Annotated in this window: 49 protein-coding genes, 2 tRNA genes, 1 rRNA gene and 2 other annotated features (1 of these 54 running past the window's edge); of the genes, 15 read left to right on the top strand and 37 right to left on the bottom strand. The window is 50.2% G+C overall.

The genetic code is table 11. The features are described 5' to 3' along the window. The 3 genes from DXD92_RS06120 to DXD92_RS06110 all read right to left on the bottom strand — a co-directional run. Positions 1-440: the 5' portion of a dihydroorotate dehydrogenase electron transfer subunit gene (locus DXD92_RS06120; RefSeq protein ID WP_022461999.1), read on the bottom strand. It extends 331 nt beyond the left edge of the window; only the first 440 of its 771 coding nucleotides appear in the window; its start codon is at positions 438-440; its stop codon lies beyond the left edge, outside the window. Positions 441-547: 107 nt separating this feature from the next. Then, positions 548-1,477, bottom strand: coding sequence for an orotidine-5'-phosphate decarboxylase (gene pyrF / locus DXD92_RS06115; protein WP_022461998.1), 930 nt, complete (start codon positions 1,475-1,477; stop codon positions 548-550). Between the two features lie 37 nt (positions 1,478-1,514). Continuing rightward, positions 1,515-2,795, bottom strand: a complete 1,281-nt coding sequence (locus tag DXD92_RS06110; RefSeq protein WP_022461997.1) for a dihydroorotase — start codon at positions 2,793-2,795, stop codon at positions 1,515-1,517. A 314-nt stretch (positions 2,796-3,109) separates the two neighbouring features. On the opposite strand from DXD92_RS06110, the gene DXD92_RS06105 reads away from it, so the two are divergent. Further along, a complete protein-coding gene (locus DXD92_RS06105; RefSeq protein ID WP_022461996.1) occupies positions 3,110-3,310 on the top strand; it encodes a cold-shock protein in 201 nt (66 codons plus the stop codon). A gap of 388 nt (positions 3,311-3,698) precedes the next feature. Here the strand turns inward: DXD92_RS06105 and DXD92_RS06100 are convergent, their stop codons facing one another. Together DXD92_RS06100 and DXD92_RS06095 are read right to left on the bottom strand one after the other, a co-directional pair. Further along, positions 3,699-4,070, bottom strand: coding sequence for a hypothetical protein (locus DXD92_RS06100; protein WP_117509733.1), 372 nt, complete (start codon positions 4,068-4,070; stop codon positions 3,699-3,701). A 97-nt stretch (positions 4,071-4,167) separates the two neighbouring features. Next, on the bottom strand, positions 4,168-5,007 hold the full coding sequence (locus DXD92_RS06095; protein WP_117804339.1) for a DegV family protein: 840 nt from the start codon (positions 5,005-5,007) through the stop codon (positions 4,168-4,170). Positions 5,008-5,333: 326 nt separating this feature from the next. Here DXD92_RS06095 and DXD92_RS06090 point away from each other — a divergent pair, with 326 nt between their 5' ends. From DXD92_RS06090 to DXD92_RS06080, 3 genes are read left to right on the top strand one after another with little or no spacing between them, the layout of a single operon-like run. Beyond that, positions 5,334-6,215 (top strand): magnesium transporter CorA family protein, encoded by an 882-nt coding sequence (locus tag DXD92_RS06090; protein ID WP_022461993.1) that lies wholly within the window; start codon positions 5,334-5,336, stop codon positions 6,213-6,215. Positions 6,216-6,221: 6 nt separating this feature from the next. Then, the gene (locus DXD92_RS06085; RefSeq protein WP_055221274.1) at positions 6,222-6,728 is read left to right on the top strand and encodes a DUF5721 family protein; all 507 of its coding nucleotides are present in this window, start codon (positions 6,222-6,224) and stop codon (positions 6,726-6,728) included. Positions 6,729-6,762: 34 nt separating this feature from the next. Beyond that, entirely contained in the window at positions 6,763-7,830 is a 1,068-nt protein-coding gene (locus tag DXD92_RS06080) for an ethanolamine utilization protein EutH (RefSeq protein ID WP_118640278.1), read from the top strand. Between the two features lie 88 nt (positions 7,831-7,918). On the opposite strand, the gene DXD92_RS06075 is transcribed toward DXD92_RS06080, so the two are convergent. Then, a complete protein-coding gene (locus DXD92_RS06075; protein ID WP_022461990.1) occupies positions 7,919-9,898 on the bottom strand; it encodes an oleate hydratase in 1,980 nt (659 codons plus the stop codon). Positions 9,899-10,117: 219 nt separating this feature from the next. After that, on the bottom strand, positions 10,118-10,684 hold the full coding sequence (locus DXD92_RS06070) for a TetR-like C-terminal domain-containing protein (RefSeq protein ID WP_022461989.1): 567 nt from the start codon (positions 10,682-10,684) through the stop codon (positions 10,118-10,120). 343 nt (positions 10,685-11,027) lie between these two features. On the opposite strand from DXD92_RS06070, the gene htpG reads away from it, so the two are divergent. The 4 genes from htpG (at position 11,028) to DXD92_RS06050 (ending at position 15,897) form a co-directional block, all read left to right on the top strand. Beyond that, positions 11,028-13,103, top strand: a complete 2,076-nt coding sequence (htpG, locus tag DXD92_RS06065) for a molecular chaperone HtpG (protein WP_118640277.1) — start codon at positions 11,028-11,030, stop codon at positions 13,101-13,103. Between the two features lie 31 nt (positions 13,104-13,134). Beyond that, a complete protein-coding gene (locus tag DXD92_RS06060; protein WP_330427576.1) occupies positions 13,135-14,613 on the top strand; it encodes a Na+/H+ antiporter NhaC family protein in 1,479 nt (492 codons plus the stop codon). Positions 14,614-14,836: 223 nt separating this feature from the next. After that, entirely contained in the window at positions 14,837-15,208 is a 372-nt protein-coding gene (locus DXD92_RS06055) for a CidA/LrgA family protein (protein WP_117509759.1), read from the top strand. Then, positions 15,205-15,897, top strand: coding sequence for an LrgB family protein (locus DXD92_RS06050; protein ID WP_055267500.1), 693 nt, complete (start codon positions 15,205-15,207; stop codon positions 15,895-15,897). Before DXD92_RS06055 ends, DXD92_RS06050 begins: the two co-directional genes overlap by 4 nt. Before the next feature lie 125 nt (positions 15,898-16,022). Here the strand turns inward: DXD92_RS06050 and DXD92_RS18695 are convergent, their stop codons facing one another. From DXD92_RS18695 to ilvB, 3 genes are read right to left on the bottom strand one after another with little or no spacing between them, the layout of a single operon-like run. Beyond that, positions 16,023-16,226: a hypothetical protein gene (locus tag DXD92_RS18695; protein WP_055227113.1), complete on the bottom strand. Its 204-nt coding sequence runs from the start codon at positions 16,224-16,226 to the stop codon at positions 16,023-16,025. An 18-nt stretch (positions 16,227-16,244) separates the two neighbouring features. Beyond that, positions 16,245-16,754, bottom strand: coding sequence for an acetolactate synthase small subunit (gene ilvN / locus DXD92_RS06040; protein ID WP_022463092.1), 510 nt, complete (start codon positions 16,752-16,754; stop codon positions 16,245-16,247). 12 nt (positions 16,755-16,766) lie between these two features. Next, the gene (gene ilvB, locus DXD92_RS06035) at positions 16,767-18,485 is read right to left on the bottom strand and encodes a biosynthetic-type acetolactate synthase large subunit (protein ID WP_117509739.1); all 1,719 of its coding nucleotides are present in this window, start codon (positions 18,483-18,485) and stop codon (positions 16,767-16,769) included. Positions 18,486-18,556: 71 nt separating this feature from the next. Then, positions 18,557-18,832, bottom strand: a binding site (T-box leader). Positions 18,833-18,976: 144 nt separating this feature from the next. Here ilvB and DXD92_RS06030 point away from each other — a divergent pair. Continuing rightward, positions 18,977-20,098, top strand: coding sequence for a phosphotransferase enzyme family protein (locus DXD92_RS06030; RefSeq protein ID WP_118640276.1), 1,122 nt, complete (start codon positions 18,977-18,979; stop codon positions 20,096-20,098). Positions 20,099-20,202: 104 nt separating this feature from the next. Here DXD92_RS06030 and DXD92_RS06025 read toward each other — a convergent pair whose 3' ends face one another. Further along, positions 20,203-22,218, bottom strand: coding sequence for a beta-galactosidase (locus DXD92_RS06025; RefSeq protein ID WP_118640275.1), 2,016 nt, complete (start codon positions 22,216-22,218; stop codon positions 20,203-20,205). Positions 22,219-22,379: 161 nt separating this feature from the next. On the opposite strand from DXD92_RS06025, the gene DXD92_RS06020 reads away from it, so the two are divergent. After that, entirely contained in the window at positions 22,380-23,201 is an 822-nt protein-coding gene (locus DXD92_RS06020) for a helix-turn-helix transcriptional regulator (protein WP_118640274.1), read from the top strand. Positions 23,202-23,280: 79 nt separating this feature from the next. On the opposite strand, the gene DXD92_RS06015 is transcribed toward DXD92_RS06020, so the two are convergent. Genes DXD92_RS06015 through DXD92_RS06005 form a run of 3 tightly spaced genes read right to left on the bottom strand, consistent with a single transcriptional unit; the run spans position 23,281 to position 25,655 of the window. After that, positions 23,281-24,675: an NAD(P)/FAD-dependent oxidoreductase gene (locus tag DXD92_RS06015; RefSeq protein WP_118640273.1), complete on the bottom strand. Its 1,395-nt coding sequence runs from the start codon at positions 24,673-24,675 to the stop codon at positions 23,281-23,283. Positions 24,676-24,699: 24 nt separating this feature from the next. Then, positions 24,700-24,963 (bottom strand): hypothetical protein, encoded by a 264-nt coding sequence (locus DXD92_RS06010; RefSeq protein ID WP_055221292.1) that lies wholly within the window; start codon positions 24,961-24,963, stop codon positions 24,700-24,702. Between the two features lie 23 nt (positions 24,964-24,986). Next, entirely contained in the window at positions 24,987-25,655 is a 669-nt protein-coding gene (locus tag DXD92_RS06005) for an HAD family hydrolase (protein WP_055221324.1), read from the bottom strand. 174 nt (positions 25,656-25,829) lie between these two features. Between DXD92_RS06005 and DXD92_RS06000 the strand changes: the two genes are divergently transcribed. From DXD92_RS06000 to pepF, 3 genes are all read left to right on the top strand, one after another. Next, on the top strand, positions 25,830-26,651 hold the full coding sequence (locus DXD92_RS06000) for a Cof-type HAD-IIB family hydrolase (RefSeq protein WP_118640272.1): 822 nt from the start codon (positions 25,830-25,832) through the stop codon (positions 26,649-26,651). A 143-nt stretch (positions 26,652-26,794) separates the two neighbouring features. Next, on the top strand, positions 26,795-27,166 hold the full coding sequence (locus DXD92_RS05995; RefSeq protein WP_117509744.1) for a hypothetical protein: 372 nt from the start codon (positions 26,795-26,797) through the stop codon (positions 27,164-27,166). A gap of 82 nt (positions 27,167-27,248) precedes the next feature. Continuing rightward, positions 27,249-29,051, top strand: a complete 1,803-nt coding sequence (pepF, locus tag DXD92_RS05990; protein WP_199696570.1) for an oligoendopeptidase F — start codon at positions 27,249-27,251, stop codon at positions 29,049-29,051. Between the two features lie 97 nt (positions 29,052-29,148). Here pepF and pdxR read toward each other — a convergent pair whose 3' ends face one another. From pdxR to DXD92_RS05975, 3 genes are all read right to left on the bottom strand, one after another. Further along, entirely contained in the window at positions 29,149-30,555 is a 1,407-nt protein-coding gene (gene pdxR / locus DXD92_RS05985; RefSeq protein WP_118640270.1) for a MocR-like pyridoxine biosynthesis transcription factor PdxR, read from the bottom strand. A gap of 87 nt (positions 30,556-30,642) precedes the next feature. Then, entirely contained in the window at positions 30,643-32,316 is a 1,674-nt protein-coding gene (locus DXD92_RS05980; RefSeq protein ID WP_022463080.1) for a glutamine--tRNA ligase/YqeY domain fusion protein, read from the bottom strand. A 151-nt stretch (positions 32,317-32,467) separates the two neighbouring features. Next, the gene (locus DXD92_RS05975; RefSeq protein WP_022463079.1) at positions 32,468-32,956 is read right to left on the bottom strand and encodes an Lrp/AsnC family transcriptional regulator; all 489 of its coding nucleotides are present in this window, start codon (positions 32,954-32,956) and stop codon (positions 32,468-32,470) included. A gap of 289 nt (positions 32,957-33,245) precedes the next feature. Between DXD92_RS05975 and DXD92_RS05970 the strand changes: the two genes are divergently transcribed. Further along, the gene (locus tag DXD92_RS05970; protein WP_022463078.1) at positions 33,246-34,658 is read left to right on the top strand and encodes an aspartate ammonia-lyase; all 1,413 of its coding nucleotides are present in this window, start codon (positions 33,246-33,248) and stop codon (positions 34,656-34,658) included. A 113-nt stretch (positions 34,659-34,771) separates the two neighbouring features. On the opposite strand, the gene DXD92_RS05965 is transcribed toward DXD92_RS05970, so the two are convergent. From DXD92_RS05965 to mutY, 14 genes are all read right to left on the bottom strand, one after another. After that, positions 34,772-35,944 carry an NAD(P)-dependent malic enzyme gene (locus DXD92_RS05965; RefSeq protein WP_022463077.1) on the bottom strand — a complete coding sequence of 391 codons (1,173 nt, stop codon included), beginning with the start codon at positions 35,942-35,944 and terminating at the stop codon, positions 34,772-34,774. A 347-nt stretch (positions 35,945-36,291) separates the two neighbouring features. Next, complete coding sequence (locus DXD92_RS05960; RefSeq protein ID WP_022463076.1) at positions 36,292-37,680, bottom strand: MATE family efflux transporter; 1,389 nt, start codon at positions 37,678-37,680, stop codon at positions 36,292-36,294. Positions 37,681-38,027: 347 nt separating this feature from the next. Beyond that, positions 38,028-38,321, bottom strand: coding sequence for an AAA family ATPase (locus DXD92_RS05950; RefSeq protein ID WP_022463075.1), 294 nt, complete (start codon positions 38,319-38,321; stop codon positions 38,028-38,030). Beyond that, on the bottom strand, positions 38,300-38,896 hold the full coding sequence (locus DXD92_RS05945) for a chromate transporter (protein WP_022463074.1): 597 nt from the start codon (positions 38,894-38,896) through the stop codon (positions 38,300-38,302). Before DXD92_RS05945 ends, DXD92_RS05950 begins: the two co-directional genes overlap by 22 nt. Then, positions 38,893-39,459 (bottom strand): chromate transporter, encoded by a 567-nt coding sequence (locus tag DXD92_RS05940; RefSeq protein ID WP_117804329.1) that lies wholly within the window; start codon positions 39,457-39,459, stop codon positions 38,893-38,895. The genes DXD92_RS05945 and DXD92_RS05940 overlap by 4 nt, the downstream gene beginning before the upstream one ends. An 84-nt stretch (positions 39,460-39,543) precedes the next feature. Further along, a tRNA-Thr gene (locus DXD92_RS05935) sits at positions 39,544-39,616 on the bottom strand. Between the two features lie 171 nt (positions 39,617-39,787). Then, complete coding sequence (gene sigH, locus DXD92_RS05930) at positions 39,788-40,393, bottom strand: RNA polymerase sporulation sigma factor SigH (RefSeq protein WP_226906387.1); 606 nt, start codon at positions 40,391-40,393, stop codon at positions 39,788-39,790. Between the two features lie 39 nt (positions 40,394-40,432). Next, positions 40,433-41,155, bottom strand: a complete 723-nt coding sequence (gene rlmB, locus DXD92_RS05925; protein WP_055221331.1) for a 23S rRNA (guanosine(2251)-2'-O)-methyltransferase RlmB — start codon at positions 41,153-41,155, stop codon at positions 40,433-40,435. A 243-nt stretch (positions 41,156-41,398) separates the two neighbouring features. Beyond that, complete coding sequence (locus tag DXD92_RS05920) at positions 41,399-41,758, bottom strand: Mini-ribonuclease 3 (RefSeq protein WP_055221333.1); 360 nt, start codon at positions 41,756-41,758, stop codon at positions 41,399-41,401. A gap of 107 nt (positions 41,759-41,865) precedes the next feature. After that, on the bottom strand, positions 41,866-42,549 hold the full coding sequence (epsC, locus tag DXD92_RS05915) for a serine O-acetyltransferase EpsC (protein WP_055227154.1): 684 nt from the start codon (positions 42,547-42,549) through the stop codon (positions 41,866-41,868). A 102-nt stretch (positions 42,550-42,651) separates the two neighbouring features. Then, positions 42,652-42,886, bottom strand: a binding site (T-box leader). 42 nt (positions 42,887-42,928) lie between these two features. Then, positions 42,929-45,556 carry a cation-translocating P-type ATPase gene (locus tag DXD92_RS05905; protein WP_118640320.1) on the bottom strand — a complete coding sequence of 876 codons (2,628 nt, stop codon included), beginning with the start codon at positions 45,554-45,556 and terminating at the stop codon, positions 42,929-42,931. Positions 45,557-45,818: 262 nt separating this feature from the next. Beyond that, positions 45,819-46,367, bottom strand: coding sequence for a 2-C-methyl-D-erythritol 2,4-cyclodiphosphate synthase (gene ispF, locus DXD92_RS05900; RefSeq protein WP_022463066.1), 549 nt, complete (start codon positions 46,365-46,367; stop codon positions 45,819-45,821). Between the two features lie 26 nt (positions 46,368-46,393). Next, entirely contained in the window at positions 46,394-47,410 is a 1,017-nt protein-coding gene (locus tag DXD92_RS05895) for a glycosyltransferase family 2 protein (RefSeq protein ID WP_055267469.1), read from the bottom strand. A 37-nt stretch (positions 47,411-47,447) separates the two neighbouring features. Beyond that, the gene (gene mutY, locus DXD92_RS05890) at positions 47,448-48,515 is read right to left on the bottom strand and encodes an A/G-specific adenine glycosylase (RefSeq protein WP_055267466.1); all 1,068 of its coding nucleotides are present in this window, start codon (positions 48,513-48,515) and stop codon (positions 47,448-47,450) included. 148 nt (positions 48,516-48,663) lie between these two features. Between mutY and DXD92_RS05885 the strand changes: the two genes are divergently transcribed. Next, positions 48,664-49,296 carry an HAD family hydrolase gene (locus tag DXD92_RS05885; RefSeq protein WP_226906388.1) on the top strand — a complete coding sequence of 211 codons (633 nt, stop codon included), beginning with the start codon at positions 48,664-48,666 and terminating at the stop codon, positions 49,294-49,296. Between the two features lie 86 nt (positions 49,297-49,382). On the opposite strand, the gene DXD92_RS05880 is transcribed toward DXD92_RS05885, so the two are convergent. The 6 genes from DXD92_RS05880 to DXD92_RS05855 form a co-directional block, all read right to left on the bottom strand. Then, positions 49,383-51,806 carry a L,D-transpeptidase family protein gene (locus DXD92_RS05880; RefSeq protein WP_118640269.1) on the bottom strand — a complete coding sequence of 808 codons (2,424 nt, stop codon included), beginning with the start codon at positions 51,804-51,806 and terminating at the stop codon, positions 49,383-49,385. A 358-nt stretch (positions 51,807-52,164) separates the two neighbouring features. Further along, complete coding sequence (locus tag DXD92_RS05875; protein ID WP_022463061.1) at positions 52,165-52,611, bottom strand: threonine/serine exporter family protein; 447 nt, start codon at positions 52,609-52,611, stop codon at positions 52,165-52,167. A 41-nt stretch (positions 52,612-52,652) separates the two neighbouring features. After that, the gene (locus DXD92_RS05870) at positions 52,653-53,414 is read right to left on the bottom strand and encodes a threonine/serine exporter family protein (protein WP_055221312.1); all 762 of its coding nucleotides are present in this window, start codon (positions 53,412-53,414) and stop codon (positions 52,653-52,655) included. A gap of 390 nt (positions 53,415-53,804) precedes the next feature. Next, positions 53,805-54,404: a DUF4230 domain-containing protein gene (locus tag DXD92_RS05865; protein ID WP_055221314.1), complete on the bottom strand. Its 600-nt coding sequence runs from the start codon at positions 54,402-54,404 to the stop codon at positions 53,805-53,807. A 203-nt stretch (positions 54,405-54,607) separates the two neighbouring features. Continuing rightward, positions 54,608-54,678, bottom strand: a tRNA-Trp gene (locus tag DXD92_RS05860). A 103-nt stretch (positions 54,679-54,781) separates the two neighbouring features. After that, positions 54,782-57,668: ribosomal RNA gene (locus DXD92_RS05855) — 23S ribosomal RNA — on the bottom strand. Between the last annotated feature and the right edge of the window lie 3 nt (positions 57,669-57,671).

The following is a 57,671-nucleotide window of genomic DNA, read 5'->3' as shown; positions in this document are numbered from 1 at the left end:
TCCTCATTTAAGAACAACTCATCGCGGTAACCACAGCAGATGATCGTGTCCGTTCCAAGATCCTTCGCCGTCTGCAGCATCGGCGGAACACCGATACCGCCGCCCATCAGCATCACACGTTTTCCCTTACCTTCCTCGATCGGGAATCCATTTCCAAGCGGCCCTAAAATATCAACCTCATCCCCCGCTTTCAGATGCGAAAACTCCTCCGTTCCTGCACCTGCCACACGGTAGACAATCCGAAGTCTTCCTCCCTCTCGGTCGATCTCACAAAGAGAAATCGGACGCGGCAGAAGACGGCTGCCGTCCTTCGAAAACAGAGAAATAAACTGGCCGGCCTTCGCCTCTTTCGCAATCACTTTCGTGGAAATCCACATGCTGTAAATTCCTTTTGCAATGCACTCCTGACTTTCCACAGTACAGCATTCCTTGATTTTCATAAGCTGAACACTCCTTTTATTTTCTTGAATCGGCGAAAAGCCCAAAATATCCTCCGGCGGACATAACATCTACCCGGCAGACCTTCTGAGCTTTTCACCCTGTATTCTTATTTTGCAGCAGCAAGCGCCCCGCTGATATCCTCAACCATATCCTTTACAGCTGCTCTCGAAGCATCCGCAAAGTTCTCAGTGCCAAACTCGGCATATTTTTCCTGTTTGTAAGCAGCGATAATACCTCTCGAAGAGTTTACGATTGCACCCAGTCCGTCCTCATTGAAGAAGTGAACGAGGTCTTTTCCTTTTCCGCCCTGTGCACCGTAGCCCGGTACCAGGATGTAGGATTTCGGCATTACCTTACGCAGCACCTTGCCCATCTCCGGGTACGTAGCGCCGACAACAGCTCCCACATAGCTGTAATCATCGCCCATGTGCTCCTCGCCCCACGCGGCAACCTGCTCGCCGACCCACTCATACAGCGGACGTCCGTCGATGATGCGGTCCTGGAACTCGCCGCTGGACGGGTTCGAGGTTTTTACCAGAACAAAGATACCTTTTTTCTCCTCTTTGCAGACCTTGATGAACGGTTTTACGCCGTCAGATCCAAGATACGGATTGACAGTTGCAAAATCCTCATGGAATCCGGCATAGGATTTGCTTCCCACCTGCACGTGGCCGAGGTGGCCGACTGCATACGCCTCAGAAGTAGAACCGATATCGCCTCGTTTGATATCGCCGATGACAACGAGACCCTTTTCCTGGCAGTAGGAAACGGTCTTCTCATACGCTGCCATTCCCGGAACGCCGAACTGCTCATACATGGCAACCTGCGGTTTTACAGCCGGAATCAAATCGTATGTTGCGTCGACAATCGCTTTATTGAACTGCCAAACGGCCTCTGCAGCTCCTTCGAGTGTCTCTCCGTACTCGGCAAATGCCTTTTTCTGTACGTGCTCCGGCACATAGTTCAGCATCGGGTCCAGACCTACGACGATCGGTGCATTTGTTTTTTTAATGTTTGCAATCAGTTTGTTAATCATCTGCTTACTCTCCCTCTTCTGTCTTTTCTTATAGAAATTACTCAGCTTCGTATACAATCTTGCCGCCGCATACGGTAGCCATAACTTTTCCTTTGACTTTCTTACCGCCGAACGGAGTGTTTTTGCCCTTGGAAACAAACTCCTTCGGATCGATCACATACTCTGCTTCCGGATCGATGACAACCACATCGGCGTCCATGCCAGGTGCAAGAGAACCTTTCTTGTCCAGGTGCAGGATTTTTGCCGGATTGTAGCTCATCTTCTCCGCCATCTGCATCGGGGTGATGATCTCGGTATCCACAAGTTCGGTGATGGTAAGAGCCACGCTCGTCTCCAGTCCGACGATGCCGAACGGAGCTTTCTTGAAGGACTCCTGTTTCTCGGTCAGCGCATGCGGTGCATGATCGGTGCTGATGACATCGAAGACATCGTCTTTCAGACCCTGGCGCAGTGCCTCGAGATCCTCTTTCGTACGGAGCGGCGGATTCATCTTGTAGTTGGTGTCGCCCTTTACGATGTCGTCGCTGCAGAGGGTAAAGTGATGCGGGCAGACCTCGGCGGAAATCGAAACGCCGGCCTTTCTCGCCTCACGCACCATATCCACGCTCTCTTTGGTCGAGCAGTGACACAGATGCAGGTGTGCACCTGTCTCTGCGGCAAGTACGATATCTCTTGCAACAATCGTGTTCTCTACGGAGTTTGTGATGCCCGGCAGATGCCACTCTCTCGAGTTTGCATCCTCATTCATGCAGCCGCCGTTTACGAGGTTCTTGTCCTCGCAGTGAGCCAGCACCGGAATGTTTTTCTCTGCGGCAATCTCCATTGCCTCTTTGTAGAGCAGCGCGTTCATAACGGATTTTCCGTCCTCGCTGATCGCCGGGATGCCGGCTTTTACCATGCCCTCGATATCGGCGAGCTCTTCACCCTTCTGTCCTACTGTGATGGCGCCTGCCTGCAGTACATTAATCGGAGAAAAACGGTCTGCTTTGATCGTTACATAGTTGACGCGGTCCGGGCTGTCGATGACCGGTTTTGTATTCGGCATCGCTACCAGCGTTGTCACGCCTCCTTTTGCTGCTGCTTTCGAACCGCTTTCAATATCTTCTTTATATGTCTGCCCCGGGTCGCGGAGATGTACATGCATATCGATGATGCCAGGCATTACATAGCAGCCTTTTGCATCTATTACCTGCGCATCTTTTACGCGGATTCCTTTTTCAACCCGTGTAATAACGCCGTTTTCGATCAGAACATCACTGATTTCGTCTTTTTGGGTGGCCGGGTCGATGACCTGTCCATTTTTGATTAAGATACTCATCTTACGTTCTCTGATCCTTTCTTTTCTTCTGGCCGTCGTCCGACCATTTATTCCTTTTTATAATACACGAAATCTTTCCTGAAATAAAGAGTTTTTTCTTGACTTTTTTGATTTGCAAGATTATAATGGTCTCAATCGAGAAGATGTTGAGATGTAATACGTGGTCACTAGCTATTAGAGATTATATTAGCATTCACCTTCAATATAATCTGTAATAGCTAGTGAATTTTTTTATCAAAAGTTCACTCGCTTATGGGGGAACATATGCATTCCCACATCATGCTTATTTTTTAATTTTATGGAGGTAACTCACAATGAACAAGGGAACAGTGAAATGGTTTAACGCAGAGAAGGGCTATGGCTTCATCACAGGCGAAGACGGAAACGATGTATTCGTACATTTCTCCGCTATCCAGGGTGAAGGATTCAAAACTCTTGACGAAGGTCAGGCGGTTACTTACGATCTTACCGAGGGTGCTCGCGGAATGCAGGCTTCCAACGTTGTTAAATGCTAATTAACCATAAGCGAAAGGCCGGGGGATGTATGTCCTCCGGTTTTTTAATTTACGCGGGCAACGAGCCAAAGTCCATGCCTGCACGAGACCTTGGCGACTGCCGCGATAACTTGAGAAACTCGCGGAGCGTGTTTCTCATAGTTTTTTCTATAGCAAGACCCGAAAATAATGCAAAAAAGGCAGTGCTGCAGAGCGCGAATTGCAAGGAACAGATTTGAAGGCGTACTGGGGTACGACGAAAATCTGTGACGCAGTAATTCACGCTCTGCGGTGCTGAATTTTTTGCATTATTTTCGGGGATTGCTATAAATCTCTATAACAAAAGCGCTTATCACTCCGGGATTTTCCCGTCTGTGGTAAGCGCTTTTACTTTCTTTAACAATTCTGCTTATTCCGCTGTACTTTCGCTGATGGAATCTGCTGTGCTGTCACTTGCCGTATCTGCTGTGCTGTCCGAAGATGTATCGGAAGCATCAGAGCTGTCGCTGGTGTCATCTGCACTGCTGTCGCTGGATGTGTTGGTCTCGCTCAGATAATTCTGAATATCCGTCACGTTCATCGTTGTGGTTTCTGTCGTGCGGTTCGCCTTTTTCTCTGCTACCGAGTTCTGGTAAACAGCAACGGAGAACCAGCCGATCAGGGTAGCCAGCACAACGACGAAAGCGGTAACTTCCAGTCTCGTGATCCATCTTTCACGTCTCATGATTTTCTCACGGTTCGCTTTTTCCTTTTTATAGCGGTCAACTTTTTCCTGACTCATGGTTCTACTTCTCCTTTGATTTCTAAAAAGTGCTCGGCGGCACTTTCAAACATGTTGAAAATTATACTACATTTTCAACAAAAAGGGAAGAGAAAAGTTATAATGCAATGATAATTCCGCCGTCATTTGCATACATACTGCTGACGCCCTGGGTATCGAGTACGAAGACATCCTGTACCGCAAGGCGCTCCAGAAGGGCTTCTTTTACCATCTCGGCGCGCTCCGGGCAGTTGCAATGAGAGATGGCAAGCGTTTTGTTTTCTACATGCTGTGCGTCATTTACAATGGCATCGACCATTTTCATCAGTGCTTTGTTGATGCCGCGCGCCTGATCGAGCTGAACGATATCGCCCTCCGGTGTGGCGCCCATGACCGGTTTGATTTTAAGGGCGGATGCAACGAGTGCTTTCGCCTTGGAAAGACGGCCGTTTTTCCGCAGAGTTTCGAGATTTTCCAGCACGAAATAGGTGTTCTGTGTGCTGATATAGAGTTCTACTGTCTCTACGACGCGCTCAAAGCTCATGCCGGCTTCCTCGCACTCCACGATTTTTTTCACGATCAGGGTCTCTCCTATCGATGCGCTTCTGGAATTGAATACGTGAATCTTCAGATCCTCGTTCTCCTCCTGCGCCAGGTTTGCACCGAGCACTGCGCTGTTATAGGAACCGCTGAGCTGTGCGGAAAGTGTGACCGCGTAGCACCGTTCTGCTCCGTTCAGAAAAGATTTCCGGAAATAATCCGGCGACGGGCAGGCGGATTTCGGGCACTCCGGACATTCCGCTACTCTCTTTAAAAAATATTTCTGGTCGAATGTCTCGTCATCCAGAATGGATTCTCCGCCGACTTCCAGGGTCAGCGGTGCAATTTCAATATTTCCTCTTTTTTTCATATCTGCTGTCAGTTCACAGCAGCTGTCTGCAACAATGTGAAAACTCATATATTTTGTCCCTCCAAACTTGATTCCGCTTTTTCTCACTGCGGATGTTTCGTATTTCCAATCACCGCTCTTTTTCAAACCTTCCTGAACTAGGGACGAATTCGACACAGTGAATTTTTTGATATTTTGTCATGTAGTTTTGATAACTACATTTTATCATAACACACTTAGTGCTCCATTGCAAAAAGTTTTTTCCCAATAAAAGTTTTTCCGTTAAAAGTTTTTTCCTTTTCTTGTCGCACTCCCCTTTTTGCGGTATACTACGGTCATACGGCTTTTTTGTTTATGGATATTTTTCCATTGCTTATTTTCAGGAGGTGGTACGTATGGAATGGACTTTTTCGGATTCGGTCCGGCTTTCCCTGCTTTCGTTTTCGGAAGCTTCCAAAGCCTGCGCGGCGCTGCCCGGATTTTCTCTTTTCCGGCGCAGTCTGCAGCCGGAGCGCATCGAATACTGCCGCGCAGAGCTGCTGCCTGACTGCCTGGTCGGATCGCTTGCCGTCCCGGACAAGACGCATCCGCTTCACCTTGCATTCTCGCTTGCGTTTTATCTCGACCGGGGGCAGCTTATTCTGGCAGCCGACGAACAGACACTTCCGGCTTTGCAGAGCCTCCTCTTCCCGGAAGAACCGCTCGATACTTCCGATGTCTTCCACCTGTTTTTCTCGTTTCTGGAATCGCTGATCCAGGAGGATATGCTCTATCTGCAGAATTTTGAGAAGCGCCTCGCGACAATCGAGGAGTCTCTTCTCGACACTCTGCCAAAAGAGCTGCAGCGGACCCTGATCACGATTCGTCGGGAGCTGCTCGTGTTCCATGCCTATTACCAGCAGCTTCTCGACATGTGCGAAATACTCTCCGAGGACGAAAATCACTTTCTTCCCCCGGAATGCGCCCGTCAGTTTTCGCGCCTTGGAAACCGCGTGGACCGTTTGTACGACCACACCCAGATGCTGCGGGAGTACGCCCTGCAGATCCGCGAGATGCAGCAGGCGCAGATCGACCTGCGTCAGAACGATACGATGCGGATTCTGACGGTCGTCTCGACGATCTTTTTCCCGCTTTCCCTGATCGCCGGCTGGTACGGCATGAATTTTACGCATATGCCTGAGCTTTCTGCCCCGTATGCGTACTTCATCCTGATCGGCGTCTGTATTCTCATTGTTGCTGTTGAAATTTGGTATTTTAAAAAGAAAGGCTGGTTTTAACTACGGATGATTATCCTGCAGATTACACAGTTAAAGAATTTTATGAACACTCTGCTCCGTCTCGAGACATTTGACCGCTTTCCCGTCTCCGAGGCGTCGATCACAACGTTTACGACGTTCTCCATCGACGGCAGTCTTCACACGGACTTTTTCGATCCCGATGACGCGCAGCTCTTAAAAGAAAAAGGGCGGACGCGGCTTCTCTGGAAAGATGTGAAATCGTTCTGCTATTCCGTCATCAAAGGAAAACGGACACCCCTGCAGTTCAAATTTGTGTTTCAGCTTCCGCAGGCGGCGTGCGAAAAAATGATCGCGGACCATGCGCTGCCGCTGGAAATAGAGAACGTGTTTGGATGCTTTCTGAATTTTCAGTATAAGGACGGAAAACTCTTACTTACCACCGGAACTTCCCTCAAAATCTTTACGATGGACAAGTCGCTCGACCGCGTCTTCGATGAGGAAGTCCGCCAGTTTCTGCTGAAAAATGAAATTGCATTTGAAGAACAGATATAAAGACAAAATACTTATTTAGAAAGGTTCTCTTTTTATGAATCAGATTATTATGTGGATCATGGCAGTCGGCGCGGTACTCGGCGGTGTCGACCGGATCGCTGGCAATCGCTTCGGACTTGGAAAACGGTTTGAGGAGGGCTTTACGCTGCTTGGACCGACGGCACTTTCCATGTCGGGCATCATCTGCCTCACCCCGCTGCTCTCCCGCTTTCTCCGTTTCGCCCTCGTTCCCATCTGGAACTTTTTGGGGCTGGATGCGGGACTTCTCGCCGGCATTCTCGCCATTGACATGGGCGGCTACCAGCTCGCCGGAGAGCTTTCGGCATCGCAGGAGATGGTGCGCTACGCAGGACTTGTGATTGCGGCGACGCTTGGCTGTACCATCACCTTTACGATTCCGGTCGGCATGGGAATGCTGAAAAGCGGCGACCGCCTCTTTTTCTCCCGCGGCATGCTGATCGGCACGGGCACGCTTCCCGTCACGATGATCGTCGGCGGACTGCTCTCAGAACTCTCTTTTCTGCAGATCGTACTTCAGTCGCTCCCGGTGCTCCTCTTCTGCTTTCTGCTGATGTTCGGCATCTGGCGTTTTCCGGAGCAGACCGTGCGCGCGTTCACGGTATTTGCAGATGTGATCCGGCTTCTGACGACGATCGGCCTCATCGCGGGCGCGTTCTGCTATATGACCGGCTTTTCGCTGCTCCCGGACCTTGCGCCGCTGGAGGACGCGATGGCGGTCGTCTCGTCCATCGGCATTGTACTGCTCGGCAGCCTTCCGACGGCGGAGCTTTTACAGCGGGTGCTCAAAAAGCCGCTCTCTTTTATTGGAAGAAAAACCGGCATGAACGACAGCAGTGCCGCCGGCCTTCTGATGGGCATTGTCAGCCCTGTTCCGGCGATCACAATGATGGAAAAAATGGACGAGCGCGGAAAGATTGTAAACGCAGCTTTCCTCGTCTCCGCCGCATCGACCATCGCCGCACATATGGGATTTACGTTCGGCACCGATCCTGATTTTGTCGTGCCGCTTCTCGTTGCAAAGCTCGCTGGAGGCATCGCCGCCGTCTGTGCCGCGCTGTTTTTCACGAAGAAATCTGCTTAATTGTTTGAGAGCATACATAGCAACGCAATAAGACCTGCGCCGTTTGAAAGCGCAGGTCTTATTGCATTTCTTACTTATTTTCTATTTCTTATTTCACCATATCCTCTTTGATAATTCCATGCTCTTTTAAGAGATCTCCAACTACATTTCCATCTACCAGTTTCAGCAGAGGTTTTTTCAGCAGGTTGAGCGGTCCAGGAAGCTCGATTTCCAGCGGAGATTTTCCATCCATCAGTTTCACGGAGCTGTCCAGCAGATCGCGGATATCGTAAACGCTGCCCCATACTTCCGGCACGCCGCGGTCTACGCCGAGGAGTCCGTAAACAGCTTCCATTGCGGTACGAACGGAATACTCTGTCGTGAAGATGGTATCTCTTGGTGTCTCAGCGAACTGTCCGAGGAATGCGAAGTTGACGCAGCCATCCGGGATGACATCCGGGCGGTCGCCCTTTCTTCGTGGCATAAAGAATGCGGTGATATACGGCATCATGGTCGGTACGCAGACAGCGCTGTTCTCTGCCAGCTCCGGAATCTGGTCAACCGGCACGCCGAGGTGGTACAGCCACTCTTCGGTGATCTCTTTACCAGTGCACTCTTTCATCGGTTTCTTCACATAGTCGCCAGGTACGTCGGTGAACAGGCTGTAAACCCATACGCATACCTTATCTTTATCCTGCTCTTTGAACTGTCCCTGACGGTTGATGGTCCAGCTTAAAAGCCACTTGGAATCCTGGCAGCTTACGATACCGCCGGTAACAACCTTTCCGGTTCTCGGATCACGTTTGCAGATATTGGTGATATACGGAATGATCTTATTGTCGAGAGTGGTAATTGTTGCGGATTCCCAGTTTGTCTTTGCAATATCGGAGCAGAATTTCTCCGGATGTCCAAAGGACGGATCCTGTTTTGCAATGTTTTTCCACAGGCTCCAGCAGCCGCTCGTGCGGACCTCTGCATCACCGTTCGGTGCATGGTTCTGATCGCCGTAGATCGTGCCTTCGGTGCAGCTTCCGTTGGTAACGAAGACGAGGTCATTCTCGGTGAGAACGATGCCTTTCTCGACGCCGTTTACCTTGCACTCAATGGCTTTTGCTACTTTCTTTCCATCGTTGATTTCAAAGATAACGTTGGTTACTTCGGTATTGAACTGGAAGTCTACGCCGGCATCCTCGAGGTATTTCTTCATCGGAAGAATCAGGGATTCATACTGGTTGTACTTCGTGAATTTCAGTGCGGAGAAGTCCGGCAGTCCGCCGATGTGGTGAATGAACCGCTGGAAGTACAGCTTCATCTCCAGTGCACTATGCCAGTTTTCAAATGCGAACATCGTTCTCCAGTACAGCCAGAAGGTGGAATTGAAGACTTCATCATCGAAAACATCCTCGATCGTCTTGTCGTACAGATCCTCGTCTCTTGTCATGAAGAGTTTCATGATCTCCATGCAGCCTTTCTGGCTCAGGTTGAACTTTCCGTCGGTATGGGCATCCTCGCCGCGGTTTTTCGTTGCACGGCACAGGGAGTAGTTCGGGTCTTTTTTGTTCAGCCAGTAATACTCATCAAGAACGGATACACCAGGTGTCTCAATTGACGGGATGCTGTGGAACAGATCCCACAGGCACTCGAAGTGGTTTTCCATCTCACGGCCGCCTCTCATGATGTAGCCGCGGGTCGGATCGTAGATACCGTCGCAGGCACCGCCGGCGATGTCCATGGCTTCCAGAATGTGGATGTGATCGCCTTTCATCTGGCCGTCTCTTACAAGGAAGCACGCTGCTGCGAGGGCCGCGAGGCCGCTTCCTACGAGGTATGCGCTCTTCTCATCGACGCCTTCCGGTTTTTCCGGTCTTGCGAAGGCTTCGTAGTTTCCGTTGGTGTAATAAATGCCTTTGCTGTTTTTCTTATCTTTTCCGCGCTCGGTGTTGCGGTAATCATTCTTTGGTTCTGATGTTACAGTGGTTGTCTCCGCTGCTTTTTTTGCTTCACTCTTGTTTTTTGCCCGCAGCACTGCTGCTCCAGCTCCGATGACTGCTGCTGATGCGATTCCGAATTTTAATCCTTTTTTTGACATAGACGTTCATCCTTTCTTTTCTAAATACGACTGCCGGAATGTTTTTTCGAATTTCCGGTTCGTATAGGTTATGCTGCTTTCTTTGTTTTACAAGTTTCTATTTGTGTTGCCATTGTCTGTTGACAATTTGAATCTTACTTCATTTTTCCCCGCTTTTCCATTTACAAAACAGGGCGGATGATTAAATTTTTATCATCCGCCCTGTTTTGTAAAGTGTAACTATATTTTATTTCTTTTTTCAAAATTTCGGATGGAATTGACGACATTTCCTTCCATCGTGCGGTGCATTTTTTCCGCAATCATATGGTAATCCACTTTCATTCCGTCTTTGATCCAGTCGAGCATGACACCGGTAAAGCTATACTTATAGAAATCTGCGATAAAACTCTGATCCGCCTCGGAGATGCCGGTTCCCTTTGCTTTTTCCTGCACGACACCGTACAGCAGATCGTGCGTCAGATGAAAGAGATATGTTTCGATCTGCTCCCGGCTTACAGAGTGATAGACATTCATAATAAATGGTTTATTCTCGAGCACTGCCTCAAAAATCTGCTGCAGGCCTTCCTGCCATGTCTCATACGTTTTCTTCCCCTGCAGCGCCTGCGTCGCATCCTCCAGGCACGACCATTCGACAAGATCGTAGATATCCTTAAAATGATAATAAAACGCCATCCGGCTGATGCCGCAGTCTGTCGTCAGATCGTTGATCGTAATTTTGTCCAGCGGCTTTTTCAAAAGCAGCTTTTTTAATGACGCTTCCAGCGCCGCCTTTGTCGCATTTGTCATGTATTTCCTCCATTTTTCTTTTATGTACCCTCGGAATCTTTCTGTTCGAAACGCTTCTATGCTTTTTCATTGTAGCATATCCATTCTCCAGAAACAACTGCGCAGCCCTTTTGATCAGACTTTACAAAAAGTTTAGAAAGTACCGTAATACCAGTAAATTCAATACTTTCCGTCGTTCTGTTAGCACTCTTTTTTCTCGAGTGCTAATTTCCCCTTGACTTTTCCCTGTGCCAGTATTACTATAACTATCAGAGCAGTAAAAAAGCTGCAGACATCTAAAAAAGCATGATATTCCCGCTTTGCTGGATCAAAATATTTTTATAAGAAAAGGAGTGTGTTTCTCATGAGTGCGAAACATGGAAATCTTTCAATCAACAGCGACAATATTTTCCCGATTATCAAAAAATGGATGTATTCCGACCACGATATCTTCGTCCGCGAGCTCGTTTCCAACGGCTGCGATGCCATCACCAAACTGAAAAAACTCGACGGCATGGGCGAATATACTCTGCCGGATGACTACAAAGCAGCCATTCAGGTGATTGTAAACCCGGATGAGAAAACCTTAAAATTCATCGATAACGGTATCGGTATGACCGCAGACGAAGTCGAAGAATATATTACCCAGATCGCCTTCTCCGGCGCTACCGAATTTCTGGAGAAATACAAAGACAAAACGAATTCAGATCAGATGATCGGCCACTTCGGTCTTGGTTTCTACTCTGCTTTCATGGTAGCAGATGAAGTTCACATCGATTCTCTTTCCTATAAAGAAGGATCCACCCCGGTACACTGGACCTGTGACGGAAGCACCGAGTACGATATGTCCGAGGGCAGCAAGACAACTGTTGGTACCGAAATCACTCTGTTCCTGAACGAGGACTGCCTGGAATTCGCAAACGAATACCGTGTCCGCGAAGTTCTGGAAAAATACTGCTCCTTCATGCCGGTTGAAATTTTCCTGTCCAAAGCAAATGCGCCGCAGGAATACGAGACCATCGATGAAAGCGAATTAAAAGATGACGACGTTGTCGTAGAGCACATCCACGAGGACGCAAAATACGAAGAGAAAGAAAAAGAAGACGGAACGAAAGAGCAGGTTGAAGTTTCCCCGGCCAAAGAGAAAGTAAAAATCAACAAACGCCCGGTTTCCATCAGTGATATCCACCCGCTGTGGACCAAACATCCAAACGAGTGCAGCGATGAGGATTATAAAGAATTCTACCGCAAAGTCTTCAACGACTACCGCGAGCCGCTGTTCTGGATCCACCTGAACATGGACTATCCGTTCAACCTCAAAGGTATCCTCTACTTCCCGCGTATCAACACCGAGTACGATTCCATCGAGGGAACCATCAAGCTGTACAACAACCAGGTATTTATTGCCGACAACATCAAAGAAGTCATTCCGGAATACCTGATGCTCTTAAAAGGCGTCATCGACTGCCCGGATCTGCCGCTGAACGTATCCCGAAGCGCACTGCAGAACGACGGATTTGTCAAGAAGATCTCCGAGTACATCTCCAAGAAATTCGCTGACAAGCTCTCCGGCATGTGCAAAACCGACCGTGAGAATTACGAGAAATACTGGGATGATATCAACCCATTCATCAAATACGGATGCATCAAGGACGAGAAATTCTCCAAGAAGATGATGGACTATATTCTGTTCAAGAACATCGACGGAAAATATCTGACTCTTGAGGACTGCATCAACGAGAATAAGAAAGAAGAAGCTCCTGCAGAGAACATCGAAGAGAAGGCTGAAACTACGGAGAATACCGAAAATACGGAAAACGCTGACGAGAAGAAAGAGCCGGAAAAAACGACTGTTTACTACGTCACCGACGAAGTTCAGCAGAGCCAGTACATCAACATGTTCCGCAGTCAGGGCATGGATGCTGTCATCCTGAAACACAACATCGACTCCGCTTTCATCACCCATGCAGAGCGTTACAACGAGCATGTAACTTTCCAGCGCATCGATGCAGATCTGACCAACGATATGAAAGACGAGTCCGGTGAGGATCTGACCGACGCTACAAATACTCTGACCGATCTCTTCCGCAAAGTCCTCGACAAGAAAGATCTGACCGTCAAAGTTGAGAACCTGAAAGACGAAAATGTATCCTCCATGGTAACGCTTTCCGAGGAGAGCCGCCGGATGCAGGATATGATGAAGATGTACGGCATGACCGGCATGGATCCGTCCATGTTCGGCGGACAGGAAACCCTGATCCTGAATGCAAAACATCCGCTCGTTCAGTACATTCTGAAGAATGGCGAGAACGGCAACACATCCCTGTTCTGCGAGCAGCTGTATGATCTGGCAATGATCAGCCACAAACCGCTCTCTCCGGACGAGATGACAAAATTCGTAAGCAGAAGTAATCAGATTATGATGCTCCTCGCAAAATAATAAAGCACAGGCACAGCAAAACGCACCTCTTATAAAACACGCCGGATTTCTGGAATTTACCAGATGTCCGGCGTGTTTTTTCCTGCTTTTTTACTTTACGATTTCTGATCCAGATGATAGAATAATTCTATTCGCCCTATTAAAAAATAAGGAAAATCACACGAAAGGTCTGGTATTTATTTCTATGAAAAAAGGAAAGCCATCCGCCCTGCTCCCGATCGCCGTTTTTCTGGTGTTTTATCTGGGGTTCGGCATTTATTCCGAGTATATTTTAAAAATTCCGATGGGCTTCTACAACATCCCCATCGTCGTCTCGTTTCTGACAGCGATCCTCGTCGCCTGTCTGCAGAACCGCAGTGTCCCGTTTGAAGAAAAGCTCGCCCTCATGGGACAGGGCATCGGGGACAAAAACATCATCACAATGCTGCTGATCTTCCTCGCCGCAGGCACGTTTGTCGGCGTTGTCGGAAGGAGCAGTGCAGAGAGCGTTGCCTATTTCATGCTCTCCTGGATTCCGGCAAAGTATGCCGTCGCTGTGCTCTTTGTCGTTGCCTGCTTCGTCTCCACGGCCATGGGAACCTCCGTCGGAACGATCACGCTTCTCGTGCCGATCGCCGCTGCTGTTGCCGAGACCTCCGGCTTTTCGCTGGCGCTCTGCGTCGCCTCCGTCATGGGCGGATCCATGTTCGGCGACAACCTCTCCTTCATCTCCGACACGACAATCGCCGCCTGCAACGGACAGGGCTGCGAGATGAAAGACAAGTTCCGCGAAAACTTCTGGATCGCTCTCCCGGCTGCTCTTGCCGCGCTGGCGCTGATCCTTGTAATCTCCTTCCGACAGGCGCCGGGCACACCGATCGTCCACGAATACCATCTGCTGCAGATGGTTCCGTACCTGCTCGTGCTGATCGGCGGCATCGCGGGCATTCAGGTGTTTGTCGTACTCCTTATCGGTATTGCTTCCGGTGCCGTTATCATGCTCGGTACGGGACAGACGACGCTCTTGGATATGCTCTCCAGCATGGGAAGCGGCACTTCGGGTATGTTTGAGACATGTATGGTTGCGATTCTCGTCGCTGCGATGTGCGCGCTGATCCGGGAAAACGGCGGCTTTACTGTCCTGCTTCGTGCCATTCACAAAATCTTCCGCGGAAAAAAGGGCGGCCAGCTCGGTGTCGGCATTCTCGTCGCGCTGCTCGACATTGCGACCGCAAACAACACCGTCGCGATCGTCATGGCAAACCCGATCGCAAAGCAGATGTCCGAGGACTACGGCATCACCCCACGGAAAACGGCATCGCTCCTCGATACCTTCTCCTGCATCTCACAGGGCATCCTGCCGTACGGCGCGCAGATGCTCGTGGCGATTTCCGCGGTGCATGAACTGGGATATGAGCTCTCCGCCTTTGAAATCATGGCAAACCTCTTCTATCCGGGCATGCTGCTTGTCAGTTCGCTGATCTTTATCTTCGTTCTGCCGGATCGGAAAAATGCCGAAAGCAATGCTTAAAAAGTTCCGTATCGGATCAACTCAAAAAATTATGTTAAAATGCCCACCGATTTCACTTTTTCGTTTGATTGGCGGGCATTTTTTTGCTTTTTTTGGCAAAAATAGCCAAAATTGCAGTAACATTTACGGTTGAAATTCTTTTACGCGGGTAGTATAATCGGGGTCGTGACATTGAGAAGGAGTGATGTTATGTGGGTTATGGGGAGAAAGGACAACAGAAAAAGTGAAATTATTAAGACAGTTCCTTGTAATTATGGCGGTTTCGTTCGTCGGAGAAATCCTGCACGCCGTGCTGCCGCTTCCGATTCCGGCAAGTATCTACGGCCTTGTGCTGATGCTGGCGCTTCTGATGACGGGGGCATTAAAACTTGATACCGTCGAGGACGCAGGCAAGTTTATGATTGAGATCATGCCGGTCATGTTCATTCCGGCGGGCGTCGGCCTGATGGAATCCTGGGGTGAATTAAAAGCCGTTCTCGTTCCGGTTCTCGTGATTACGCTCGTCAGCACCATCGTCGTTATGATTGTGTCCGGACGCGTGACACAGGCGGTCATCCGGCTGGAAAAGAAACACAAAGGAGGGGACGCAAAATGACAAATATGCTCTGTGAATCTGCATTTTTCGGCGTTGTCATCAGCCTTCTGGCGTATGAGCTCGGCATGCTGTTAAAGAAAAAATTTGGGCTTCCGATTTTCAATCCGCTGCTGATTTCCATTGCAGTCGTCATTGTATTCCTTGCTGTTTTCGATATCGATTATCAGAATTATAATGACGGTGCAAAATACTTGAGCTATCTGCTGACTCCTGCAACGGTCTGCCTTGCGATTCCGCTGTATGAGCAGATGGAGGCATTGAAAAAGAATATCAAAGCCATCCTCGCCGGTATTCTCTCCGGCGTGCTGACGAGCCTTACCGTGGTTCTCGCGCTGGCGCTGATCTTCAATCTGAATCATAAAATGTATGTAACACTGCTGCCGAAATCCATCACAACGGCCATCGGCATGGGTGTTTCGGAAGAGCTCGGCGGTGCGGTGACGATCACGGTTGCCGTTATCATCATCACGGGTGTGCTGGGAAATATGCTGGCGGAGACGCTCTGCAAGCTGTTTCACATTGAGGAGCCGATTGCAAAGGGCATCAGTATCGGATCGGCCTCCCATGCGATCGGTACGGCGAAGGCCATGGAGATGGGCGATGTCGAGGGCGCGATGAGCAGCCTTTCGATTGCAGTTGCAGGTATTCTGACTGTGGTCGGAGCGTCGATTTATGCGATGTTTATCTAAAAACGAACACTGATAAAAAGCAGAAAAAATCCGGGAATGGAAAGCAATGTAAAACTTTCCGTTCCCGGATTTTCTATCCCTGAAATTCTATAATTAAAAATTAAAATTCCGACTGCAGAAACTCTTCAATAAAAAGAAGCGCAGTAGCACTCCGGCCCTTCCGGGTCAATGCAGATATGCTCGAGCGTTCCGCTGTGCATCGAAAGCCCCATCGTCAGATCCTGCACAATCTGCTGCTTCGCCGTCTGGCGGTGCTCATAGATGTACTGATACACACTTTTCTTATTAATCTTTTTTAACGTAATTGTGGTAATACTCTTTTCGTTCACGCAAAAACGTCCTCTCTTTTACCGCTCCATCACATTGATCGACTCGATACCGACGCTTCCGCCGCGCACGACTTCGATCTTGCCGAATTCCTCTTTCATCAGCTTCACAACTGCATCGTTTTTCGTCGCTGTCTGGACAAACTCGAGCAGCAGGCTGTCTTTTCCGTAGTCGATGACCTTCGCCTTGAACGTCTCAGCGATCTGGAACAGCTCGACTTTGTCAGCTGCGCTGCAGTTGAATACCTTGATATACAGAATCTCTTTCATGCGCACAAACACGTCGGTGAAGTCGATGACTTTGATGACCTCGACCATGCGGTTCAGCTGTTTTTTGATCTGCTCAAACGTCTCATCGTCACTGACCGTGGCGATCGTCATACGCGATACGGTCGGGTCCTCGGTCGTTCCGACGGTCAGGCTGTCCAAGTTATAGCTTTTTGCGGAAAAAAGCCCGGAAATCTTGGAAAGGACACCAACCTGGTTTTCTACGTACAGTGAAATCCATCTTTTTTTCATTCCCTTATTCATCGCGCTCTCCTCCTAACAGTCCATAATCATATCTTCGAGCGTTCCGCCCGGCTTGATCATCGGGTAAACCATCTCCTCCGGATCGATGATAAATTCGATGATCGTCGGAGTCTTGGTGTTTTTCTTCGCCTCTTCAAACGCTGCGGCGATATCCTCTTTCTTCATGACGCGGATGCCTTTTGCGCCGTAACTCTCAGCCAATTTGATAAAATTCGGCGTGTATTCCGGGTACTCTTCTCCGTCTGTTCTGCGGGAAAGTGCACCGGCGCGCAGGTTTGTCATGCTGTACCGTTTGCCGTAAAACAGCTTCTGCCACTGGCGTACCATGCCGAGGTATTCATTATTGAAGATACACAGGATGACCGGCAGCTCCTCGAGAACGGCAGTTGCCAGCTCCTGAATATTCATCTGCATACCGCCGTCACCGGAAATCGCGATGACCGGTTTGTCCGGGTTGCCGATTTTTGCTCCGATCGCGCCCGGAAGGCCGTATCCCATCGTTCCAAGGCCGCCGGACATGATGATCTGGCGGTTTTCGGTAATGTCGACGTACTGACTTGTCAGCATCTGGTGCTGTCCGACGTCGGTGACGATAATCGCATCGTCAAACTGCTCGTTGATCGCGTTGAAAATATCGAGCGGTCCCATCACGCCGTTCGGGCGCATCGTCAACGGATGCTCGTTCTTCCAGGCATCGATCTGGGCAAGCCATTTCGATGTGGAGCATGGCTCTACGTACTCTGCTATCTTCGTGATCGCCTCTTTTGCATCGGCTACGATCGGAATATCGACGTGGATGTTTCGGGAGATCGAAGCTGTGTCGATGTCGATGTGGACAATCTGCGCGTGCGGGGCAAATTCATGCAGCTTTCCAGTGATACGGTCATTGAAACGTGTTCCGATCGAGAACAGCAGATCGCACTCGCTGACTGCCATATTCGCCGCATACGCGCCGTGCATGCCAAGGTTTCCGATGAACAGCGGGTGTTTCGTGGAGATCGCGCCGCGTCCCATAACGGTTGTGACAACCGGCACCTGTGTTTTCTCGACCACTTCGCGGAACACTTCCTGCGCATGTGCGATGTTGACGCCGCCTCCGGCAAGAAACAGCGGGCGTTTTGCTTTTGCGAGCATTTTCAGCGCACGTTTTAACTGGCCGATGTGTACGCTGGTGTTCGGTTTGTAGCCGCGGATGTTGACGTTCTTCGGATACTCTGCGCTGCCGAGCTCTGCCATGACATCTTTTGGAAGATCAATGAGCACCGGGCCCGGTTTTCCGGTGCGGGCGATGTAAAAGGCTTCTTTGATGATGCGTCCGAGATCTTCACGGTTTCTTACCGTCACGCCGTATTTCGTGATGCTGCGGGTGATGCCGACAATATCAACCTCCTGGAATGCATCGTTTCCGATGAGGTGGCGGGCTACCTGTCCGGTGAAGCAGACAAGCGGAACGCTGTCGTAGTTTGCCGTTGCAAGACCGGTGACCAGGTTGGTTGCACCAGGGCCGCTGGTAACGAGGCATACGCCGACTTTTCCTGTCGTTCTCGCATAGGCATCCGCCTCATGCACCAGCGCCTGCTCGTGGCGCGGCAGAACGATTTTGATTTCATCCTGTTTGTAAAGCTCATCGCTGATATCAATGGTGCAGGCTCCCGGATAACCGAAGAGATACTCGACACCCTCCTCCTTCAGAGCCTTTACCAGAAGTTTGTTTCCTGTAATCTGTTTCATATGAAAACCTCCTGTTCTAAATTTGCTGCATAAAAAATCCCCGAACATAAAACACCTTTTCTGTGCCTTACGTTCAGGGAGAATGTTTCCATCCACGGTACCACCTGAATTCCAGAAGAATACGCTTCTGCTCATTCCGTACAGGATTTAACTTTTTTCATCCGATACGGCATCCCGGTAACGTGGGAACTACGTTGGAGCCTACTTGGAAAACATTGCTGTCCGCTTTTTCTGTTCAGTCCACTGCTCGAGGGCTACTTCCGCAGGCACGCTCACGGAGATTCTCACCAGCCATCTCCTCTCTTTGCTTTGCGCCGCCAGGTACTCCTCCCTGTCACTGCATTTTAGGTTTTGTTTTTTCTTAAATTACTGTCTATTATAGTCGGAAATGCCGCTCGTTGTCAATCGTTTCGCGCCCTTTTCTTGACTTTTCGCCCTGCGTGTGCTTTACTTAATCAGGTTTTTCTAATTAAAATAAGGAGTTTATACCCATGATGATTACATACACACAGGAAGAACTCTCTTCCATTGTCCACGCATTTGCTTTCCCGGGAACGATTACAGACTGGACGCCGCACGGGAACGGCCATATCAACGATACGTTTCTGGTGCGCTCTACCGAAAACGGCGTCCTCCGCAAATCGATTCTGCAGCGCATGAACCGCACCGTTTTCCACAATCCAACGGAGCTGATGCAGAATATTGCACAGGTAACATCATTTCTGCGGAAAAAAATCACAGCCGCAGGAGGAGATCCATTCCGCGAGACGCTGAACCTGATTCCGACGACAGACGATGCCTGGTTTTTCGTCGATGAGCGCGGAGAATTCTGGCGCGCATTTCTCTTTATTTCCAATGCGTCCTGCTATGATGCCGTGACAGATCCAAAGCTGTTTTACGAGACCGGTAATGCTTTCGGCCGCTTCCAGCAGATGCTCTCCGATTTTCCGTCCGCCTCTCTTTTCGAGACGATCCCGGATTTCCACAACACACCGCTCCGCTACCAGGCGCTTTTACAGGCGGCACAGGCGGATCCGAAAGGACGGCTAAAAAACGTTTCGGATGAGATGGCGTTTTTCCTCGACCACGCAGACGATTACGGCGTAGCCGAGCGCATGAAGGCCTCGGGCGAGCTGCCGCTCCGCGTAACGCACAACGATACGAAGCTGAACAACATTATGATTGATGACAAAACCGGCGAGGGCATCTGCGTCATCGACCTAGACACCATTATGCCGGGACTGTCGATCTTTGACTTCGGCGATTCCATCCGCTTCGGCGCGAATACGGCCGCTGAGGACGAACAGGATGTCTCTAAGGTGTCTCTTTCCCTTCCTCTCTTTGAGAGCTATACAAAAGGCTTTCTCGCAGGCTGCGCAGGCTCTTTGACCCGCGCGGAAGTCGAAATGCTGCCGATGGGTGCAAAATTAATGACCCTCGAATGCGGCATCCGTTTTCTCGCCGATTACCTGATGGGCGATACCTACTTCAAAACCGCTTACCCGGAGCACAACCTCGTACGTGCGCGGACACAGATTGCGCTTGTAGCGGATATGGAGGAGAAATGGGGCGAGATGGAGAACATCGTCGCACGGGCTTCGTTTTCCCACTAAGCACCCGCATAAATTCACAGCATCAAAAAGACACAGCTGGAAGTATCTTTCTGCCTCCTGCTGTGTCTTTTTTGTTATCTTTCTACTATACAATATGTTTTATATTATGCTCTCGGAACGCTGACAATCCGCAGATCGTATTTCTTCAGCATCTCACCGCCCTGTACTTTCTCGCCGGTCAGGATATCTTCTTTTCCGTCGAAGACTGCCGGAAGCGGAATCTCCTCATCTTTGAAGTTGATGATAAAGTACAGATCCTCGCCGTCTGCCTGGCGTTTTGTGATCTCGAGTGCTGTTGCTTCTCCAATCACCGGCTGGATGGCTGCGCTGTCTGCTGCCATAGCAAGAACTTTTGCAAGGCCGCTCTCAGAAAGGTCGGTTCCGACATAATATACGGTTCCTTTTCCGAACTGATTTTTTGCAACAGCAGTCATGCCTGCATAGAAATCGCTCTCATACTGTGCGATTTCTTCAGCTCCTTCGAGGTGCATCAGGTCACATACGAGACGGCACTCTTCCTCGGTTCCGTCTGCGAAACGGATCTTGTTTCTCTGCTCCGGTGCAAGAGCGTCGATCTCTTCTACCCATACGCCTGCCATTTTTCTGAGCGGTCCCGGGTATCCGCCGAGATGAACGTTGTCCGACTGTCCGACAATACCGCTCATGTAGGTGGTGATGAGGGTTCCGCCTGCCTGTACATAAGCCTCCAGGCTCTCTGCCACACCGTCTTTTACCATGTAGAGAACCGGTGCTGCAACGAGGTCATATTTGGAGAAGTCCGCGTCGATCGGGATCATATCGACAGCGATGTTCTTGTTATAGAAGTAATTGTACATCTGCTCGATCTGGTCTACGTAACGTAAATCGCGGTTCGGTCCGCTGGTGTACTCCAGTGCCCAGTAGTTTTCCCAGTCGAAGATGATGCCGACTTTTGCGTGGTTCTCGGAGCCCATCACACGGCTTCCGATTTTCTCCAGTTCTTTTCCGAGCTGGGTTACCTCACAAAAGACACGGGTATCTGCGGTTCCTGCGTGTGCGATAACAGCACCATGGAATTTCTCGCATCCGCCGACGCTTCTTCTCAGCTGGAAGAACTGAATCGTGTCTGCGCCGTGTGCAACGGTCTGATAGCTCTGTGCGCGCATCTGGCCCGGTTTCTTTAAGGAGTTGTACGGCTGCCAGTTCTGCTGGCTCGGAGTCTGCTCCATCAGCATGAACGGTGCGTCTTTGAGGCCGCGCATCAGGTCGTGGGTCATAGCTACGTGGCTCCATGGTGTATTGTAGCTCGGGTAGTTGTCCCAGGATACGATATCCATTTCTTTTGCCCACTTGAAGTAGTCGAGACCTTTGTACGTTCCCATCAGGTTTGTGGTGATCGGTGTTTCTTTGTCGTATTTGCGGATCGCGTCACGCTCCATTTTGTAGTTGTTCAGCATGCCGTCGGAGTTGAAACGCATGTAGTCGAGGGACATTCCTGCAAATGCAGTGCCGCTTCCCCATGGCATTCCGTCTCCCAGATCGTTCGGCGGTACAATCTCGTCCCAGTCGTAGATGGTGTGGCCCCAGAACTCCATGTTCCATGCCTTGTTGACTTCATCGAGTGTTTTGTATTTGTCTTTCAGCCATACACGGAACGCTTTTGCACAGTTCTCGCAGTAGCACTCGCCGCCGTACTCATTGCTGATGTGCCAGCAGACGATGTTTTTGTTGTCGCCGTAACGCTCTGCCAGTTTTTCTGCCAGGCGCTTTGCATATTTCTGGAAAACCGGGCTGTTCGGGCAGGCATTGTGGCGATGACCGAATTTGTGATGGCGTCCTTCGAAATCGGTTCTTGCCACTTCCGAATAACGGTGTACCATCCATGCCGGGAGTGCGCCGGTGGATGTTGCCATGACGATCTGGACGTCCTCTTTTGTCAGGGTGTCTACGATCTCATCGAGCTCTGTAAAGTCGTACTCATTCTCGGACGGCTGGATTTTTGCCCAGGAAAATACGTTGATCGTGGTGCTGTTGATGCCGGCCTGATGGAAAAGTTTCATATCCTCATCCCAGATCTCTTTTGGCCACTGGTTTGGGTTGTAGTCTCCTCCGTATAACATTTTTTTGAATTTTGGCTGCATTTTTTTGATTCCTCCTGTGTTTGGATATCTCGTTTTGATGGCTCTATTATATACTGGTCTTTGTGAGAAAAGTATGATATGCTTGTCTAAAAAGTATGAATTTTCGAAACTCATTCCGGAATCTTATTTTAGACTTTTCTTTCAGAAAGGAACTGACTGTTATGCCTATTTTTTTTAAACCATCCGCCTCTGATTTTTCCCTCTCCGCTGACAGCATCGGCAACCGCTGGCTGCAGGAGCCCGTTGTGCGCCCGAACGGATTCCCCTTATATCACTGGATTCAGACGGAACGCGGCGAAGGGCTGCTGACCCTCGAAGGTCAGGAACTTTTGCTGAAACCAGGTGATGGTGTTCTGATTGCTCCGCATGTGCCGCATGAATACCGCGAAAACGACGGCAGCGGGATGTGGTTTACATCCTTTCTGACCTTTGACGGAAAGCTCTCCGATGATCTCTATAAAATCTGTGCCGTCTCGCCGTATCTTTTCGTTCCGGCCTCAGAGGGCGCGTGGTTTCAGGAATGGATTGACCGCATAATCGACTCACATTTTCTGAAAAATGACATCGACGATGCTGCGCTCTCCGTCGGATGCTTTGAGTTCCTGACACGCCTTTCCCAGCTCCGCACCGGCCTTTCCCGGACGGAGCATCCGCTGTATCTCCAGTATGTCCGCCCGGCAATGCAGGAAATCGAAAGTCATCTTTCCGACCCGCTCAATGTGGATGATCTCGCGGAACAGCTCCATATCACGCCGCAGTATCTGACACGCCTGTTCCAGCGTTTTGTCGGCAGCTCTGTCCGCTCGTACATCAGCGTTCTGCGCATCAGCCGCGCCAAGGAGCTTCTCATCAGCCGTCCCTACACTACGCTCGACGGCATCGCCGCCCTCTGCGGCTACCGCGATGTCAGCTACTTTATCTCGGTTTTCCGCCAGCAGACCGGGACAACGCCGAAGCAGTTCCGGAATCTATACGGTATATAATCTGAAACACCCCTCTTTCCGGCACCAAAAAAGATCCTCCGTCTCATTTCACAGACGAAGGATCTTTTTTCGTTCTCTCTTATTTCATGCTTTTCAGAATGCTTCTCGCAACCGACAGTCCGTTTGCGCTTGCCTGCTGGAGGCCGCGGGTTACGGATGCGCCGTCGCCGATGGCGCGGAGGCCTTTGACACTGGTGCAGAAGTCTTTGTCTACGACAACTTTGTTGGAATAGAATTTGACTTCTACGCCGTACAGCAGTGTCTCATCGCTGGCGATACCCGGTGTTACTTTGTCGAGGGCTTCGATCATCTCGGCAATGTCGACCATGATACGGTGCGGGAATACCAGGGAAAGGTCGCCCGGAACAGCATCTTTTAAGGTCGGGATCAGGTTATTGCGGCAGAGACGCTCTTCTGTCGTTCTTCTTCCGCGTTTGAAATCGCCGTACGTCTGAACGAGGATCTTGCCGTCGCAGAGCATGTTGGAAAGCTGTGCGATCTGTTTGCCGTACTCGATCGGGGTTTTAAATGGTTTCGTAAAGTTCTTGGATACCAGGAGGGCAAAGTTCGTGTTGTTTGTCTTGAACTCCTGGGATTTGTAGGCGTGACCGTTTACAACTGCCAGACCGTTTTCATAATACTCAGTTGCCACCTCACCGGACGGGTTCGTACAGAAGGTACGCACTTTGTCGTCAAAAGTCGGGGTATAGTAAACGAGTTTTGCCTCGTACAGGTTCTTGTTCAGGAACTCCATGACCTCGTCGCGGACTTCCACGCGGACACCGATATCGACGGTTCCGACCTCGGTCTCGATGCCGTGGACGTTGCAGATATGTGAGAACCAGTCGGCTCCCTCGCGGCCTACTGCGGAGACAATCTCATCTGCCTCGTAAACCGTTCCGTCCTCAAGTGTTACAGCTGTCGCACGGCCGTCCTCGATCGTAATATCATTGACCATCGTGTTGAATTTCATTTCCACGCCGATCTCTTTTAAGTGATCCTCGAGGCGGCTGTAAATCTTGTAGCCCTCCTCAGTTCCGAGATGGCGGATTGGACATTCGATCAGCTTCAGGTTGGCGTTGATCGCTCTGCGGCGAATCTCACGGATCTCTTTTTCTTTATCGACACCGTAAACATTCTTGTCTGCGCCGAAATCCAGATAGATCTGGTCGGACTCATGGATCAGCTCAACCGTCTTTTCATATCCTAAAATCTCCGGCAGATTTCCACCGACATCCGGGGAAAGAGAAAGCTTTCCGTCGGAAAATGCGCCTGCTCCGGCAAATCCCGTTGTGATCGAGCACGGTTTGCAGTTCACGCATTTTTTCGTTTTTCTCTTTGGACACTGACGGCTCTCGATCGAACGTCCTTTTTCGATCATCAGCACCTTCAGATCCGGTTTTTCTTTCAGCAGTTCATAGGCACAGAAAATACCTGACGGGCCTGCGCCGATAATAATGACATCATATTTCATTCTTTTTTAATTTCCTCTTGTTTTTTATCCCATCACGATCAGATACTGACCGTCCGGCAGGGCAAAGACTTCGCTCTGCTCTTCTAATTCTGCATCCGACATTTCTTCCACGTCCATGCCCTCTTCTTCCATGTAGGCGCGCACGTCGTCCAGATTGTCGGCAACGACTGCAAGGCAGTCCTCCAGAAAGGCCTCTGCCTCATCGTAATTTTCAGCCACCGGCTCGTCGAATAACTGGCCCTGATTCATTAAAAATGTGTTGATGCATTCTTCAGTATATTCTCCCATTCTGGTTTTCTCCTCTGTTCGTTTTATTTTTCCTGATTCTTTCTGTGAAAAAGCGTTAAGATTTCCTCCGGCCGGTCGAGCAGCTCCATCGCATGGTTGTCGATCAGCTCCTGGCGCGGGCGGAATCCCCACGTCACACCAACGGTAAACATGCCTGCGGCGTTTCCGGTCTGCATATCCGTATTGGTATCGCCAAAGTACAGGCACTCTTCCGGTCTGGCGCCGAGTGCGTCTGCAATCGCGAGCGCACCGATCGGAGACGGCTTTCTCGGGATTTCTGCGGTCTGCCCCTGAATCCGGTTGAAAAAGCCCGGTCCGTACACGCTCTCCACGACGTGGATGGCCGCCTCGTGCGGCTTGTTGGAACATACGGCAATCGGAACTTCTTCCCGCAGCGCGGTCAGGGTTTCCCGCATATTAGGATACGGTTTTACGTGATACAGCGGGTCCTCGTTGAACCACGCGCGGCCAAGGCGGATGCCCTCCTGCAGATAGTTGAGCTCTGCATCTCCGGCGTCTTTTAAAGCGCGCTCCACTGCCAGATCGAAACCGTCTCCGGCGTAAAAGTTGAAGGCTTCTACCGGGCGCGGCACAAGTCCAAAATGTTCCAGAACGCGGTTTACTGCGTGCGCAATCGACTCTACAGTGTCTGCGATGGTGCCGTCCAGGTCAAAGATACAAGCTTTTATCATATTCTGACTTCCCTTCTTTGTCTCTTTTGTTCTTCGATTTTCTTTCTTCTCTCTCTTCTTGTCCGCAATCATTATATCCTGTATTTTTTCCCTGCGCAACCATATTTTCTTTTCCGGCACTTTATGCTAAAATGAAACTGTTTTTCAGATTCTTGGAAAGGAAAAAAAGAGAATATGAATCAGACTGTGAAAATATTTTTTACCGATATGGATGATACCCTGCTGAATTCCGAAAAGCAGGTGACAAAAGAAAACATGGATGCCATTTCAGAGGCACTTGCTGCCGGCCACAAAATTGTGTTCAACACCGGCCGCCCGCTCTCCGGCTTTCTGCCGATCTTAAAAGAGCTCGGACTAGACCGCGAAGGCTGCTATGCCATCGCATTCAACGGCGGACTGATTTACGACTGCGCGGCAAAGAAAACGCTGTACCGCCGCACGATTCCGCTCGAATATGCACGCGTGATCTTTGAAAAAACGCAGGAGGCAGGCCTCTACTGCCACACCTACTCCGACACCTCCCTTCTCTGCCGCCATGCAGGCGAGGAAACGCGCGTTTACACACAGGCAATCCACATTCCCGTCGTGGAAGATCCGCTTCTGCCGGAGCACCTCGCCGAGGAACCATGCAAGATGATCGTGATTGATCTCCACGACCGTGCAAAAATGGACGCTTACCGCGCTGCCATGGAGCCGTGGGCAAAAGGAAAAATTTCGATGTTCTACTCCAGCCCGCATTACCTCGAGCATGTCCCGGAACACGTTTCCAAGGGCCATGCCGTGAAAAAACTCTGCGAGCTTCTTCAGATTCCGCTTGCCAACACCGTGGCTGCCGGAGATCAGGAAAATGATATTTCGATGATCGAGGCCGCTGCCGTCGGTGCCGCCATGAAAAATGCGACCAATGCCGTAAAGGCGAGTGCCGATTATATCACGGAAAACGACTGCAATCACAGCGGCGTGGCGGAGATTCTTCGTAAGTTTATCCTTGCCTGATTCTGTTTCTGTGTCAGGAAACCTTCTTTTTCTTGTTTTCTTTGGCACTTTTTCCGAATTCTGTAAGATTTTACTTTCTTTTTTGTTGAAACTGTATTACAATAGTTTCAAAGGACGGCATTTGAAAGGAGACTTGAATCGAGATGTCACGAAAATCAAAACGTATTCTGCTTACTCTGGCTTCTGCCGCTGTCGGCGCAGCCTGCGGTGCGGCAGTCTATTTTATCCGGAAAGGAAAAGCAGATCTTGAAACAGATTTTGACGATTTTAAAGACGAATTTGAAGAGGAAGAGCCTGCTCCTGCTGAACGTACTTATACGACCCTTCCGAAAACGAAAGGTGCGGAGGATGCTGCACCGGATCCGGAATCTGCAGCTTGCAATAAAGGTTCCGAAACAGCTGATACAGAAGCTGAAAGCGAAACCGCAGAGTCCGAAGAAGAAGACGCTGAAAAAGAAAGCTGTGCGGATCGTGAAGTTTCTCCACAGGAAGAAAGCGAAGTAACCGCAGAATAAAACCCAAAAACAGAATATAGAAACATAAGGAAGTAATTCCTGGGGAGGGAAACCTCCCCTTTTTTATGGAAAGGAGATTGTTATGGAACTTGCAAAACGCGATGACGTTCCTGTAGAACTTACCTGGGACCTGTCTTTAATTTATCCAACCGAGGAGGCCATGCTGGCTGATGCGCAGAAAATGAAAGAATTAAGTCTTTCTATGGAAGCATCCTACAAAGGAAACCTCACCGATGCAGCCACGATCAACCACTGCCTCGACGATTACCAGGAGGTCTACCGTCTGATCACACTGACCGCCAACTACTGCGATCTCGCCGTCTCTGTCGACTATTACAACAGTGCAAACCAGACGCGCAACGACCGCATCAACAGCCTGATCTCTGAGATTTTCAGCCGTCTCACCTTTATCGAGAGCGAGCTTTCCGAACAGTCCGAGGATGTTTTGAACGAGGCCATGCAGCAGTCAGATACGAACCGCTGCTATCTCGCCGAGATTCTCCGCAACAAGGCACACCGCCTGAGCCCGGAAACCGAGCGTGCCATTTCCGCTCTGTCCCAGACCTTCTCGGCTCCGTACCAGATCTACAACATGGCAAAGCTTGCCGATATGAAATTTGATTCTTTCACCGTAAACGGAAAAGAATATCCGCTCGGCTACTCCCTGTTTGAAGATAATTACGAATACGAAAAAGACACCGATATCCGCCGCAGTGCATTCTCCGCCTTTTCTGCAAAAATCAGACAGTACGAAAATGTAACGGCAGCTGCTTACAATGCCCAGCTGCAGACAGAAAAGACCATGGCCACGCTGCGCGGCTTCAATTCCGTCATCGATTCTCTGCTGTTCCCGCAGCAGGTCAGCCGTGAGCTGTACAACCGCCAGATCGATCTCATCACCACCCGCCTGGCTCCGCATATGCGCAAATATGCCCGCCTGCTGAAAAAGGTTCACAACCTTGACCGCATGACCTTCGCCGATCTGAAAATCGCCGTCGACCCGGAGTACGATCCGTCTGTCACGATCGAGGAATCAAAACAGTACATCGAAAAAGGCCTTGCCATTCTCGGTGATGATTACGTTTCCATGATTCAGGAGGCCTACAAAAAACGCTGGGTTGACTTTGCACAGAACCAGGGAAAATCCACCGGCGGCTTCTGTGCCAGCCCGTACGGAAAAGGTTCCTTTATTCTCTTAAGCTGGAATAACCGCATGGCAGATGTTTTCACGCTGGCGCATGAACTCGGCCACGCCGGCCATTTCCGTCTCTGCAACGGCGCACAGGCGATTCTCGATACCGAGGTTTCCTCTTATTTTGTCGAGGCGCCGTCTACCATGAACGAGCTTCTTATGGCTCATTATCTGCTGAAAACGACCCCGGACAAACGGTTCCGCCGCTGGGTTTTAAGCTGTATGATCAGCAACACATATTATCATAACTTCGTCACCCATCTGATGGAGGCTGCTTACCAGCGCGAGGTTTACAAGCTCATCGATGCCGGCGACAGCGTACAGGCTGAGACGTTAAGCAGCATTATGAAAGAGACCCTGCAGAAGTTCTGGGGCGATGATGTGGAAATTTCCGATGACGCAGCGCTCACCTGGATGCGCCAGCCGCATTACTATATGGGACTTTACTCCTACACCTACAGCGCCGGACTGACCGTTGCCACACAGGTCTGCAGGCGCATCGAAACCGAAGGCCAGACCGCTGTCGATGACTGGAAAAAGGTACTGACCGCCGGAAGCACGAAGACACCGGAAGAGCTGGCAAAAATGGCCAGCGTTGATATCTCGACGGATGCACCGCTTCTCGATACGATCGAGACGATTGGATCGATCATCGATGAGATCTGCGAGCTGACCGAAGAGCTGGGCTGCTGATCCTGTCCGCATTGTAACTCTCTATCAAACAGTAAAAACGGATTGTTCCGTCAGTTTTTGTTACTGGCGAAGCAATCCGTTTTTTTCATATCTTTTTTCACGCATTCCAGCACTTTTTCAGAATCGCAGCTGCCTCTGCAATCTCCTCCTCAGAAAGCCCGGCGTACCCAAGCAGCACTGTGCCGCCCTGTGCGGGATCTGCGGCAGCGCCGATGCAGTACCGTTCCAGCCCGTACACGCGCACGCCATCCTCTTTTGCCCGCTGCACCGCCTCCGCTTCGGAGAGTCCTCTCGGCAGGTGGACCAGCACATGGACGCCCGCATTCTCGCCGGACACCGTGTACTCCCGCCCAAACTCCTTCAGAAGCCGGATCAGCAGGTCGTGTTTCCCTTTATACTGTGCACGCATCCGGTTCAGATGGCGCTCGAACGCGCCGCTCCGCATAAACTCTTCCAGAATCTTCTGGTCCGTCTTCGAAACTGTCGCGGAAAAGCATCTTCCGTTCTCCTCGTAGGCAGGCAGCAGCGTCTCCGGCAGCACCATGTAGCTGATGCGGATGGACGGCGCAATCGCCCGCGAAAACGTTCCAAGATAGATCACTTTTCCCTCTGTGTCATTGCCCTGCAGTGCCGGGATCGGGCGGCCCTTGTAGCGGAATTCACTGTCGTAATCATCCTCAATCAGATACCGCCCATTTTCCCTCGATGCCCACGCAAGGAGCTGCATCCGCCGCTTCATCGGCATGACCATGCCCATCGGGAACTGGTGCGACGGCATGATGTACGCCAGATCCGCCCCGCTTTTTTCCAGCTCCGCCGGCCGCATGCCCGCTTCGTCCATCGAAATCGTACACATCGCATAGCCGAGCTTCGCAAAACAGCGGTAGGCACTGATGTAGGTCGGATTTTCCATCGCCACTTTATGGCCACGCCCTAAGATCACCGAAAGCAGCATCAGCAGATAATCATTTCCCGCTCCGACGATGATCTGCTCCGTGCGGCAGTTCACGCCGCGTGCGTGGTGCAGATAGTCGCGGATTGCCTCCCGAAGACCGTGCTCGCCCTTCGCATCCCCGAGCTGGAACAGGCTGTCATCTGCGTCCAGCAGGACTTCTTTCGAGATCTTCTTCCAGCTGTTCTGCGGAAATCCGCCCGGCACCGTGCCGGTCACGGCAAAATCGTAGTGGAACGGCGTCTGTTCCGCGGCATCATCCTCCTTTGTCTCCTCTTTCTTTTCATCGAGGCGGTACAGCCCCTCAATCTCACAGACAAAGTAGCCTTTGCACGGCACACTCTCCAGATACCCTTCGGATACCAGCTGCTCATACGCCAGATCCACGGTACTCCGGCTCACCGACAGATAGCCCGAAAGCGCCCGCGCCGACGGCAGCCGCTCCCCTGCACGGATCCGTCCGCCGCGGATTTCCTCGCGGATAAAACCGTAAATCTGCTCATAGAGCGGTGTCTTCCGATGCGGATCCAGCGAAATCGTCAATTCATTCATCTTCCCATCTCCCCTGACAAAAAGAACAGCCGCTTGGGATGTCGGTTTCATCCAGGCGGCTGCTCTGTTCCATTTCAAAATTCTTATTTATTTCGCTGCCGGCAGCTTGAAAGAGCTCTTCAGGGATACGATACGGTTGAACACCAGCGCATCCTCTTTGGAATCTTTTGCGTCTACACAGAAGAATCCGTTTCTGACAAACTGGAAGCTGTCATATGCTTTCGCATCTTTTAAAGACGGCTCCAGATAGCACTCTTTTAATACGGTCAGGGAATTCGGATTCAGGTTCATGGAACCATCCTCGTTGTAAACGCCCTTCTCCTCGTCGATCAGGTTTTCGTACAGACGGCACTCTGCTTTGACGGCGGTCTTTGCTGCTACCCAGTGGATTGTTCCTTTCACTTTTCTTCCGTCCGGGGAATTTCCTCCCTTGGACTCCGGATCGTACGTTCCATGGATTACGGTAATATTTCCGTTCTCGTCTTTCTCGCATCCGGTGCAGGTGACGAAGTATGCGTTCATCAGGCGGACTTCATTGCCCGGGAACATACGGAAGTATTTGCGGACCGGCTCCTCCATGAAGTCTTCGCGCTCGATGTACAGTTCTCTTCCGAACGGTACCTGACGGCTGCCAAGCTCCGGATTCTCGAGGTTATTCTGTACTTCCAGCATCTCAATCTGGTCTTCCGGATAGTTGTCGATGACAAGTTTCACCGGATTTAAGACTGCCATGGTACGGGCTTTTTTCAGCTTCAGATCCTCGCGGATGCAGTACTCCAGCATCGCATAGTCAACGGAGCTGTTTGCTTTTGATACACCGCACAGATCTACGAATTTCTTGATGGACTCCGGTGTAAAGCCTCTGCGGCGGAGTGCTGCGATGGATACGAGACGCGGGTCATCCCAGCCGTCTACCACGCCGTCCTCTACCAGCTTTTTGATGTAACGTTTTCCGGTAACCACGTTGGTCAGATACAGCTTTGCAAACTCAATCTGGCGCGGCGGCATCGGATATTCCAGCTCGCGTACAACCCAGTCGTACAGCGGACGGTGGTCCTCAAACTCCAGCGTACAGATAGAATGGGTAATGCCTTCGATGGCGTCCTCGATCGGATGCGCGAAGTCGTACATCGGGTAGATGCACCAGGTATCGCCGGTTCTGTGGTGATGCATATGGGCTACACGGTAGATAACCGGGTCTCTCATGTTGATGTTCGGTGATGCCATATCGATTTTCGCACGGAGTACTTTGCTTCCGTCCTCGAATTCGCCGTTTTTCATGCGCTCGAACAGGTCCAGGTTTTCCTCCACGGAACGATTGCGGTACGGGCTCTCTTTTCCAGGCTCGGTTAAGGTTCCGCGGTACTCACGGATCTCCTCTGCGGACAGATCGCAGACGAATGCTTTTCCTTTTTTGATCAGTTTTACGGCTGCCTCATACATCTGTGGGAAATAATCGGATGCGTAGTACAGATGATCTTTCCAGTCTGCACCAAGCCACTGGATATCGGCTTTGATGGAATCAACAAACTCGGTTTTCTCTTTCGTCGGGTTTGTATCATCGAAACGCATGTGGAACTCTCCGTTGTACTCCTGTGATAAACCGTAGTTTAACAGGATGGATTTTGCATGTCCGATATGAAGATAGCCGTTTGGCTCCGGCGGGAATCGTGTGCATACATGGTCGTAAACGCCCTCTGCCAGATCTTTGTCAATCGCAAGCTCGATAAAATTTTTGGAAACAACTTCTTTTTCTTCCATAATAAGGTCAGGCCTCCCTCGAATCTTTTCGTTTGGAGCACTGTCCCGAAAAGGGCGCAAAATGCTCTGTGTATTCTATCACTATAACACAAAAGCATTCTCCTGCAAAGCATTTTTTTCGGTACACAAAGCCGCCGGAGCGGACCGGTGCCTATTCTTCTGCCTCGTGTGCGGTCACCTGGCGGTGCTCCACGGAGGTCGAGAACACGATCTGCGTCCGCGTCCGTCCAAAATGCTGCAGCTCGCCGATAAACTGGTCGAGCTCAATGGTGCTAACAAAAAGGCCCTCAATGAGCATGGAGTAATCACCGGTAACGCAATTACATTCCACGACATTGTGGACCTTTTCAATATAGGGATAAAATTCTTTTTTCTGAACCGGCTCAACCTCGAGGTTGATGAACGCTTTGATCGGATATCCCAAAAGCGCCGGATTTAATTTGACCTGATATCCTGTAATGTAGCCTTCCTTCTCCAGCCGCTCAATTCTGGCGGAAACTGCCGGGGAGGATAAAAATACGTGTTCCGCGATTTCTTTCAGCGGCATCCTGGCATTTTCCCGAAGGAGATTCAAGATTTTTGCATCGATGTGATCGAGCTCATGGCGCATCGCATCGTTCTTGCTTTTTTCATGTTTCATACGCTGCTCTCCTGTTTTTTCACTTTTATACTGTTCAGCATATCACGTTCGCCGTTTTTTGTCTACGAAAACGTGTCCTCGCGGAAACTGCTTTCGAAAAATAAGTAAAAGTGCCTCTTTCCCTTGGTATTTAAAATCAAATACAAAAATAAATAAGATTCCACAGTTCTTCGGCGGCGGTATTTACAAATTTCTGCCCTGGTGTTATTCTTCCGGTATCGAAAGGCAAAGCAAGAATTGTTTCAGACAATATACACAACTCAATGCGTGCAGAAAGAAGGAGATTATTATGAAGACAAGAATTGAAGCAGATTCCATTGGTTCCCTTGAAGTCCCATCCGACGCCTACTACGGGGTACAGTCCCTGCGGGCAAAACGGAATTTTCCCATCACGGGAACGTCGATCCACCCGGTCATGATCCAGAATCTGGCGAAAATTAAAAAGGCAGCTGCCATCTCCAACCGCGAAGCACAGAGACTGCCGGAGGAAAAAGCGGCTGCCATTATCTATGCCTGTGATGAAATCATTGCCGGCAAATTAAAAGACCAGTTCATCGTTGACGGCATCCAGGGCGGCGCCGGAACGAGTGCTAATATGAACGCAAACGAAGTCATCGCAAACCGCGCCATCGAAATCCTGGGCGGCACCAAGGGTGATTATACCATTGTCCACCCGAATGACCACGTCAACATGGCACAGTCCACAAACGACGTTATCCCAAGTGCAGGAAAACTGACCGTACTCGATCTGCTCCCGGATCTTCTGCATGCGCTCGAGTCACTCCACGCAGCACTGCTCGATAAGTCCCAGGAATTTGACCACATTTTAAAGATGGGAAGAACCCAGCTTGAGGACGCCGTTCCGATGCGTCTCGGCCAGAGCTTCCACGCTTACGCAACGATGATCGAGCGTGATATCCGCCGGATCGAATGCGCCAGAAAAGAGCTGTTCACCCTGAACCTCGGCGGAACAGCCATCGGTACGACGATCAATGCTTCCGATTACTATCTCCACCACATCGTGCCGACCCTCGCTGCTGTGACAGGCTATCCGCTGATGCAGGCGGACGATCTGTTTGACGCGACGGAGAACCTCGACGGATTTGTGACGATCTCCAACACGTTAAAGACCTGCGCCGTCAACCTCTCCAAGATGTGCAACGACCTGCGCCTGCTGTCCAGCGGACCGCGGACCGGATTCGGCGAGATCAACCTGCCGCCGATGCAGAACGGATCCTCGATTATGCCGGGCAAGATCAACCCGGTTATCCCGGAGGTTGTGACACAGGTTGCCTTCCATGTCATCGGAAACGACACCACAATCACGATGGCGGCTGAGGCTGGCCAGATGGAGTTGAACGCGTTTGAGCCAGTTGTCTTCTACTCCCTGTTCTCTTCCATCACCTCGATGACAGGCGCTGTGAATACGCTTGTGAAGAACTGTATTCTCGGCATTACCGCAAATGAGAAACGGTGCGAGGATCTCGTTTCGAAGAGTGTCGGCATCACAACGGCGCTCTGCCCGTATATCGGATACCAGAAAGCGGCCTCGATTGCAAAGAAATCGCTGAAGACGGGCGAGAGTGTTACTTCTCTGGTTCTGAAAGACGAACTGCTGACACAGAAACAGCTCGACGACATTCTCGATCCGTACGCTCTGACCGGACCGGAACTGCCGGCAGAAGACGATCTGGCTGGCTGAATGTAACTGCTGCTTTCCTTCATAATTTCTTAACGATACGCAAAAAGGCTTCCCGGATTTCCTTGCTGTCCGGGAAGCCTTTTTCTGTCGTTTTCTTTTGTATCAAACTCTGTTTAGATTCTCGCTACGCCGCTCTTTCTTGCTGCCTCTGCAACGGCTGCTGCCACCGCATCTTTGACACGCGGATCAAAGGCTGCCGGCAGGATATAGTCTGCGTTCAGCTCTTCATCGCTTACCAGGCCTGCGATTGCGTAAGCTGCTGCGACCTTCATTTCATCGTTGATATCAGATGCTCTCACATCGAGCGCTCCGCGGAAGATGCCCGGGAAGCAGAGTACGTTGTTGACCTGGTTCGGGTAATCGCTTCTTCCTGTGCTGACAACGGCTGCTCCTGCTGCTTTCGCCTCGTCCGGGAAAATCTCCGGCGTCGGATTTGCGCAGGCAAAGATGATCGGCTCTTTTGCCATCGTACGTACCATATCGGGAGTGAGCGTACCCGGCGCAGAAACGCCAATAAAAATATCGGCTCCTTTGATTACCTCTGCAAGCGTGCCCTTCTCATGGTTGTAGTTTGTGATCTTCGCCATCTCCTCTTTGATCGGGTTGAGGCCGTCGCGTCCCTCGTAAATCGCACCTTTGCGGTCTGTCATGATGACGTTTTTGAGACCCATCGAAATCAGCAGGCGGATAATGGCGATTCCGGCTGCACCGGCTCCTGAGGTAACAATTTTGACTTCATCCAGTTTCTTTCCAACCAGTTTCAGCGCATTGATGACACCGGCCAGTGTGATCACGGCTGTTCCATGCTGATCATCGTGGAAAATCGGAATATCACAGCATTCCTTTAATTTCTTCTCGATCTCAAAACATCTCGGTGCGGAGATGTCCTCCAGGTTGACACCGCCGAAGCTTCCTGCGAGAAGACGCACGGTATTGACAATATCATCCACATCCTTGCTGCGCACGCAGAGCGGGATTGCATCGACACCACCGAATTCTTTAAACAGCACGCATTTTCCTTCCATGACCGGCATGCCGGCCTCCGGGCCGATATCTCCAAGTCCGAGAACTGCGGTTCCATCTGTAACAACAGCTACCGTGTTCCATCTTCTGGTCAGCTCGTAGCTCTTGTTGACATCTTTCTGAATTTCCAGGCACGGCGCCGCCACACCCGGTGTATAGGCAAGACTCAAGGCATCTTTTGTATCTACGGCCGCCCGGGAAGTGACCTCAAGCTTTCCGCGTAATTCATAGTGCATCTTTAATGATTCTTTTGCGTAATCCATCGCTTTTTTCCTCCATTTCATGTGTGACTGCGTCTCATTAATAATAGGAAGAGAGATTCACGCGTCACACGGGATGTCTGTTCGCTGCACCCCTATTATAACAAGCGTTCTCTAAATTTCAACCGGTGTTTTGATTAATGAAAAAATTTCCACTTTTCCACCAAAAACAGCTGCTTCATTTGCGAAATTTTATCAAAAATACTCTTTTTCTTTCTCTCAGCCGCAGTCCGATCCTGCCCGGAGGGCTTTTTTTGCTTTACAGTAAAATTCAACAAAGTTTTTTATAAAGCAAAAAATCTGCCCGCCTCCCATCCTTTTCAGACTGGAAAACAGACAGATTTTTTTCTTTACTCCGCCACAATATTCTGCAGCCAGACTCCTTTCTTGACAAGGACAAATCCAATCACGCACTTGATCAGGTCAACCGACATAACCATAAAGTAGATTGCGTAGATCGAAAGTCCGGTAAAACGGCTCAGGCAGAAAGCCACCGGCACACTGACAACCCAGATGAAGACGCTGTCGAACAGGAACGTGATGATCGTTTTTCCACCGGAGCGCAGGGTAAAGTAGCTTGCATGCAGGAATGCATTGACCGGCATGAACATGGCCACTTCCACGATGAAGATTGCCGCCATGTGGCGTACTTCGTCCGTCGTGTTGTAGAGGCGTGGGAAGATTGGAGCCACGAGCGCCATCAGCGCGCCGATCACAATGCAGAGTAATACGGAAAACGTGATCAGCTTCGTATCGGTATCCTTTGCCTCTTCCATCCTTCCGGCTCCGAGGAGCTGTCCGACGATGATGGCAACGGAATCGCCGAGTGCGATGAAAACGACGTTGAACAGGTTCGAGATCGTGTTGGAGATATTCATCGCGGCTACGACATTCAGTCCACGCACGGAGTAACACTGCATCAGGATCGCAACGCCGCCTGCCCAGAACGTTTCGTTCAGCATCAGCGGTGTTCCTTTGATAAGGATCTGTTTCGTCAAAGCCGCCGGAACACGGATCGTGCGGTACAGATGCTTCGTAAAACGATATTTTTCTTTGTTTCCGTGCGTGCGGATCAGCACGATCGCCATCTCCACGTAACGGGACAGCACCGTTGCAACTGCCGCGCCGACAACTCCGAGCTGCGGTGCGCCGAATTTTCCGTAGATTAAAATATAATTAAAAATCAGATTGACAAATACGGCTGTGATACCGGCCTTCATCGGAAGCATCGTCTCGCCGCATTCGCGCAGCGTGCTGGCATAAAGCTGCACAAACAGGAACGGCGGAAGTCCTACCAGCATGACCTTCATATAAGAAATGCCATAGGCTAATGTCGCATTCATGTCCTGGCTTCCCTGATCTCCTGTCAGGTAGAGACGAATCAGAGGCTCGTGCGCACCAAGGAAAATAGTGATTGCCGCTGCCGTCAGGATCACGCCGATCCAGAGCTTGAAGCGGAAGGTGTTTCGCACACCCTCGTCGTTGCCCTGTCCGAAATACTGCGCAGTGAAAATTCCTGCACCGGATACCCCTCCGAAAATGCAAAGGTTATAGATAAAAAGAAGCTGGTTGACAATTGCAACGCCGGACATCTGCTCGGTACCGACCTGTCCTACCATGATGTTGTCGAGAAGACTGACAAAGTTGGTGATACCGTTCTGAATCATAATCGGCATCGCAACGCCAAGTACCATCAGGTAAAACCGTTTGTTCCCAATAAATTTTCTGTGTTTCTGCATGGTTTCCCCCTTTTCTTGCTGTATAAAATAAATGACATAAATCGGAGCCTTTCTGGATTTCTCCAGGCAGGCCCCGAACAGTAATGCTTATTATACACGATTCATGTTTAGAAAGAAAGATCCTTTTTATCTTTTTTCTGGCTTTTTTTGACATCTTAATTTCAGAGCATCAAACAGCCTCAACGATAAGATAAGCATAACTCCCCATATTACCCATGCCGCAAAGCACCCAATTCCCTGATGGCGGATATCTACCATTATTCCAACAATAAAAGGAAGTGACATAAACATAATTACTGCCATTATAAAATCAAAAATAATGTATAACACTATGTTTACCTTCCCTATTAAGAATCTGCTGTTTGATATTCATCCTGTATTTTCTGATTTGCCGCCTGACCAATATTAAGCTTTTCAAACATTTCTTCTGTATCCAGACTTCTGCTGTAGTACGCAGTCATCATATCCGCTGTGATCGATTTTCCAAATCTTCTGGGGCGGCTGTTGCAGATAAACTTCGATGTTGTGTCAATCACACTGTTGGTGTATTCCAGCAATCCTGTTTTATCGATATATATTCTTGAGTTTAATACGTCCTGAAAAGCATTCACCTTTGAATTTAAAAAATCGTCCCACAGCATGCCGCAAATTTTTCCACCAGCGCCACTGCCACCTTCATCACCCCGGCCAGTACCATCACAAAGATTGGGTTCTTTTTGCCTTTCTGCAGCAGAATGAGGCTGATGATAAAGATCACGACAAGACTCCAGTTCGTCTGCGCCAGCCGGATCACGGTATCTCCTTCACTACTCCAAAACGCCGTGACCAGAATTGAAATCCCTGCGGAACCGATCATCGCCACAACCGCCGGGCGGAGGGAGTGGAGGATTCCCTGGAGCATTGCCATTTCGCGGTATTTTAAATATAGCTTCGCAAGCAGTGTGACGAGAATACACGACGGCAGAATACATCCAAACGTTGCCACGAGCGCTCCTGGGATGCCTGCGATTTTAATTCCGACGAAGGTTGCCGAATTGACTGCGATCGGCCCCGGTGTCATCTGAGAGATGGTGATAAGATCCGTAAACTCCGACATCGAAAGCCAGCCGTGTCCCTGCACCACCTGTCCCTGAATCAGCGGCATGGCCGCATAGCCTCCGCCGAAGCTGAGCAGGCCGATCTGGAAAAAGCTTAAAAATAGCTGAAAATAAATCATTTCGCACCCCTCCGTTTCGCCAGAATCGTCCGCACCGCACCGATGGCACCGCAGACCAGTACAATATAAATCACGTTGACCTTGAAAAAACAGGCTGCTGCAAACGCACAGACAAGAATCACCAGCGACAGCGGATCTTTTTCTTTCACAACCCCGGCTCCCATCTCATACGTCACGGATGCAATCACGGCTCCGACGCCTGCCTGCATTCCTTCGAGCATCTGGCTCACGAAAAAATTATCCCGGAACGCCTGATAGCAGACCGAAATCACAGAGATAATCAGAAACGGCGGAATAATCGTTCCAATAATCGAAACCAGCACACCAATCATCCCCGCCAGTTTATACCCGACAACAATCGCCCCATTCACCGCAATCGGCCCCGGCGATGACTGCGCAATCGCCACCAGATCGAGCATCTCATTCTCCTCTATCCAGTGGTACTCATCCACAAATTTCTTCTTCATCAGCGTCACAATCACATAACCGCCGCCGAACGTAAATGCACTCAGATACAGCGTGGAAAGGAACAGCTTCTGCAGTACCTTACGTTTTGACTCCATTCTTTTCACCTCGTTTTTTCCGATCTGTCTCCCGTTGTTTTTATATAATGAAAAAATCCCGGTTTCCCGGGATCTTTCATAGTAAGCTGATGACGGGAATCGAACCCGTGACCTCCGCCTTACCAAGGCGACGCTCTACCGACTGAGCCACATCAGCACTCGCAAGTTGTTTTGTTTTTTTTGTTAGCTCCTTGCTACATTTGGTATTCTATCAAAACTATAGTGAATTGTCAACAGTTTTTTCTACAAATTTGAAAATTTTTATTTGTTCACAGATTTTTCTGCACTTTTGACAATTCGCCGTAATTTTTTCGGTCGTTTTCCCATCTCACGAACAGACCTCCCGCACTTTACTGCGGATTCTCTGCAGTGCATTGTCGATTGCCTTCGGCTGCTTTCCAAGTTTTTCTGCAATCTGCGTATAATCGTACCCTTTCAGATACAATTCCAGCACCTGGTACTCAAATTTGCTGAGCCGTTCTTTGATCCGCTCATGCATGCCGATTACGTTTTCCCGGCTGATCATAATCTCCTCCGGTGTCTCCTCGTCCACCAGGCGCAGCTCTTGCTCGGAAACCGGTTCGCTTAACGAGACGAAGCTGTTCAGCGGCTGATGCTTCTGGCGCTGGGACGATGCCACTGCAGAATACATCTGACGGTCGATGCACAGGCCGGCGAAGGTGGCAAACGATGCCTCCTTCCCCGGTTTGTAGTCACGCACTGCCTTAAAAAGTCCGAGCATGCCCTCCTGGATCAGATCCTCGTGATCTCCGCCCACCAGGTACAGCGCCCTCGCCCTGGTCCGCACCAGCGATTTGTATTTGTCGATCAGATAATCGGTAATCTCGCGTTCTCCTGCCCGCAGACGCGCAATCAGCTCCTCATCCGTACAGGTATCGTAATCTTTCACCATCATATCTCTTGTATCCTTCATCTTTCTTCCGCCGGAGCGTAATGTGATTTTCCGCAATTTCTAGCAGCTTCTCTGTCTTACAATCTCATAAGCGAGCACGCCGGCTGCCACGGAAGCGTTCAGAGAGTCGATATCGCCTTTCATCGGAATTGTGGCTGTGAAGTCGCAGTTTTCTCTCACCAGACGGCTGACACCCTCTCCCTCATTTCCGATTACAAGGCCGATCGGTCCTTTGAGGTCGAGATCATACATTCTCTGTCCGTTCATGTCCGCGCAGACAAACCAGATGCCCTTTTCCTTCAGCATTTCCATGGTCTGCACCAGATTCGTCACCTTTGCCACCGGTGTGTAATTTAATGCACCTGCCGACGTTTTGGCAACGGTTGCTGTCAGGCCGACTGCGCGGTGCTTCGGCACGATGACACCATGTGCACCTGCCAGGTTTGCGGTACGGATGATCGCACCGAGATTATGCGGATCCTCAATGCCGTCCAGCAGAAGGATAAATGGCGGCTCCCCTTTCTCCTCTGCGCGCGCGAGGATGTCCTCAACGGTTGCATAACTGTAGGAAGCCACCTGTGCAATGACACCCTGATGCTTTCCGGTGGTGGACAGCTCGTCAAGACGTTCTTTTTCTACATAATTGATGATGGTATCGTGTTTTTTCGCCTCACGGATGATCGTGCGGATCGGGCCGTCCTGGCTGCTTGCAAGGACGAACAGCTTGTCCACGGTCTTGCCGGAGCGGAACGCCTCGATGACAGCGTTTCTTCCCTCTACCATGCCGCCTGTAAACTCCTCATCCGCCTGCTGTACTTCCTGTTTTCTGTCTCTGTCACGGTAATCTCGTTTCCCCTTAAAGTCACGTTTTTTTCCGTCTCTTCTCTCAAAGTTTCTCTTGTCGTTTCTGTTGTTTTCTCTCATATCATTCCTGTTCCGCGGTCCCAAAAGCAGTGGGAACTTTTGCTTTTTCAAAAGCCCCACTGCCCTGCCGCTTCTTTTTTATTTTCTGAATCTTATCTGCTCTCACACTTCGCCAAGTCCTGCCCGGATCAGGTCGATCATCCGCTTGTAATCCCCTTTCAGGTACAGATACCCCATCACGGCCTCAAACCCGGTTGCCCGGCGGTAGTCGATCGTGGACGCATTTTTTGCCTTGGTATAGGATTTCGCATTTCTGCCTCTTTTATAAATCTGTTTTTCCTCTTCGGTAAACAGCGGCTCCAGAATTTCAATCATCGCCGACTGTTTCTCCGCCTTTACAAGCCCTGCCGCATGGCGGTGCAGCTTGTTGACCTGCATATTTGCTTTCCGCACCAGAATCGTGCGGATGACGATCTCATACGCAGCATCCCCGATGTAGGCCAGCGTAAGCGGCGAATACATGCGGATGTCATGCTGTTCCAGTCCGAATACCTCCGAAAGATAATCCTTCTCCCCGAAAACCGCCTCTGGAAAAAGCTCCTCGTTTTCTGTCTCTTTGCCCACTTCCGTCACTTCTGTTCTGTCCTTTCTTTTTTCCTCATCTGACGCAGCTCGCCCTCCAGCTCGAGCACACGGTTCGTAAGCTCCGTATTCTCCTGCTGCAGTACTTTGATATCCTCGAAAATCGGGTCCGGCAGATGAATGTGATCCATGCTTTTTCTCGGAATCCGCACATCATTCTGCTTCACAATGTGCCCCGGCACGCCGACGACGGTACAGTTCGGCGGAACCTCCTCGATCACAACCGATCCGGCTCCGATTTTGGAGTTTTCCCCGATCGTAAACGATCCGATGATCTTCGCACCGGCGCTGACCATAACATTGTCCTTCAGCGTCGGATGACGTTTCCCGGTCTCCTTACCATTACCGCCGAGCGTCACGCCCTGATACAGCGTCACGTTGTCTCCGATAATGGCTGTTTCTCCGATAATCACACCAGAACCATGATCAATAAACAATCCCTTTCCGATCGTCGCACCCGGATGGATTTCGATACCGGTTTTTCTCGCTGCCCGCTGTGAAATCCACCTGGCCAGAAAGTAATGGCCTTTCAGATATAGCTTGTGCGCCCGTCTGTACTTCAGCATAACACGAAATGAAGGATACAGCAAGACTTCCATGGGAGAATGTATCGCCGGATCCCGCTCCTGAATCACCTGAAATTCCTCTTTAAAATACGCGAAAAAACTCATCTTTCCTCTCCTTGCCTCCTGCCAGGACTTTTTCAGATTTTTATTTCTTACCACCTTTTTTGCCCGAAGGGCAATATTCAAAAACGGAGCTGTTTCATCTCCGATAAAGACGAAATAGCTCCGTGGTTCCACTTTACTTTAAGGGCATGCATGCCCTCTTCTTTTCTTCTGCATAACGTGCAGGACCCGTGCCGGACTACCCACTTTTTCCGCTTCACCCGGCCAGCTTCCGGACGCACTTCAAAAACCCTCGTTTCAGGCAGCTTCCAGCCCCATTTGTCTGCCATTCTCTGTGAAACAATTCTGATTTTCTACTTTTTCCGTTCCAAGCCTTTTTCTGTTTCCGTTTGTTCTAGTTTATGCAAATTTTTCTCGTTTGTCAAGCAAATTTCCGCCGGATCCACTTGCTGATTTCGACCGCCGGAATGACAAGCAGTCCAAGGCCGATCGCCACATCATATTCCAACGCGCTGATCCGCTCAAAACCGAACGCACTCGACAGTACCGGGATGTAAATGACGGCGGATGTGAGGACAAATGAGAGTGCCATCGCGCCCCACAGATACTTGTTCTGATGCTTCATATGGAAAATAGAACCTTTCCGTGATCTCATATTGAAGGAATGGAAAATTTCCACCATAGAGAGTGTCAGAAACGCCATCGACATGCCGTCCGGGCTGTTGACGATTTCCCAGCGGCCGGCTTCCAGATAGTGGCCGATGAAGTAGGACGCCAGCGTCAGCACCGTAATCACGATGCCCTGAAACGCAACATCAAAGCCGAGGCCGTCCGCAAAAATACCGTCATCCGCATTTCTCGGCGGGCGTTTCATGATGTCTGCCTCACCGTCCTCCATACCGAGCGCCAGCGCCGGGAAGCAGTCCGTAATCAGGTTGATCCAGAGCAGATGCACCGGATTTAAAATCGTAAAGCCCATCAGCGTCGCGCAGAAAATCGACAGCACCTCGGCAAGGTTCGATGCCAGAAGGAACTGAATTGCCTTGCGGATATTATCGTAGATTCGTCTTCCTTCCTCAACCGCCGCGATGATCGTCGCAAAGTTGTCGTCCGCGAGCACCATATCTGCCACGTTTTTCGTCACATCCGTTCCCGTGATGCCCATTCCGATGCCGATATCCGCACGCTTGATCGACGGCGCATCGTTGACTCCGTCTCCTGTCATCGCGGTGATTCTGCCTTTCCGCTTCCACGCATCGACAATCCGCACTTTATGCTCCGGCTGGACGCGTGCGTAAACAGCATATTCCTCGATTCTCCGGTCAAGCTCCTCATCGCTTAACTGGTCAATCTCGGCTCCCGTTACCGCTTTCCAGCCCGCCTCCAGAATACCCAGCTCTTTTGCAATAGCAACCGCTGTGTCTTTGTGGTCACCCGTAATCATCACCGGACGGATGCCTGCCCCGCGGCATTCCCGGATCGCATCGACTACTTCCGGCCGCACCGGATCAATCATACCGCAAAGTCCTAAAAAGCAGAGATCCTGCTCCAGAAAGTCCGGCTCCTGGGAGGACGGCATCTGGTTCCACGCTCTTCCTGCTGCCGCCAGCACGCGGAGTGCCTGGTCTGCCATCGCCTTGTTCTGCGACAGGATTTCCTGCCGGAATGCTTCTGTCATCGGCTGTTTTCTGCCATCACGCCAAACGGAGGTACACCGCTTCAGAATCTCATCCGGTGCGCCTTTTGTGCAGGAAAAATACGTTCCGTCGTTTGCGCGGTGGATCGTTGTCATGCGTTTCCGCATCGAATCAAACGGCGCTTCCCCGACACGCGGATACTGGACGGACAGGCTCTTCTTCGGGCATCCCTCTTTCTGCGCATCGTTGACCAACGCACATTCCGTCGGTTCTCCGACTGCCTCGCCGTTTTCGTCCGGCTCCGCATCGGAGCAGAGTGCCATGACGGATACGAGACGTTTTATATCACTTCCCTCATGTTTTACCACGGTCATCTTATTCTGGGTCAGCGTTCCTGTCTTATCCGAGCAGATCACCTGCGTACAGCCGAGCGTCTCGACAGCCGTCAGTTTCCGGATCACCGCATTCCGCTTTGACATTTTGGTCACACCGATGGAAAGCACGATTGTGACAACTGCTGCAAGTCCTTCCGGAATTGCCGCTACGGCAAGGCTGACGGCTACCATAAAGGTATTTAAGATGTTCTGCGGCGTCACGCCCTCTTTTAAAATGCCGACAACGAAAATCACGGCACAGATGGCGAGCACCATCACGCTTAAGATTTTGCTGAGCTGGTTCAGCCGCTTCTGCAGCGGTGTGCTCTCATCCGCCGACTGCGTCAGAACATGGGCGATTTTTCCCATCTCGGTTTTCATACCCGTTCCGGTGATAACAGCGCGGCCGCGGCCATAGACAACGGTGCTTCCCATATAGACCATGTTTTTCCGGTCCCCGAGCGGAACCTCGCTGGCTGCGCCGGCGTTCAGAACATCCGCTGTTTTATTGACCGGGACAGATTCTCCGGTCAGCGCTGCTTCCTCGATTTTCATGCTGGCACTCTCTAAAATACGGCCATCCGCCGGAACAGCATCGCCCGCTTCGAGAATTACAATATCACCGGGTACGAGCTCCTCGCTCTTTTTCACTTCCATTTTCCCGCCGCGCATCACCTTCGACGTGGCTGCCGCGATCTCCTGCAGAGCTTCAATCGCTTTCTCTGCCTTGCTCTCCTGCAGAACACCGAGCACCGCATTAATGATGACAACGGTGAGAATAATGACCACATCAGCGTACGATTCGCCTTCATACGCCGATGTGATGCCGGAAATCAACGCTGCGGCGAGCAGGATCAGGATCATCGGGTCTTTCAGTTCTTCGAAAAACCGCTGCAGATTACTCTTCTTTTTTCCCGCCGCCAGCCGATTCGGTCCGTGTTCGGAAAGCCGCCGCGCAGCTTCCGCCTCGGAAAGTCCCTGCTCCGTTGTCTGTAACTCATCAAGAATCTTCGAACTTTTTTCCAGATACTCTTTCATTTCCATCCGTCCTTTCTTCTGAAAACGCTTTTTGCGTTCCTGTGATAAGTTCCCACTGGTACACCGGTCTCTTTCTATATAGAAAAAGACCTATCCGCACCATATTTGTTGATACAGATAAGTCTTGTCATTTCATACAAAGCCAGAAGAAATGCTTTTTCTTCGGTTGTTGGCCTTATAGCGTCACGTATGCCGCCGACTACTCCCTTATTCTTCTTCCAGTCTACCACATCTTCCGGCCTTGTGCAATCGCATTTCTCTTTTATTCTTCTGCGTTCTTTGCGCATCCCGGGCAGCCGCTGCATCCGCCTGCGATCCGGTCGTCCGGCATCAGGTCGAGTGCCTTGGAAATGCAGCAGATCGCCTGTGCGGAAATTCCCTCTTTCTTTCCGGTAAAGCCAAGTCCTTCCTCGGTCGTTGCCTTGATATTGACCTGATCCTCTTCGAGATGAAGCGCCTCCGCCACATTTTTCACCATCGTGTCGATGTATGGCAGGAGCTTCGGCTTCTGTGCAATAACGGTTGCATCGATATTTTCAATCAGATACATCCGCTCCTCGAGCATCTCACCCACTTTTTTCAGCAGTTCGATGCTGTCTGCGCCCTCATACGCCGGATCATTGTCCGGAAAATGGCGTCCGATGTCCCGCAGTGCTGCAGCGCCGAGAAGCGCATCCATAATGGCATGGACCAGCACATCTGCATCGGAATGTCCCAGAAGGCCATATTCATACGGGATTTCCACACCGCCCAGAATCAGTTTCCGGTTTTCCACCAGTTTATGCACATCGTAACCCATTCCTACTCGCATTGTTCGTTCCTCCGCTTCGTTACTTTCTAGTTAAATCCATACAGCTTCTGCGCTACCTTGTAGGCATAGACTGCAATTTTCTGTCCCGGTTTTGATTTGCTGCTCATAACAGTTCCGAAAATGCCGTGGCGGATGCGGAAGTAATCGGCTGCATCCTCCTGTTTCAGGTATCTCCAAAGATCGTTCTTTTTCTCGAGATTTTCTTCCGTTCCGGAGCGCATCATCATCACGGAAGAAACCGTCATAATAATGGTCAGATAGCTGATCATATATTTCCGCAGGTGCTTCGACAGCCCTTTCTGTTCACCAAGGTAATCGATCATCAGCTTGTTGACACGGATCTGCTGGTCAATTCTGCCGATCATGACTTTCTCGTTAACCGACTGGTCGGCTCTCCCGATAAAGTAGCGGTAGAAATTGACATCGAGATAATACATCGTTTTGACGTACGGAAGCGGAATAAACGCAACCAGATTATCCACATAGAAGGTGTGCTCCGGCAGCTTCATGCCGCACTCTCTTAAAAGAGAAGTCCGGTAAATCAGCGAATGCATCAGCAGATAATGTGTTTTGCCGAGAGCTTTCGCCTCATCCCATCCGAAAAAGCGGCCTTCCGGCAGCGATTTCGCATAGCGCATCACACGTTTTCTCTTGGCGCCCTCTTTTTCATACACATAGTTACTGATCAGAAGGTCGAGTGTTTTCGGTCCGCGTACGACTTCTGCCAGAACATTTAAAATCTTCTGGTATGCCTCTGGGTTTACCCAGTCATCACTGTCCACAACCTTAAAGTACAGACCCGTCGCATTTTCCACACCCGTGTTGACTGCTCCGCCGTGGCCCTTGTTTTCCTGATGAATCGCTTTTACAATCGTCGGATATTTTTCCTGATAGCGGTCTGCAATCTCTGTGGTTCCGTCCTTGGAACCATCGTCCACGATCAGAATTTCTACTTCTTCTCCGCCGACCAGCAGCGAATCGATACATTTCTCCATATATGCTTCTGAATTATAGCATGGTACTGCAATTGATAAAATCTTCATCTTTTTTCTCCCTGCTCTTTTTTGCTCTTCTGCCGTTTCAGGCACGTTCCAGATCTGTATATTTTGCGTATTCCGCAAACGCAGACGGAATGGCATATCTTTCAGCCGCGGTTTTCGCATCCGCAAAAATCAATCCGGCTTTTTCTTCCCCTTCCTGCTCCACATCGTTTCCTGCAATTTTAATAGCGTATCCTGTGATATGCCACTCGACATGGGAAAAAATGTGCTTGTACGGCGGCAATGCCTGAATATGAAGCGGCGTCACGCCGAATTTTTCTGCCTCTTCAAGTGCTTCCTGTTCGGAGAGCACGCCATCGAAGTTCGGGAACTCGTAAAGTCCCGCCAGAAGTCCTTTTTTCGGCCGTTTCCGCACTGCTGTGTGCGTACCGTCCAGAAATAACAGAACGGTTCTGTCTTCGATTCTGCGCGGCTTTGCGCTCTTTTTAAACGGATATTCCGTCCAGGTCTGATGCTGTCCCGCCAGACACTGGTCAAAAAGCGGACAGACTTCACATTTTGGTGCGCCGTTCGGCAGACAGACCATTGCGCCGAGATCCATCATCGCCTGGTTGAAGGCTCCCGGATCTTCTGCCGGCATGATTTCGGTCAATTCCGCTTCCACGCGGTTTTTCACGGACTGCTTTAAAATGTCCTCACCGTCCTCCCGGAGGCGTGCCATCACACGAAGCACATTTCCGTCCACCGCCGGCACCGGAATGCAAAACGCGATCGATGCAACGGCTCCCGCTGTGTAATTTCCAATTCCCGGAAGTCCTTTTAAGGCTTCGTAATCTGCCGGAAATACACCGTCATACACTTCCATAATTTTCTGTGCGGCCTTCTGCATATTCCGCACACGGTTATAGTAACCAAGGCCTTCCCAGAGCTTCAAAAGCTTTTCCTCGGGACAGACCGCAAGTGCTGCGACATTGGGCAGTTCACGCATAAACCGCTCATAAAACGGCTTGACCGCCTCCACCCTCGTCTGCTGGAGCATAATCTCGGAAACCCAGATTTCATACGGGTTCTTTTTTTCTCTCCACGGCAGCACTCTTTTATTTTCGCCATACCATTTCAATAATGGCTTTGTGATTGTGTCCTGCATAGTAATCTCCTGTTAATATATCATTCTTATTTTGCCACATTTTCCTCCAAAATGCAAAATAAACATTGCGCTCTCACGTGTTTTTGATTAAAATTAATAAATACTTTAAAAGAATAACCAAAACCCTTAAGATATGGAGGAAAAACTCTTGATCGACAGTATTATTTTTGATGTGGACGGCACCCTGTGGGACTCCACAGACGTTGTTGCCGACGCATGGAATCAGATTATGGAAAAAGAAACTGATATGACACCAAACCTCACCGGAACCGTGTTAAAAGGCCTGTTCGGCCGCCTGCTCCCGGATATCGCCGCCGTCATTTTCCACGAATATCCAAAGGAGCGCCAGTTAGAACTGATCGAGGCATGCTGTGCCAAAGAGCATGAGGCACTTCTTGCGACACCGGCTCCTGTTTATCCGGGACTTGTCGATGCACTTTCTATTCTTTCCAGACATTACCCGCTTTATATCGTAAGCAACTGCCAGGCGGGCTATATCGAAGTTTTTCTGGAAGCCACAGGCCTCGGTCACTATTTCAAAGGCCATCTCTGTCCTGGCGATACCGGAAAGGCAAAGGCAGACAACATCCGTACAATCATCGAACAGAACCATCTGCAGCACGCGGTCTATGTCGGCGATACCGACGGCGACTACAAGGCGACACGCGAGGCCGGAATCCCGTTTGTCCATGCCGCATACGGTTTTGGTCAGACCGAAAACCCGGACTACACCATCACTTCCCCGATGGATCTTGTCACACTGTTCGTACCGGAAAATTAATTTTTAACAGTTTCTTTCTCATAAAAAATACGCATTCCTGTTTTGATAACGGAATGCGTATTTTTTATGTTCTATTTCTTCTTTTCTCAGCTCTCGCCCTTACCTGGGTAATCATCGTCACCCGTATGGTCTCCCTGATCCGGTGCGCTCGGCTCCTGGGTCGGTTCCGGTGTGGACGGGGTCTCCGTCGGTGCTACGGTCGGCTCCGGCGTAGACGGGATCTCGGTCGGTGCTGTGGTCGGTTCCGGCGTAGACGGGGTCGATGGAGTTGATGGGGTTGATGGAGTTGATGGGGTTGACGGAGTTGACGGCGTGTAATCATCGTACGTGTAGGATGGCGTTCTCGTCGGCGTTACTGTCGTGGTATTCGTCGTATCATCGACATTTTCGTCATCTGCTTCCGGTGCCTGTGTCACAGTAAGCGTGTCTTCACTTACCTCATAAGCTTCGGAATAATAAATGATAACCGGTGTTCCGTCATCGACATTGTCATATAATGCCTGTGCCACTGCAGTCGGAAGTGCAACAGATCCTGTCGTCGATCCTGCAGTCAGATACAGGTTTCCGCCGAAACTACTTCTCCAGGAAGCATCGTAGAAACCAATCTCTCCGTTGAACGGAATCCAGGAATCCACATCTCTTTCCCAGGAATAGCTGCCGTCTGCCTGAAGCTCTCCGTGCAGTTTTTTCTGGCTTTCTTTTGCTGCGGTTGTGTAGATACCCGGCTTCGTGTAGCTGCTCTGCTCCATCAGACCGGTTACACAGTCACCGTCGACAACCAGATTTCCATCTTTGTAGAGCCAGATATGCTGACGGCTGGCATCAACCTCAACATACGTCTTGCCGAATCCGTTGTTCTCTGTGGAAGCAGCAAACTCTCTCTGCGCATACTGCGGCTCTCTTGCGTCTGCTGCGTGAGCATCTACTTCTTCTGCGATCTTTGCTATCTCCTGCTCCTGATCCACTTTCCATCCGTAGCCTTCCTGGCTGATGGTCACGCCGCCTTCGATACCGGTTGCCGGGAAGGTGTGATCCTTGCCATCGGTATCAATCGCTGCCGCAAGATTTGCCACATATTCTTTTACTCTTTCATTCCACTGGTTTTCATCTTTGGAATAATTTCCATCCGCATCGACTGCCAGCCAGTCTTTCATGGTATTTCCGTCAAGAATCTGTGTTGTTCCATCCGGCATACTGTATGTGATGCTTGCGCGTACCAGTTCATTTAACTGATCCTTCTGTGCATTCAGTGTTTCGTCATCTGCTGTTACCAAGGTTCCGTCGTAAACGCCTGCTTTTTCAAGATCCACTTCGGTATCCGCATTGATCAGCGCGTTTTCGATGCACTGTTTTGCAAGGGTAAGATCCATTCCCTCACCCATAACAGCATCCACAATCTCAAACTCATTGTTCTGGAAGGTGATGTAGGCGCTGGCCGGTGCATTCTCACCGTCTGCGGACTGGAATTCGTCAAATCCATCAATCACCGCATCCAGTTTTTCCTGACTGTACTGCATGGTGACCTGGGAATCTTTCTCTTTTCCGCCATTTCCCAGGAACCAGAGGAAACTGTTCTGTTTCTTTAACACGCTCTCCACGCTGCCGTCTCCGGCGTAGGTGTAGTCGATGTCTTTTCCGCTGACACTCTTCGTATCATTGTCTTTGAATTTTACATTTAAGGTATAGTTTGCAGCCTGCTCTTTGATTTTCGTTTCTGCCTCTTTGGCCGTCATATCCGAGCAGTCTACTCCGTTGATGGTTGTTCCGTTGAAAAAATAATTCTGGTAATGGAACATTTTGCTTCCATAGAAAAAGCCTCCCACAGCAATAACAGCAACGGCTGCAACGGCGATAACCGCACCGCCTTTTCCCTTTTTCTTCTGCGGTTTTGCGCCATGCGGAATGTACTCTTCGTCGTCATCCTCATAATCGTCGTAGTCATCATCCTCATCGTCTATTTCCGGCATTGGGATATGGCCTACCGTGTCGCTGACGAGGCGCTCCATTGCGGCTTCCACCTGATCACCAAGCACTTCTTTCTCCGAACCCTTGGTCTCTGTCTTCTCTTCTCCCAGCAGATCATCCTCATCTGCGAATGGATCGTTGATGATCAGATCATCATCCACCATCACTTCTTCCGGTTCCGATTCTGTTTTTGTCTCCGCCGGCGTCTCTTCGATTTCTTCTTCCTCTTCTGTAAATTCCGGAATCTCGATGTCCTGCGTCACAGGCTCCACTTTGGTCTGCTTCATTTTCTGCTTCGCTTCTTCGTCTTTTGCACGCTCAGTTGCCTCAAGGACACTTCGCAGATTACTTAAATTTGCAGTCTCATCCGGGATGTGATCTTCGCTTTTTGTTTCTTTGCTTTCAAATTCAATGGAGTCTTCGATGTCTGCCAGTTCTTCCTGGAATGTTTCACCGCTCTCCTTTTCCGCCAGGTCACGGTCAATCTCTTTTTGCAGGGCAGCCCAAAGTTTACCGTCCTTTAAATCATCATCTTCAAACTTCATATTTTTTGCTCCTCATAGTTCTGTGTCTGCACTTTACTTACTTCTCTTCTTTTTTCCTTGTTTCAACTCACAGTCGGTATTTTCACGGAGTCTGACATGTCGAAAATAGTTCGACTGTGACTTACCTCATGTCAGTGGAGGATACCGATTTCTCTCCGCCCGCCACTACCGTTATGTTTCTTTTAACAATTCATCCCACCGCTTTAGAAGCGGGGGACTTCTTGTCTACTGATGTTAAAAATGCCCCTATAGATTTCTTCTTTTGTCCAAGGGCACATACACTGTTAAGTATATCATAAAATTCGACAAAAAAAAGCAAAAAATTTGGTTTTGGCAAATTTCTCACTTTTTTCGTAAATCACCTATGGAATTCGTAAAAAAATACCTTCTGCAGCGCTTCTCCGAGGAAAATTCCAAGGGCAATTGCGCCTGCCGCGGTCGCTGTCTCTAAAAGATACGTTCCAACCATGTTTTCCGGCCCCATAACGATCGAGTAGACGATGCGGTACATACCGGCTCCCGGCACCATCGGAAGAATGCCCGGGATCACGAAAAGGATCACCGGCGCTTTGAAATGACGCGCCATTGCCTGGGAAACCAGGGCGACGGCAACGGCGGCAAGAAAGTTCTTCATCAGAATGCCGTCGTTGAATACTTCCACGATCAGATAGACCGCCCAGCCGATCATACCGACACCGGCCGTGTAGCATTCCAGCTTTTTTGGTGCGTTCAACAGTCTTGAAAATCCCCAGATTGCAACCCAGGCTCCAAGGGATTTCAGGATGATTTCACCTGCTATTCTCATATTTTTGCTTTAACCTCATCTTTTTTCTGTATCGGTTTTCTCTACCGCACCAGTGGACGGAGCAGCAGCATGCCAAGTCCCACGCCGATTGCGATGGCCGCAGCGGTTACAAACGCCTCAAGCATCCGTGCCGCACCGGAAATGTAGTCGCCGTGCAGGGTATCATACACCGCATTCGTGATCGCCACACCCGGTACGAGGGGCATGATCGATGCAATGATAATGACGTTCAGATCCATGGTCCCCGGCAGGTAATGAACACAGAGAATAGATGTGACCGCCAGCAAAAATGACCCGATACAGTTCACAAGAAACGACTGCATCCCGGCTTTTTTTCCTCCGTAAACACCGATTCCTGATATAAAACCTGCAAGTGCAGATGCCAGCACTTCGTAGAACCCGGCTCCGAACATGATTGCAAAGCCTGCGGTCGTCGCCATCATCGCGAGCAGATTTTTTTTAATTTCCGACTTGGCACGATAGATATCCCGCACCCGGTGGAACAGCGCATCCAGGTCGATATTTCCTTCGCAGAAATCGCGGGAAAGCTGATTGACCGCATGGATCCGGTTCAGATCCGTTGCACGGCTCTCTACGCTGCGCATAACAGTCATGGAATCCATCGCCGGGTCGTCGAGCGTTACCACAAAGCCGGTCGTCAGCGCCAGTACATCCGCAGTTTTCAGGCCGGACATGCGCAGCATCCGCAGCATGGTATCCTCCACCCGCCACGTCTCCGCCCCGCTTTCCAGCAGGATTTCTCCCGCCATGACCGCGGTGTCCAGCAGCAGTTTATAGTCCATAGTTTTTGTCCTCTCAAATGTAACTCATATTTCACACATGCCAAACGATTGTACCATGAAGCAGTGTTCACTTTCAAGTTAATTCTATGCAAATTCGGCGATATCCGGGCGTTGGGATGTTCCGATGTTCACCCGCGCCATTCACAAATCTTTTCAAAGTTTCTTCAAACTCCATTCACACTTTCCTCACATATGACAACTATACTAAACGTATCAAAACAAAGGGACAACAAATCATCTTCCTCTATCTTTCAACCGTTGTCCCAACCTAATATTCTTTCCAATTTATATAGATTTTTCTTTTTCATAATGCCGGTGTTTCTGCCAGAAGAAATACCGGCCCTCCTTTTTTTATCCCCCAAAAAGAAGTGCCGACATCCCGTCTATGTACTATTCTTCAAATTTTACAACCAATGTCTTGTCCCCGACCGTCTCGGACAGCATTCCGGTAATCAGTGTTTTCGCCTGTTCCTGTGCCATCGTTTCCAGGTCATCCATTTCTTTCGTCTGCTGCTCTACATCCTCCTTCGCACTCGCGATTGCATCCATCGCATCTTCCTTCCGCTCCCAGTTCAGAAGCGCTGCCTTCTCATCGTAATACTGGATGGAATCATTGTCGATGGAAATATCAAAAATCTCCACTGCCGGAAGTGTAACTGTTACTTCTGAATCCGTCACCTCCGTATTCGCCTTCGAGAGATCCACGCCCGCACGTACCTCTGCACGGTATGTCATATTAAACGCCTTCTGCGTCAGAAACGGAATCGACCCGTCCGAGTAATGAATCAGCCCGTTATAAATCATCTTCGCCGACGTCAGCTCCCCCGCCGCCTCCAGCTTGCTGTCAATAAACGTCCCCGTAATCTCCGGCTCCCGGTCCCGCCGCAACGACTGCGTCAGATAAACAACCATTCCAGCAAGGATTACTACGATCAGAAGATAAATGACAGCTTTTACCGTGCCGCGGCTTCCATTCTTTTCTCTGCTCACGTTACACCCACTCCCTTCTCATGTTTCATTTTTCATTATTTTTGAATATGTTCTGTGGCTCTATTGTACCTTATTTACACCATAAAAAACAGTCCTGCTTTACAAAAATATCTTAAAATTCTGTAAATCCTGTTCTGTTAGACTTTTCTTTTAAACAATACGAAAAAAGAGTGAAGATTTTGTATCTTCACTCTTTCCTAATACAGGGGATGAGAGAATCGAACTCCCACCAAAGGTTTTGGAGACCCCTATCATACCATTTGACCAATCCCCTACGCTAGATATACCTTCAAAACCGCATACACTTAACATCTATACATCATACCATACTTTCTTTCCGAACACAACCATTTTCTGCAAAACTTTTGTTTTGCATTTCAGGTCAAGCCCTCGACCGATTAGTAACAGTCAGCTCCATGCCTTACGGCACTTCCACCCCTGCCCTATCTACCTCGTCGTCTTCAAGGGGTCTTACTTCTTTCGAATGGGATATCTCATCTTGAGGGGGGCTTCACGCTTAGATGCCTTCAGCGTTTATCCCTTCCCGACTTGGCTACCCGGCCGTGAACCTGGCGGTTCAACCGGTACACCAGAGGTCAGTCCATCCCGGTCCTCTCGTACTAAGGACAGCTCCTCTCAAATATCCTACGCCCACGCCGGATAGGGACCGAACTGTCTCACGACGTTCTGAACCCAGCTCGCGTACCGCTTTAATGGGCGAACAGCCCAACCCTTGGGACCTACTACAGCCCCAGGATGCGATGAGCCGACATCGAGGTGCCAAACCACTCCGTCGATGTGAACTCTTGGGAGTGATAAGCCTGTTATCCCCAGGGTAGCTTTTATCCGTTGAGCGATGGCATTCCCACTTAATACCACCGGATCACTAAGTCCTACTTTCGTACCTGCTCCACCCGTCGGTGTCGCAGTCAAGCTCCCTTCTGCCTTTGCACTCTTCGAATGGTTTCCGACCATTCTGAGGGAACCTTTGAGCGCCTCCGATACCCTTTCGGAGGCGACCGCCCCAGTCAAACTCCCCGTCTGGCATTGTCCCCCGGCCTGATAAAGGCCGCTGGTTAGAAGCCCAGCAGCACAAGGGTGGTATCCCAACAATGGCTCCCCTGAAACTGGCGTTCCAGGTTCACAGCCTCCCACCTATCCTGTACATGCACTGCCGGACCCCAGTACCAAACTGGAGTAAAGCTCCATGGGGTCTTTCCGTCCTGGCGCGGGTAACCAGCATCTTCACTGGTACTTCAATTTCACCGGATGCATTGTCGAGACAGCGCTCAAATCATTACGCCTTTCGTGCGGGTCGGAACTTACCCGACAAGGAATTTCGCTACCTTAGGACCGTTATAGTTACGGCCGCCGTTTACTGGGGCTTAAATTCAAAGCTTCGCTTGCGCTAACCTCTCCTCTTAACCTTCCAGCACCGGGCAGGCGTCAGCCCATATACCTCACCTTACGGTTTTGCATAGACCTGTGTTTTTGCTAAACAGTTGCTTGAGCCTATTCTCTGCGGCCAACTCTCGTTGGCACCCCTTCTCCCGAAGTTACGGGGTCATTTTGCCGAGTTCCTTAACAATGCTTCTTCCGCCGGCCTTAGGATTCTCTCCTCATCCACCTGTGTCGGTTTACGGTACGGGTATCTTAAAAACAATAGCGGCTTTTCTTGATTCATGGCTCACACACTTCCCTACTCTAGTTCGGTCCGCATCACGCCTTTGGATTGCCACACGGTTTTTCCTATGTGACTCCTCCTTCGCTTGCACGCGGCTTTCCGTTCCGCGCCTGTGCTCTCCACAAATGTCCCCACAGTTCTGTTTTAAGATAGTGCAGGAATCTCAACCTGCTGTCCATCGGATACGCATTTCTGCCTCTCCTTAGGCCCCGACTTACCCAGGGCAGATCAGCTTTACCCTGGAAACCTTGGATATTCGGCCGAGAGGATTCCCACCTCTCTCTCGCTACTCATTCCGGCATTCTCTCTTCCTGGCACTCCACAGCTCCTTCCGGTACTGCTTCGTTGCGCCAGCAATGCTCCTCTACCATACCTTGCGGTATCCTGTGCTTCGGTGTCGTGTTTCAGCCCCGGACATTTTCGGCGCAGGACCTCTCGACTAGTGAGCTATTACGCACTCTTTGAATGTGTGGCTGCTTCTGAGCCAACATCCTAGTTGTCTTCGAAATCCCACATCCTTTTCCACTTAACACGTACTTTGGGACCTTAGCAGCAGGTCTGGGCTCTTTCCCTTTTGACTGCCCAACTTATCTCGTGCAGTCTGACTCCCGATGAGCATCTTTACGGCATTCGGAGTTTGATATCCCTTGGTAAGCTTTGACGCCCCCTTAGAAATTCAGTGCTCTACCTCCGTAAGACTCCATCGAGGCTAGCCCTAAAGCTATTTCGAGGAGAACCAGCTATCTCCGGGTTCGATTGGAATTTCTCCCCTACCCACACCTCATCGCCACCCTTTTCAACGGATGTGCGTTCGGCCCTCCACTACCTCTTACGGCAGCTTCAGCCTGGACATGGGTAGATCACCCGGTTTCGGGTCTACTCTTACTGACTTCACGCCCTCTTAAGACTTGGTTTCCCTTCGGCTCCGTACCTATAGTACTTAACCTTGCCAGTAAACGTAACTCGCCGGACCGTTCTACAAAAAGTACGCGGTTGTGCACATAAGGCACTTCCACAGCTTGTAAACACAGGGTTTCAGGTTCTCTTTCACTCCCCTCCCGGGGTCCTTTTCACCTTTCCTTCACAGTACTATGCGCTATCGGTCACTGAGGAGTATTTAGCCTTGGAGGGTGGTCCCTCCTGCTTCCCACAAGGTTTCCCGTGTCTCGTGGTACTCTGGATCCTGCCAGCCTCTCATCAATTTCGCCTACGGGATTTTCACCCTCTCTGATCAGATTTCCCAAAACTGTTCGGCTATTGATTCGAGTACCTTATGCAGTCCACAACCCCGCGGTGCACGCACCACGGTTTGGGCTCTTTCCATTTCGCTCGCCGCTACTTTGGAAATCGAGGTTTCTTTCTTCTCCTCGGGGTACTTAGATGTTTCAGTTCCCCCGGTTCCCTTCCATACGTTATGGATTGGCGTATGGATACTTGAGGTTTGCTCAAGTGGGTTTCCCCATTCGGATATCTCCGGATCAATGGATATTTGCTCCTCCCCGAAGCTTTTCGCAGCTTATCACGTCCTTCATCGGCTCTCAGTGCCAAGGCATCCACCCTGCGCTCTTAATGCTTGACCTGTA

This window comes from Blautia sp. TM10-2 (assembly GCF_003480845.1).
Classification (GTDB): Bacteria; Bacillota; Clostridia; order Lachnospirales; family Lachnospiraceae; genus Fusicatenibacter; species Fusicatenibacter saccharivorans.
This window is presented reverse-complemented; position numbering and strand designations above follow the sequence as displayed.

Bases quoted from the DNA above. Each gene is read 5' to 3' on its own strand.
- pyrF (WP_022461998.1), bottom strand. From the start codon at position 1,477: ATGATTAACAAACTGATTGCAAACATTAAAAAAACAAATGCACCGATC.
- DXD92_RS06110 (WP_022461997.1), bottom strand. From the start codon at position 2,795: ATGAGTATCTTAATCAAAAATGGACAGGTCATCGACCCGGCCACCCAA.
- DXD92_RS06105 (WP_022461996.1), top strand. From the start codon at position 3,110: ATGAACAAGGGAACAGTGAAATGGTTTAACGCAGAGAAGGGCTATGGC.
- DXD92_RS06100 (WP_117509733.1), bottom strand. From the start codon at position 4,070: ATGAGTCAGGAAAAAGTTGACCGCTATAAAAAGGAAAAAGCGAACCGT.
- DXD92_RS06095 (WP_117804339.1), bottom strand. From the start codon at position 5,007: ATGAGTTTTCACATTGTTGCAGACAGCTGCTGTGAACTGACAGCAGAT.
- DXD92_RS06090 (WP_022461993.1), top strand. From the start codon at position 5,334: ATGGAATGGACTTTTTCGGATTCGGTCCGGCTTTCCCTGCTTTCGTTT.
- DXD92_RS06085 (WP_055221274.1), top strand. From the start codon at position 6,222: ATGATTATCCTGCAGATTACACAGTTAAAGAATTTTATGAACACTCTG.
- DXD92_RS06080 (WP_118640278.1), top strand. From the start codon at position 6,763: ATGAATCAGATTATTATGTGGATCATGGCAGTCGGCGCGGTACTCGGC.
- DXD92_RS06075 (WP_022461990.1), bottom strand. From the start codon at position 9,898: ATGTCAAAAAAAGGATTAAAATTCGGAATCGCATCAGCAGCAGTCATC.
- DXD92_RS06070 (WP_022461989.1), bottom strand. From the start codon at position 10,684: ATGACAAATGCGACAAAGGCGGCGCTGGAAGCGTCATTAAAAAAGCTG.
- htpG (WP_118640277.1), top strand. From the start codon at position 11,028: ATGAGTGCGAAACATGGAAATCTTTCAATCAACAGCGACAATATTTTC.
- DXD92_RS06050 (WP_055267500.1), top strand. From the start codon at position 15,205: ATGACAAATATGCTCTGTGAATCTGCATTTTTCGGCGTTGTCATCAGC.
- ilvN (WP_022463092.1), bottom strand. From the start codon at position 16,754: ATGAATAAGGGAATGAAAAAAAGATGGATTTCACTGTACGTAGAAAAC.
- ilvB (WP_117509739.1), bottom strand. From the start codon at position 18,485: ATGAAACAGATTACAGGAAACAAACTTCTGGTAAAGGCTCTGAAGGAG.
- DXD92_RS06030 (WP_118640276.1), top strand. From the start codon at position 18,977: ATGATGATTACATACACACAGGAAGAACTCTCTTCCATTGTCCACGCA.
- DXD92_RS06025 (WP_118640275.1), bottom strand. From the start codon at position 22,218: ATGCAGCCAAAATTCAAAAAAATGTTATACGGAGGAGACTACAACCCA.
- DXD92_RS06020 (WP_118640274.1), top strand. From the start codon at position 22,380: ATGCCTATTTTTTTTAAACCATCCGCCTCTGATTTTTCCCTCTCCGCT.
- DXD92_RS06015 (WP_118640273.1), bottom strand. From the start codon at position 24,675: ATGAAATATGATGTCATTATTATCGGCGCAGGCCCGTCAGGTATTTTC.
- DXD92_RS06010 (WP_055221292.1), bottom strand. From the start codon at position 24,963: ATGGGAGAATATACTGAAGAATGCATCAACACATTTTTAATGAATCAG.
- DXD92_RS06005 (WP_055221324.1), bottom strand. From the start codon at position 25,655: ATGATAAAAGCTTGTATCTTTGACCTGGACGGCACCATCGCAGACACT.
- DXD92_RS06000 (WP_118640272.1), top strand. From the start codon at position 25,830: ATGAATCAGACTGTGAAAATATTTTTTACCGATATGGATGATACCCTG.
- DXD92_RS05995 (WP_117509744.1), top strand. From the start codon at position 26,795: ATGTCACGAAAATCAAAACGTATTCTGCTTACTCTGGCTTCTGCCGCT.
- pepF (WP_199696570.1), top strand. From the start codon at position 27,249: ATGGAACTTGCAAAACGCGATGACGTTCCTGTAGAACTTACCTGGGAC.
- pdxR (WP_118640270.1), bottom strand. From the start codon at position 30,555: ATGAATGAATTGACGATTTCGCTGGATCCGCATCGGAAGACACCGCTC.
- DXD92_RS05980 (WP_022463080.1), bottom strand. From the start codon at position 32,316: ATGGAAGAAAAAGAAGTTGTTTCCAAAAATTTTATCGAGCTTGCGATT.
- DXD92_RS05975 (WP_022463079.1), bottom strand. From the start codon at position 32,956: ATGAAACATGAAAAAAGCAAGAACGATGCGATGCGCCATGAGCTCGAT.
- DXD92_RS05970 (WP_022463078.1), top strand. From the start codon at position 33,246: ATGAAGACAAGAATTGAAGCAGATTCCATTGGTTCCCTTGAAGTCCCA.
- DXD92_RS05965 (WP_022463077.1), bottom strand. From the start codon at position 35,944: ATGGATTACGCAAAAGAATCATTAAAGATGCACTATGAATTACGCGGA.
- DXD92_RS05960 (WP_022463076.1), bottom strand. From the start codon at position 37,680: ATGCAGAAACACAGAAAATTTATTGGGAACAAACGGTTTTACCTGATG.
- DXD92_RS05950 (WP_022463075.1), bottom strand. From the start codon at position 38,321: ATGCTGTGGGACGATTTTTTAAATTCAAAGGTGAATGCTTTTCAGGAC.
- DXD92_RS05945 (WP_022463074.1), bottom strand. From the start codon at position 38,896: ATGATTTATTTTCAGCTATTTTTAAGCTTTTTCCAGATCGGCCTGCTC.
- DXD92_RS05940 (WP_117804329.1), bottom strand. From the start codon at position 39,459: ATGGAGTCAAAACGTAAGGTACTGCAGAAGCTGTTCCTTTCCACGCTG.
- sigH (WP_226906387.1), bottom strand. From the start codon at position 40,393: ATGAAGGATACAAGAGATATGATGGTGAAAGATTACGATACCTGTACG.
- rlmB (WP_055221331.1), bottom strand. From the start codon at position 41,155: ATGGTAGAGGGAAGAAACGCTGTCATCGAGGCGTTCCGCTCCGGCAAG.
- DXD92_RS05920 (WP_055221333.1), bottom strand. From the start codon at position 41,758: ATGTATTCGCCGCTTACGCTGGCCTACATCGGGGATGCTGCGTATGAG.
- epsC (WP_055227154.1), bottom strand. From the start codon at position 42,549: ATGAGTTTTTTCGCGTATTTTAAAGAGGAATTTCAGGTGATTCAGGAG.
- DXD92_RS05905 (WP_118640320.1), bottom strand. From the start codon at position 45,556: ATGAAAGAGTATCTGGAAAAAAGTTCGAAGATTCTTGATGAGTTACAG.
- ispF (WP_022463066.1), bottom strand. From the start codon at position 46,367: ATGCGAGTAGGAATGGGTTACGATGTGCATAAACTGGTGGAAAACCGG.
- DXD92_RS05895 (WP_055267469.1), bottom strand. From the start codon at position 47,410: ATGAAGATTTTATCAATTGCAGTACCATGCTATAATTCAGAAGCATAT.
- mutY (WP_055267466.1), bottom strand. From the start codon at position 48,515: ATGCAGGACACAATCACAAAGCCATTATTGAAATGGTATGGCGAAAAT.
- DXD92_RS05880 (WP_118640269.1), bottom strand. From the start codon at position 51,806: ATGAAGTTTGAAGATGATGATTTAAAGGACGGTAAACTTTGGGCTGCC.
- DXD92_RS05875 (WP_022463061.1), bottom strand. From the start codon at position 52,611: ATGAGAATAGCAGGTGAAATCATCCTGAAATCCCTTGGAGCCTGGGTT.
- DXD92_RS05870 (WP_055221312.1), bottom strand. From the start codon at position 53,414: ATGGACTATAAACTGCTGCTGGACACCGCGGTCATGGCGGGAGAAATC.